At 53.3% G+C, this 57,059-nt stretch carries 54 protein-coding genes and 1 riboswitch (2 of these 55 running past the window's edge); of the genes, 31 read left to right on the top strand and 23 right to left on the bottom strand.

Annotation, left to right across the window (positions count from 1 at the left end):
• On the top strand, positions 1-882 hold the final stretch of the coding sequence (cirA, locus tag ACLHV8_RS14770) for a catecholate siderophore receptor CirA (RefSeq protein WP_049008200.1). The gene continues 1,089 nt to the left of window position 1, outside the view; 882 of the gene's 1,971 nt are visible here — the last part of the coding sequence; its start codon lies off the left edge, out of view; the stop codon is at positions 880-882.
• A 111-nt stretch (positions 883-993) separates the two neighbouring features.
• On the opposite strand, the gene fghA is transcribed toward cirA, so the two are convergent.
• Positions 994-1,821 carry an S-formylglutathione hydrolase gene (fghA, locus tag ACLHV8_RS14765; RefSeq protein ID WP_208594229.1) on the bottom strand — a complete coding sequence of 276 codons (828 nt, stop codon included), beginning with the start codon at positions 1,819-1,821 and terminating at the stop codon, positions 994-996.
• 138 nt (positions 1,822-1,959) lie between these two features.
• Between fghA and ACLHV8_RS14760 the strand changes: the two genes are divergently transcribed.
• From ACLHV8_RS14760 to mglC, 7 genes are all read left to right on the top strand, one after another.
• The gene (locus ACLHV8_RS14760) at positions 1,960-3,108 is read left to right on the top strand and encodes a YbfB/YjiJ family MFS transporter (protein WP_208594230.1); all 1,149 of its coding nucleotides are present in this window, start codon (positions 1,960-1,962) and stop codon (positions 3,106-3,108) included.
• A gap of 102 nt (positions 3,109-3,210) precedes the next feature.
• The gene (gene folE / locus ACLHV8_RS14755) at positions 3,211-3,879 is read left to right on the top strand and encodes a GTP cyclohydrolase I FolE (protein ID WP_028016308.1); all 669 of its coding nucleotides are present in this window, start codon (positions 3,211-3,213) and stop codon (positions 3,877-3,879) included.
• Positions 3,880-3,898: 19 nt separating this feature from the next.
• Complete coding sequence (gene yeiB, locus ACLHV8_RS14750; protein ID WP_208594231.1) at positions 3,899-5,056, top strand: DUF418 domain-containing protein YeiB; 1,158 nt, start codon at positions 3,899-3,901, stop codon at positions 5,054-5,056.
• Positions 5,057-5,211: 155 nt separating this feature from the next.
• Positions 5,212-6,234, top strand: coding sequence for an HTH-type transcriptional regulator GalS (gene galS, locus ACLHV8_RS14745; RefSeq protein ID WP_028016310.1), 1,023 nt, complete (start codon positions 5,212-5,214; stop codon positions 6,232-6,234).
• Between the two features lie 295 nt (positions 6,235-6,529).
• Positions 6,530-7,528, top strand: a complete 999-nt coding sequence (gene mglB / locus ACLHV8_RS14740) for a galactose/glucose ABC transporter substrate-binding protein MglB (protein ID WP_024908164.1) — start codon at positions 6,530-6,532, stop codon at positions 7,526-7,528.
• A 79-nt stretch (positions 7,529-7,607) separates the two neighbouring features.
• A complete protein-coding gene (gene mglA, locus ACLHV8_RS14735; RefSeq protein WP_028016311.1) occupies positions 7,608-9,128 on the top strand; it encodes a galactose/methyl galactoside ABC transporter ATP-binding protein MglA in 1,521 nt (506 codons plus the stop codon).
• A gap of 15 nt (positions 9,129-9,143) precedes the next feature.
• Entirely contained in the window at positions 9,144-10,154 is a 1,011-nt protein-coding gene (mglC, locus tag ACLHV8_RS14730; protein ID WP_008500921.1) for a galactose/methyl galactoside ABC transporter permease MglC, read from the top strand.
• A 49-nt stretch (positions 10,155-10,203) separates the two neighbouring features.
• On the opposite strand, the gene ACLHV8_RS14725 is transcribed toward mglC, so the two are convergent.
• From ACLHV8_RS14725 to ACLHV8_RS14705, 5 genes are all read right to left on the bottom strand, one after another.
• Positions 10,204-11,592, bottom strand: coding sequence for a glutamine synthetase family protein (locus tag ACLHV8_RS14725; RefSeq protein WP_208594243.1), 1,389 nt, complete (start codon positions 11,590-11,592; stop codon positions 10,204-10,206).
• Between the two features lie 121 nt (positions 11,593-11,713).
• Positions 11,714-12,433, bottom strand: a complete 720-nt coding sequence (gene sanA / locus ACLHV8_RS14720) for an outer membrane permeability protein SanA (protein WP_014884561.1) — start codon at positions 12,431-12,433, stop codon at positions 11,714-11,716.
• Positions 12,434-12,560: 127 nt separating this feature from the next.
• Entirely contained in the window at positions 12,561-13,445 is an 885-nt protein-coding gene (gene cdd, locus ACLHV8_RS14715; RefSeq protein WP_114977713.1) for a cytidine deaminase, read from the bottom strand.
• Positions 13,446-13,574: 129 nt separating this feature from the next.
• Positions 13,575-14,270, bottom strand: a complete 696-nt coding sequence (locus ACLHV8_RS14710; protein WP_028016314.1) for a CidB/LrgB family autolysis modulator — start codon at positions 14,268-14,270, stop codon at positions 13,575-13,577.
• Positions 14,267-14,662 (bottom strand): CidA/LrgA family protein, encoded by a 396-nt coding sequence (locus ACLHV8_RS14705; protein ID WP_049008205.1) that lies wholly within the window; start codon positions 14,660-14,662, stop codon positions 14,267-14,269. Before ACLHV8_RS14705 ends, ACLHV8_RS14710 begins: the two co-directional genes overlap by 4 nt.
• 167 nt (positions 14,663-14,829) lie before the next feature.
• Between ACLHV8_RS14705 and dusC the strand changes: the two genes are divergently transcribed.
• Both dusC and mdtQ read left to right on the top strand, forming a co-directional pair.
• On the top strand, positions 14,830-15,762 hold the full coding sequence (dusC, locus tag ACLHV8_RS14700) for a tRNA dihydrouridine(16) synthase DusC (RefSeq protein ID WP_208594232.1): 933 nt from the start codon (positions 14,830-14,832) through the stop codon (positions 15,760-15,762).
• A gap of 145 nt (positions 15,763-15,907) precedes the next feature.
• Entirely contained in the window at positions 15,908-17,326 is a 1,419-nt protein-coding gene (mdtQ, locus tag ACLHV8_RS14695) for a multidrug resistance outer membrane protein MdtQ (RefSeq protein ID WP_208594233.1), read from the top strand.
• A gap of 8 nt (positions 17,327-17,334) precedes the next feature.
• On the opposite strand, the gene ACLHV8_RS14690 is transcribed toward mdtQ, so the two are convergent.
• Complete coding sequence (locus tag ACLHV8_RS14690; protein ID WP_108090792.1) at positions 17,335-17,907, bottom strand: DedA family protein; 573 nt, start codon at positions 17,905-17,907, stop codon at positions 17,335-17,337.
• 157 nt (positions 17,908-18,064) lie between these two features.
• Between ACLHV8_RS14690 and ACLHV8_RS14685 the strand changes: the two genes are divergently transcribed.
• Positions 18,065-18,652, top strand: a complete 588-nt coding sequence (locus ACLHV8_RS14685) for a Yip1 family protein (protein WP_008500904.1) — start codon at positions 18,065-18,067, stop codon at positions 18,650-18,652.
• A gap of 166 nt (positions 18,653-18,818) precedes the next feature.
• Positions 18,819-19,742: a D-alanyl-D-alanine endopeptidase gene (pbpG, locus tag ACLHV8_RS14680; RefSeq protein WP_028016319.1), complete on the top strand. Its 924-nt coding sequence runs from the start codon at positions 18,819-18,821 to the stop codon at positions 19,740-19,742.
• 41 nt (positions 19,743-19,783) lie between these two features.
• Here the strand turns inward: pbpG and ACLHV8_RS14675 are convergent, their stop codons facing one another.
• Complete coding sequence (locus ACLHV8_RS14675) at positions 19,784-20,338, bottom strand: GNAT family N-acetyltransferase (RefSeq protein ID WP_208594234.1); 555 nt, start codon at positions 20,336-20,338, stop codon at positions 19,784-19,786.
• 136 nt (positions 20,339-20,474) lie between these two features.
• A complete protein-coding gene (gene dld / locus ACLHV8_RS14670) occupies positions 20,475-22,199 on the bottom strand; it encodes a D-lactate dehydrogenase (protein WP_049008210.1) in 1,725 nt (574 codons plus the stop codon).
• 189 nt (positions 22,200-22,388) lie between these two features.
• Here dld and bglX point away from each other — a divergent pair, with 189 nt between their 5' ends.
• From bglX to ACLHV8_RS14645, 5 genes are all read left to right on the top strand, one after another.
• Positions 22,389-24,686: a beta-glucosidase BglX gene (gene bglX, locus ACLHV8_RS14665; RefSeq protein WP_208594244.1), complete on the top strand. Its 2,298-nt coding sequence runs from the start codon at positions 22,389-22,391 to the stop codon at positions 24,684-24,686.
• A 146-nt stretch (positions 24,687-24,832) separates the two neighbouring features.
• On the top strand, positions 24,833-25,750 hold the full coding sequence (locus tag ACLHV8_RS14660) for an ABC transporter substrate-binding protein (RefSeq protein WP_049008212.1): 918 nt from the start codon (positions 24,833-24,835) through the stop codon (positions 25,748-25,750).
• A 12-nt stretch (positions 25,751-25,762) separates the two neighbouring features.
• The gene (locus tag ACLHV8_RS14655) at positions 25,763-26,920 is read left to right on the top strand and encodes an ABC transporter permease (protein WP_108090790.1); all 1,158 of its coding nucleotides are present in this window, start codon (positions 25,763-25,765) and stop codon (positions 26,918-26,920) included.
• Positions 26,913-27,863, top strand: coding sequence for an ABC transporter ATP-binding protein (locus ACLHV8_RS14650; RefSeq protein WP_208594235.1), 951 nt, complete (start codon positions 26,913-26,915; stop codon positions 27,861-27,863). Before ACLHV8_RS14655 ends, ACLHV8_RS14650 begins: the two co-directional genes overlap by 8 nt.
• A complete protein-coding gene (locus tag ACLHV8_RS14645) occupies positions 27,847-28,584 on the top strand; it encodes an ABC transporter permease (RefSeq protein ID WP_028016326.1) in 738 nt (245 codons plus the stop codon). Before ACLHV8_RS14650 ends, ACLHV8_RS14645 begins: the two co-directional genes overlap by 17 nt.
• Here ACLHV8_RS14645 and ACLHV8_RS14640 read toward each other — a convergent pair.
• Entirely contained in the window at positions 28,559-28,672 is a 114-nt protein-coding gene (locus ACLHV8_RS14640; protein WP_008500895.1) for a protein YohO, read from the bottom strand. The two genes, ACLHV8_RS14645 and ACLHV8_RS14640, sit on opposite strands and share 26 nt — an antisense overlap.
• Before the next feature lie 69 nt (positions 28,673-28,741).
• Positions 28,742-29,482, bottom strand: coding sequence for an HTH-type transcriptional regulator MlrA (gene mlrA / locus ACLHV8_RS14635; RefSeq protein ID WP_049008217.1), 741 nt, complete (start codon positions 29,480-29,482; stop codon positions 28,742-28,744).
• Between the two features lie 217 nt (positions 29,483-29,699).
• Here mlrA and ACLHV8_RS14630 point away from each other — a divergent pair, with 217 nt between their 5' ends.
• From ACLHV8_RS14630 to ACLHV8_RS14620, 3 genes are read left to right on the top strand one after another with little or no spacing between them, the layout of a single operon-like run.
• Complete coding sequence (locus tag ACLHV8_RS14630; protein ID WP_208594236.1) at positions 29,700-31,385, top strand: sensor histidine kinase; 1,686 nt, start codon at positions 29,700-29,702, stop codon at positions 31,383-31,385.
• Entirely contained in the window at positions 31,379-32,098 is a 720-nt protein-coding gene (btsR, locus tag ACLHV8_RS14625) for a two-component system response regulator BtsR (protein ID WP_024908144.1), read from the top strand. Before ACLHV8_RS14630 ends, btsR begins: the two co-directional genes overlap by 7 nt.
• Before the next feature lie 46 nt (positions 32,099-32,144).
• Positions 32,145-32,615 (top strand): DUF1456 family protein, encoded by a 471-nt coding sequence (locus tag ACLHV8_RS14620; protein ID WP_208594245.1) that lies wholly within the window; start codon positions 32,145-32,147, stop codon positions 32,613-32,615.
• A gap of 31 nt (positions 32,616-32,646) precedes the next feature.
• On the opposite strand, the gene metG is transcribed toward ACLHV8_RS14620, so the two are convergent.
• A complete protein-coding gene (gene metG, locus ACLHV8_RS14615; protein WP_028016329.1) occupies positions 32,647-34,680 on the bottom strand; it encodes a methionine--tRNA ligase in 2,034 nt (677 codons plus the stop codon).
• 137 nt (positions 34,681-34,817) lie between these two features.
• Between metG and apbC the strand changes: the two genes are divergently transcribed.
• Complete coding sequence (gene apbC, locus ACLHV8_RS14610) at positions 34,818-35,927, top strand: iron-sulfur cluster carrier protein ApbC (RefSeq protein WP_028016330.1); 1,110 nt, start codon at positions 34,818-34,820, stop codon at positions 35,925-35,927.
• Positions 35,928-36,020: 93 nt separating this feature from the next.
• Here the strand turns inward: apbC and ACLHV8_RS14605 are convergent, their stop codons facing one another.
• Both ACLHV8_RS14605 and ACLHV8_RS14600 read right to left on the bottom strand, forming a co-directional pair.
• Positions 36,021-36,500, bottom strand: a complete 480-nt coding sequence (locus ACLHV8_RS14605) for a GNAT family N-acetyltransferase (RefSeq protein ID WP_208594237.1) — start codon at positions 36,498-36,500, stop codon at positions 36,021-36,023.
• Positions 36,451-36,783: an RcnB family protein gene (locus ACLHV8_RS14600; RefSeq protein WP_128347454.1), complete on the bottom strand. Its 333-nt coding sequence runs from the start codon at positions 36,781-36,783 to the stop codon at positions 36,451-36,453. The genes ACLHV8_RS14605 and ACLHV8_RS14600 overlap by 50 nt, the downstream gene beginning before the upstream one ends.
• Positions 36,784-37,254: 471 nt before the next feature.
• Here ACLHV8_RS14600 and ACLHV8_RS14595 point away from each other — a divergent pair, with 471 nt between their 5' ends.
• The 4 genes from ACLHV8_RS14595 to ACLHV8_RS14580 all read left to right on the top strand — a co-directional run bounded on the left by ACLHV8_RS14595 (position 37,255) and on the right by ACLHV8_RS14580 (position 41,657).
• The gene (locus tag ACLHV8_RS14595) at positions 37,255-38,394 is read left to right on the top strand and encodes a polysaccharide export protein (RefSeq protein ID WP_410376974.1); all 1,140 of its coding nucleotides are present in this window, start codon (positions 37,255-37,257) and stop codon (positions 38,392-38,394) included.
• Entirely contained in the window at positions 38,394-38,843 is a 450-nt protein-coding gene (locus ACLHV8_RS14590) for a protein-tyrosine-phosphatase (protein WP_028016334.1), read from the top strand. The genes ACLHV8_RS14595 and ACLHV8_RS14590 overlap by 1 nt, the downstream gene beginning before the upstream one ends.
• Positions 38,843-41,041 (top strand): tyrosine-protein kinase, encoded by a 2,199-nt coding sequence (gene etk, locus ACLHV8_RS14585; RefSeq protein WP_128347455.1) that lies wholly within the window; start codon positions 38,843-38,845, stop codon positions 41,039-41,041. The genes ACLHV8_RS14590 and etk overlap by 1 nt, the downstream gene beginning before the upstream one ends.
• 100 nt (positions 41,042-41,141) lie before the next feature.
• Positions 41,142-41,657, top strand: a complete 516-nt coding sequence (locus ACLHV8_RS14580; protein ID WP_410376973.1) for a protein disulfide oxidoreductase — start codon at positions 41,142-41,144, stop codon at positions 41,655-41,657.
• A gap of 36 nt (positions 41,658-41,693) precedes the next feature.
• On the opposite strand, the gene ACLHV8_RS14575 is transcribed toward ACLHV8_RS14580, so the two are convergent.
• The 3 genes from ACLHV8_RS14575 to ACLHV8_RS14565 form a co-directional block, all read right to left on the bottom strand.
• The gene (locus ACLHV8_RS14575) at positions 41,694-43,160 is read right to left on the bottom strand and encodes a pyridoxal phosphate-dependent decarboxylase family protein (protein WP_208594238.1); all 1,467 of its coding nucleotides are present in this window, start codon (positions 43,158-43,160) and stop codon (positions 41,694-41,696) included.
• A gap of 18 nt (positions 43,161-43,178) precedes the next feature.
• Positions 43,179-44,555 (bottom strand): diaminobutyrate--2-oxoglutarate transaminase, encoded by a 1,377-nt coding sequence (locus tag ACLHV8_RS14570; protein ID WP_028016338.1) that lies wholly within the window; start codon positions 44,553-44,555, stop codon positions 43,179-43,181.
• Between the two features lie 336 nt (positions 44,556-44,891).
• A complete protein-coding gene (locus ACLHV8_RS14565) occupies positions 44,892-45,896 on the bottom strand; it encodes a LacI family DNA-binding transcriptional regulator (RefSeq protein ID WP_208594239.1) in 1,005 nt (334 codons plus the stop codon).
• 238 nt (positions 45,897-46,134) lie between these two features.
• Between ACLHV8_RS14565 and ACLHV8_RS14560 the strand changes: the two genes are divergently transcribed.
• Positions 46,135-47,376 carry an MFS transporter gene (locus ACLHV8_RS14560; RefSeq protein WP_028016340.1) on the top strand — a complete coding sequence of 414 codons (1,242 nt, stop codon included), beginning with the start codon at positions 46,135-46,137 and terminating at the stop codon, positions 47,374-47,376.
• Between the two features lie 16 nt (positions 47,377-47,392).
• Positions 47,393-48,823 carry a glycoside hydrolase family 32 protein gene (locus ACLHV8_RS14555; RefSeq protein ID WP_208594240.1) on the top strand — a complete coding sequence of 477 codons (1,431 nt, stop codon included), beginning with the start codon at positions 47,393-47,395 and terminating at the stop codon, positions 48,821-48,823.
• Between the two features lie 232 nt (positions 48,824-49,055).
• On the opposite strand, the gene ACLHV8_RS14550 is transcribed toward ACLHV8_RS14555, so the two are convergent.
• From ACLHV8_RS14550 to ACLHV8_RS14540, 3 genes are read right to left on the bottom strand one after another with little or no spacing between them, the layout of a single operon-like run.
• Positions 49,056-49,388, bottom strand: a complete 333-nt coding sequence (locus ACLHV8_RS14550; RefSeq protein WP_208594241.1) for a hypothetical protein — start codon at positions 49,386-49,388, stop codon at positions 49,056-49,058.
• An 18-nt stretch (positions 49,389-49,406) separates the two neighbouring features.
• Positions 49,407-49,661 carry a hypothetical protein gene (locus tag ACLHV8_RS14545; RefSeq protein ID WP_208594242.1) on the bottom strand — a complete coding sequence of 85 codons (255 nt, stop codon included), beginning with the start codon at positions 49,659-49,661 and terminating at the stop codon, positions 49,407-49,409.
• 10 nt (positions 49,662-49,671) lie between these two features.
• The gene (locus tag ACLHV8_RS14540; protein ID WP_152691822.1) at positions 49,672-49,962 is read right to left on the bottom strand and encodes a hypothetical protein; all 291 of its coding nucleotides are present in this window, start codon (positions 49,960-49,962) and stop codon (positions 49,672-49,674) included.
• A gap of 199 nt (positions 49,963-50,161) precedes the next feature.
• On the opposite strand from ACLHV8_RS14540, the gene ACLHV8_RS14535 reads away from it, so the two are divergent.
• Positions 50,162-51,282, top strand: a protein-coding gene (locus ACLHV8_RS14535; RefSeq protein ID WP_121528277.1) for an IS3-like element ISSen4 family transposase whose coding sequence is annotated in 2 segments (ribosomal slippage) — positions 50,162-50,420 and positions 50,420-51,282 — 1,122 coding nt in all. Because the reading frame shifts where the segments join, the coding sequence is not laid out codon by codon here.
• Positions 51,283-51,551: 269 nt separating this feature from the next.
• Here the strand turns inward: ACLHV8_RS14535 and ACLHV8_RS14530 are convergent.
• Positions 51,552-52,508: a YadA C-terminal domain-containing protein gene (locus tag ACLHV8_RS14530; RefSeq protein ID WP_208595342.1), complete on the bottom strand. Its 957-nt coding sequence runs from the start codon at positions 52,506-52,508 to the stop codon at positions 51,552-51,554.
• A 791-nt stretch (positions 52,509-53,299) separates the two neighbouring features.
• Positions 53,300-53,396, top strand: a riboswitch (TPP riboswitch).
• Between the two features lie 35 nt (positions 53,397-53,431).
• Between ACLHV8_RS14530 and thiM the strand changes: the two genes are divergently transcribed.
• From thiM to ACLHV8_RS14515, 3 genes are read left to right on the top strand one after another with little or no spacing between them, the layout of a single operon-like run.
• A complete protein-coding gene (gene thiM / locus ACLHV8_RS14525) occupies positions 53,432-54,202 on the top strand; it encodes a hydroxyethylthiazole kinase (RefSeq protein WP_028016342.1) in 771 nt (256 codons plus the stop codon).
• Complete coding sequence (thiD, locus tag ACLHV8_RS14520) at positions 54,199-54,999, top strand: bifunctional hydroxymethylpyrimidine kinase/phosphomethylpyrimidine kinase (RefSeq protein WP_108090780.1); 801 nt, start codon at positions 54,199-54,201, stop codon at positions 54,997-54,999. Before thiM ends, thiD begins: the two co-directional genes overlap by 4 nt.
• Before the next feature lie 42 nt (positions 55,000-55,041).
• Positions 55,042-55,788: a GntR family transcriptional regulator gene (locus ACLHV8_RS14515; RefSeq protein ID WP_028016344.1), complete on the top strand. Its 747-nt coding sequence runs from the start codon at positions 55,042-55,044 to the stop codon at positions 55,786-55,788.
• Here ACLHV8_RS14515 and ACLHV8_RS14510 read toward each other — a convergent pair.
• Both ACLHV8_RS14510 and ACLHV8_RS14505 read right to left on the bottom strand, forming a co-directional pair.
• On the bottom strand, positions 55,762-56,715 hold the full coding sequence (locus ACLHV8_RS14510) for a PfkB family carbohydrate kinase (protein WP_049008235.1): 954 nt from the start codon (positions 56,713-56,715) through the stop codon (positions 55,762-55,764). The two genes, ACLHV8_RS14515 and ACLHV8_RS14510, sit on opposite strands and share 27 nt — an antisense overlap.
• Positions 56,712-57,059 carry the end of an ADP-ribosylglycohydrolase family protein gene (locus ACLHV8_RS14505; RefSeq protein WP_049008237.1) on the bottom strand. Its footprint extends 657 nt past the window's final position, so 348 of the gene's 1,005 nt are visible here — the last part of the coding sequence; its start codon lies beyond the right edge, outside the window; it ends in the stop codon at positions 56,712-56,714. Before ACLHV8_RS14505 ends, ACLHV8_RS14510 begins: the two co-directional genes overlap by 4 nt.

The raw sequence follows: 57,059 nt of genomic DNA, 5'->3' as shown, positions 1-57,059 counted from the left end.
TTCCTTGAAGATGAGTGGCGTCTCTTTGAACCCCTGGCGCTGACCACCGGCATCCGTATGGACGACCATGACACCTACGGTGACCACTGGAGCCCGCGTGCATACCTGGTCTACAACGCGACCGATACCGTAACGGTGAAAGGGGGCTGGGCAACAGCGTTTAAAGCGCCGTCGCTGCTGCAGCTCAGCCCGGACTGGGTCACCGGCTCGTGCCGCGGTGCCTGTGAGATTGTCGGTAACCCGGATCTGAAACCTGAAACCAGCGAGAGCTTCGAATTCGGTCTTTACTACAGCGGGGAAGAGGGCTGGTTAGAGGGCGTACAGGCTAGCGTCACCACCTTCCAGAATAATGTGGATGACCGCATCAGTATCAGCCGTACAGCCAATGTTAAACAGGCGCAGAGCTACCCTAACTACGTTGGTCTGAATGCGGACGGTGAGCCTATTTTCCGTTATTACAACGTCAACAAGGCGCGCATCCGTGGGGTGGAGACCGAGCTGAAATTCCCGCTGGCGGAAGACTGGAAAGTGACGCTGAACTACACCTATAACGATGGTCGTGACATCAGCAATGGCGGCAACAAACCGCTGTCCGATCTGCCGTTCCACACTGCCAACGGAACCGTTGACTGGAAAGCTACCCAGGACTGGTCGTTCTATGTCCAGGGTAACTACACCGGTGAGAAGCGCGCGCTGACCAGCAGTGCACCAACGCCAGGTGGCTATGTGATCTGGAATACGGGTGCGGCGTGGCAGGCCACGAAAAGCGTGAAGCTGCGCGCGGGTGTACAGAACTTGCTGGATAAAGACCTGAGCCGTGACGATTACAGCTACACGGAAGATGGCCGTCGCTACTTTGTCGGTGTGGATTATAAGTTCTGATAAAGCCAGGGTAAAAGCGAAACGGCAACGTAAGTTGCCGTTTTTAGTGTTTGTTCCCTCTCCCACCGGGAGAGGGCCAGGGTGAGGGTATCAGAGCGCACGCAGCCGCACTTACCCAAACAAGTGCTCCGCATGGAAGCGGAGATGATCCTCAATAAAGGATGCGATGAAGTAATAACTGTGGTCATATCCCGGCTGAATGCGTAGCGTCAGCGGCCAGTCCTTCTGGCGTGCGGCTTCTGCCAGTACCGCAGGCTGCAGCTGGCCGGCGAGGAACTGATCGGCATCACCCTGATCGATAAGCGTTGGAATTGCGTCTTCGGGCTTGCTGGCCAGCATCAGTGCGCAGCTATCCCACGCCTGCCACTTTTTCGCATCATCACCCAGATAATTTGCGAAGGCTTTCTGGCCCCACGGCACCTGAGTCGGGTTCACAATTGGTGCGAATGCCGACACACTGACGTATTTCCCCGGGTTTTTCAGCGCCATTATCAGCGCTCCGTGTCCACCCATGGAATGTCCGCTGATGGCGCAACGGTTGCTTACGGCAAACTCAGCCTGAATCAGCGCGGGCAGCTCGTCACGAATGTAATCATACATGCGGTAATGGTTTGCCCAGGGTTGTTCAGTCGCGTTCAGATAGAATCCGGCACCTTTACCCAGGTCGTATCCTGCATCGTCAGCCACATCATCCCCACGCGGGCTTGTATCAGGCATCACCAGCGCAATACCGAGCTCAGCTGCAATGCGTTGTGCACCTGCTTTAGTGGTGAAGTTTTCGTCGTTGCAGGTCAGGCCTGAAAGCCAGAACAAAACCGGCGGATTTTCCGTCGGCGGCAGGAAAATGCTGAACGTCATGGCACAGTTCAGGACGCTGGAGTCGTGCCGCCAGCGCTGCTGTCGACCTTCAAAACAACGGTGCTCTTCGAGCAGTTCCATGCAAGGCTCCTTAATGAGAATGCGTATTCATAAAAACCATAATACAGCCTTTTCATTGACCTGTGAGTAACTTTCACTTTCGCCAGACGACAAGATGCTGCATCATAAATTTACTTTTTTTTAACAATTGGAGCGGTCATGGCGCTGCGTATTGCGCTCAGTGGGTTTGTCGTTCTGGTGGTGGCGATGGGGATAGGGCGTTTTGCTTTTACACCTCAGGTTCCATTGATGATTGCCGCCGGGCAGCTCACGCTAACCAGTGCGGGCCTGGTGGCGGCGATGAATTATCTGGGCTATCTGGTGGGCGCATGGGATGCAATGCGTGCGCATCGCTTCGTTGAAACACGCCTTTGGCTTGGTATCACCGGTGCGGTTGCGTTGACGCTGCTCTCCGCCGCGGCGGATAACGCCATCGTGCACGGACTGCTGCGCTTTGTGATTGGCTGCATGAGCGGCTGGTCTATGGTGCTGATTGCGGCGTGGACAAATGAACGTCTGGGGCAGTTGGGCAAACCGGGCATGAGTGCTGCCGTGTTTGCCGGCCCAGGCGCGGGTATTGCCCTGAGCGGGCTGCTCGCTGTCTATATCCAGGCGAAATCCCTGTCGGCCGGGGCAGCATGGCAAATCTACGGCGTGCTGGCGCTGGTGCTGATTGCCCTGGTGGCGCGCTACCTGCCGCGATCCGGGCAGCTCCATCGACCCGGCACCGCGCCAGAGCCGCTGGTGCTGACGGCGGATTTAAAGCGCCTGGTCTGGAGCTATAGCCTGGCCGGATTTGGCTATATTCTTCCGGCAACCTTTTTATCGCAAATGGCGGCAGTGCGTTTTCCTGGCAGCCTGTTTGCCCAGTTTGTCTGGCCGATTTTTGGTATCGCTGCCGTGGTGGGCATTGCGCTTAGCATTCTTTTACGCCACACCTCAACGGCTAACCGCAGGCTGGCTATTGTGCTGTGGTTGCAAGGCGCTGGTGTGCTGGCGGCCTGGCTGCTGCCGGGGATTGGCGGGTTGCTGACGGGGGGATTGCTGGTCGGCGGCGGCTTTTTGTGTGCCGTGCAGCTCTCTCTTTTATACGGTCGCGAGCTGGCACCAAACCACACGCGTTATATGGCCGGCCTGCTCACCACCGGGTATGCCATTGGCCAGTTGATTGGTCCGATGACCTCAGCGTTATCGACCTGGCTTACCCATCGGCTTGAGCCTGCGCTGGGGCTGGCGGGTATCGCGTTGTTTGTTGGTGGTGCTCTGGTCTGGAACCGTCACGCTGAAAGGCAACAGCAATTGCAATAATTATCGTCGTGAATACTGGATTATGTGCGCGGCCTCACGCACAATGAGCGCATACTTTTGCCACAACGAGGGCAAAAGACGCCACACCTGCAGGAGAACAAAATGTCATCACTCAGTAAAGAAGCTGCCCTGGTCCACGAAGCCCTGGTTGCGCGCGGTCTTGAAACGCCGCTGCGTCCACCCGTTCAGGAATTGGACAATGAAACCCGCAAGCGTCTGATTGCCGGTCATATGACCGAGATCATGGAGCTGCTGAATCTCGATCTGAGCGACGACAGCCTGATGGAGACGCCGCACCGCATCGCAAAAATGTACGTCGACGAAATTTTCTCAGGTCTGGATTACGCCAACTTCCCGAAAATCACCGTCATCGAAAATAAAATGAAAGTGGATGAGATGGTAACGGTACGTGACATCACGCTGACCAGCACCTGTGAACACCACTTCGTGACTATCGACGGTAAAGCAACCGTGGCGTATATCCCAAAAGATACGGTGATTGGTCTGTCGAAGATTAACCGCATCGTGCAATTCTTTGCTCAGCGTCCACAGGTACAGGAGCGTCTGACGCAGCAGATCCTGACCGCGCTGCAAACGCTGCTGGGCACCAATAACGTGGCTGTCTCTATCGACGCGGTTCACTACTGCGTGAAAGCGCGCGGCGTGCGTGATGCGACCAGTGCGACCACCACCACGTCGCTGGGCGGTCTGTTTAAATCGAGCCAGAACACCCGCCAGGAGTTCCTGCGCGCAGTGCGTCACCACAACTAAGTCTTACAGGGCAGGGACCATGGAGCGAAACGTCACGCTCGATTTTGTTCGCGGCGTCGCCATTCTCGGTATCCTGCTGCTTAATATCAGCGCCTTCGGTCTGCCGAAGGCGGCTTATCTCAACCCAGCCTGGTATGGCGACATCACGCGCAGCGATGCCTGGACGTGGGCAATCCTCGATCTCTTTGCACAGGTTAAATTCCTCACCCTGTTTGCCCTGCTGTTTGGCGCTGGTCTGCAACTGCTCCTTAAACGCGGTACGCGCTGGATCCAGTCGCGCCTGACGCTGCTGGTTCTGCTCGGGTTTATCCACGGCCTGTTCTTCTGGGACGGCGATATTCTTCTTGCGTATGGGTTAGTCGGGCTCATTTGCTGGCGTCTGATTCGCGATGCGCACAGCGTAAAAAGCCTGTTTAACACCGGCGTGATGCTCTATGTCATGGGGCTTGGGGTACTTTTACTCCTGGGGATGATCTCTGGCGAAGCGACAAACCGTTCCTGGATCCCGGATGCCGCTAACCTCCAGTACGAGCAATACTGGAAGCTGAAAGGTGGCACGGAGGCGATAAGCAACCGTGCGGATATGTTGGGTGATAATCTGCTTGCGCTGGGAGCGCAATATGGCTGGCAGCTGGCGGGTATGATGCTGATGGGCGCGTCACTGATGCGCACCGGCTGGCTGAAAGGCGAATTTAGCCTGCGCCACTATCGCCGCACGGGCACCGGGCTGGTCCTGCTCGGCGTGCTGATTAACCTCCCGGCGGTGATTGCGCAGTGGCACCTCCACTGGGATTACCGCTGGTGTGCGTTCCTCCTTCAGGTGCCGCGCGAAGTGAGCGCACCGTTCCAGACCATCGGCTATGCGGCGCTGATCTATGGTTTCTGGCCGACGCTTTCCCGCCTGTGGATCGTCAGCGCCATCGCCTGCGTGGGCCGTATGGCATTGAGCAATTACATTCTGCAGACCTTGATATGCACCACGCTTTTCTATCGATTTGGCCTGTTTATGAAATTCGACCGCCTGGCGCTGCTGGCGTTTGTTATTCCGGTCTGGGTGGTTAACCTGGCGTTTTCTGTTATCTGGCTACGTTATTTCCGCCAGGGACCGCTGGAGTGGATGTGGCGTCAGTTAACCGCACTTGCGTCAGGGGTATCATTAAGAAATACATCCAGATAACGATCTGGATCACAATCATTAACAAAACGGATGTAAGCGTTTTCATCTGTGTGAGCTTCTTCACGTAGTCCCCTTTCTCTCGCTGCCAGAATAGCCACCTTGCTAAACACAGGGGGTGTCTGTGAGTTGCTGCAATCCTTTGAAGGATGGTGAATATGATCACCATTCGTGACGTCGCCCGCCAGGCGGGTGTTTCTGTGGCTACCGTCTCACGCGTGCTGAATAACAGCGCGCTGGTCAGCCCTGAAACCCGTGAAACCGTAATGAAAGCCGTGACTCAGCTCGGGTATCGGCCAAATGCCAATGCCCAGGCGCTTGCGACGCAGGTCAGCGACACCATCGGCGTGGTGGTAATGGATGTTTCGGATGCCTTTTTCGGCGCACTGGTGAAAGCGGTCGATATGGTCGCCCAGCAGCATCAGAAATATGTCCTGATCGGCAATAGCTACCATGAGGCGGAAAAAGAACGTCATGCCATTGAAGTGCTGATCCGCCAGCGCTGTAACGCCTTGATTGTCCATTCAAAAGCCTTGAGCGATGAAGAGCTAACCGGATTGATGGAGCAGATCCCGGGTATGGTGCTGATCAACCGCATCGTCCCCGGCTATGCCCACCGCTGCGTCGGGCTGGATAACGTCAGCGGCGCCATGATGGCCACGAAAATGCTCATCAACAACGGACATCAGCGGGTCGGTTATCTGGCCTCCAGCCATCATATTGAAGATGACGATCTGCGGCGCGAGGGGTGGCAGAACGCCCTGAAAGAGCACGGCATTACGCCATCCGAGAGCTGGGTGGGAACCGGCACGCCGGACATGCAGGGCGGTGAAGCGGCGATGGTGGAGCTACTGGGCCGTAATTTGCAGCTGTCTGCGGTGTTTGCCTATAACGACAGCATGGCGGCAGGCGCCCTGACGGCGCTGAAAGATAACGGCATTGCGGTGCCACAGCATTTATCACTCATTGGTTTTGATGATATTCCAATTGCCCGTTACACCGACCCGCAGCTGACAACGGTGCGCTACCCCATTGCCTCTATGGCGAAACTGGCGACTGAGCTGGCGTTACAAGGGGCGGCAGGGCTGCTGGATCAAGGGGCAACCCACTGTTTTATGCCGACTTTAGTTCGCCGTCATTCTGTCGCCGCTCGGCAAATTGTGGTTCCGATCACTAACTGATTACATGAGCTGATGTAACCGTTTTCAATCTGTGAGTAAATTCACAGTATCTTAACAAGGCGCTGACTATGATGTCAGCGTTTTAGGGGCTGAAACGCTATGTAACAGTGATTATTCACTTTCACTATAGCCAATGTGCCGCAAACAACGAATAAAACGCATTTCTGGAGCGTTACCGAACACGGAAGATAGAAATTTTATAAGTGAACTTCGGCGGTCAGTAACGTTTTATTAACACCCGCCTGCCGATCGTTATTCACAAGAACTACCCTGCATAAAAAAAACCGGAGATACCATGAATAAGAAGGTGTTGACCCTGTCTGCTGTAATGGCAAGCATGCTTTTTGGTGCAGCAGCGCACGCTGCGGATACCCGTATTGGTGTGACCATCTATAAATACGACGACAACTTCATGTCTGTTGTGCGTAAAGCGATCGAGAAAGATGCGAAAGCAGCGCCAGATGTTCAGCTGCTGATGAATGACTCCCAGAACGACCAGTCCAAACAGAACGACCAGATCGACGTTCTGCTGGCTAAAGGCGTGAAAGCGCTGGCAATCAACCTGGTTGACCCGGCTGCAGCAGGCACAGTTATCGAAAAAGCGCGCGGCCAGAATGTGCCAATCGTCTTCTTCAACAAAGAACCTTCCCGTAAAGCGCTGGACAGCTATGACAAAGCGTATTACGTCGGTACTGACTCCAAAGAGTCCGGCATTATTCAGGGCGATCTGATCGCTAAACACTGGGCGGCGAACCCGAACTGGGACCTGAACAAAGACGGTCAGATCCAGTTCGTTCTGTTGAAAGGCGAACCAGGCCATCCGGATGCTGAAGCCCGTACCACTTACGTTATTAAAGAGCTGAACGATAAAGGCCTGAAAACCCAGCAGCTGGCGTTAGATACCGCAATGTGGGATACCGCTCAGGCGAAAGATAAGATGGACGCGTGGCTGTCTGGCCCGAATGCTAACAAAATCGAAGTGGTTATCGCCAACAACGATGCGATGGCAATGGGTGCAGTAGAAGCGCTGAAAGCACACAACAAATCTTCCATTCCTGTATTCGGTGTGGATGCGCTGCCAGAAGCACTGGCACTGGTTAAATCGGGTGCAATGGCCGGTACCGTTCTGAACGATGCCAACAACCAGGCGAAAGCAACCTTCGATCTGGCGAAAAACCTGGCCGACGGTAAAGGCGCTGCTGATGGCACCAACTGGAAGATTGAAAACAAAATCGTTCGCGTACCTTACGTGGGCGTAGACCAGTCCAACCTGGCTGAGTTTATCGGTAAATAAGTAATTAGTACTGTCTTCACTGGGCGCAACTTGTTGCGCCCTTTTATAACGCGATATGCGAGGCCAACAAGGTATAATTATGGTCAGCACAACTACTCAGTCGTCCGGTGAATACTTGTTGGAAATGAACGGTATCAACAAGTCATTTCCCGGTGTTAAGGCACTCGATAATGTTAATTTAAAAGTTCGTCCTCACTCTATTCATGCTTTGATGGGAGAGAACGGTGCAGGTAAATCAACATTATTAAAATGTCTTTTTGGGATCTATCAAAAAGATTCTGGCAGTATTCTTTTTCAGGGGAAAGAGATCGATTTCCATTCAGCAAAAGAAGCACTGGAAAACGGTATCTCGATGGTTCACCAGGAATTAAACCTGGTGCTGCAGCGTTCAGTGATGGATAACATGTGGTTGGGTCGTTATCCAACCAAAGGTGTCTTTGTCGATCAGGACAAAATGTACCGCGACACCAAAGCGATTTTCGATGAGCTGGATATTGATATTGATCCGCGCGCCCGCGTAGGGACATTATCTGTATCTCAAATGCAGATGATCGAAATTGCCAAAGCGTTCTCCTATGATGCAAAAATCGTCATCATGGACGAACCGACATCGTCATTAACGGAAAAAGAGGTTAACCACCTTTTTACCATTATTCGTAAACTTAAAGATCGCGGCTGCGGCATTGTGTATATCTCCCACAAAATGGAAGAGATCTTCCAGCTCTGTGATGAGATTACCATCCTGCGTGACGGTCAGTGGATTGCCACTCAGCCTCTCGAAGGGCTGGACATGGACAAGATCATCGCCATGATGGTCGGCCGCTCGCTGAACCAGCGCTTCCCGGACAAAGAAAACAAGCCGGGTGAAGTGATCCTTGAGGTGCGTAACCTGACTTCACTGCGTCAGCCATCCATTCGCGATGTCTCCTTCGACTTGCATAAAGGCGAAATTCTGGGGATCGCAGGGCTGGTCGGAGCCAAACGTACCGATATCGTGGAAACCCTGTTTGGTATCCGTGAGAAAGCGGAAGGCACCATTACGCTCCATGGTAAGAAAATCAATAACCACAACGCCAACGAAGCCATTAATAATGGTTTTGCGCTGGTGACGGAAGAGCGTCGTTCTACCGGTATTTACGCTTATCTGGATATTAACTTTAACTCGTTAATTTCGAATATTCGTAACTATAAAAACAAAGTTGGTCTGCTGGATAACTCCCGCATGAAAAGCGATACCCAATGGGTAATTGACTCTATGCGTGTTAAAACACCTGGCCACCGCACACAAATTGGTTCGCTTTCGGGCGGCAACCAGCAGAAAGTGATTATCGGTCGTTGGTTATTAACTCAGCCAGAAATTCTGATGCTGGATGAACCGACCCGCGGTATTGACGTTGGTGCGAAATTCGAAATTTATCAACTGATTGCTGAACTGGCGAAAAAGAATAAAGGGATCATTATTATTTCTTCCGAAATGCCGGAATTGTTAGGGATCACAGACCGTATTCTGGTTATGAGCAATGGTCTCGTTGCCGGTATTGTTGACACCAAAACGACAACGCAAAACGAAATTTTGCGTTTAGCGTCTTTGCACCTTTAAGATCAGGGGCTCCTCATGAGTGCGTTAAATAAAAAAAGTTTTCTCACTTACCTGAAAGAAGGCGGTATTTACGTTGTTCTTTTAGTCCTGCTGGCTATCATCATTTTCCAGGACCCTACGTTCTTAAGTCTGCTGAACCTGAGTAACATTCTGACCCAGTCATCCGTGCGTATTATCATCGCGTTGGGCGTGGCGGGGCTGATTGTGACCCAGGGTACTGACCTTTCCGCAGGGCGTCAGGTTGGCCTTGCTGCGGTTATTGCAGCCACCCTGTTGCAGTCGATGGAAAACGCCAACAAGGTGTTCCCGGAAATGGCAACCATGCCGATTTTCGTGGTGATCCTGATTGTCTGTGCCATTGGCGCGGTGATTGGTCTGATTAACGGCATCATTATCGCTTATCTGAACGTGACGCCATTCATCACCACGTTAGGTACGATGATCATCGTTTACGGTATCAACTCCCTGTACTACGACTTCGTCGGTGCGTCTCCAATTTCTGGTTTCGACAGCGGCTTCTCGACCTTTACGCAAGGGTTTATCGCGCTGGGCAGCTTTCGCCTGTCGTATATCACCTTCTATGCGCTGATTGCGGTGGCCTTCGTCTGGATCCTGTGGAACAAAACCCGTTTCGGTAAGAACATCTTCGCTATCGGCGGTAACCCGGAAGCGGCGAAAGTCTCCGGCGTAAACGTTGCTCTGAACCTGCTCATCATCTATGCCCTGTCTGGTGTGTTCTACGCCTTCGGCGGGATGCTGGAAGCGGGCCGTATCGGCTCTGCAACCAACAACCTCGGTTTCATGTATGAGTTGGATGCGATCGCAGCCTGTGTGGTGGGTGGCGTCTCCTTCAGCGGCGGCGTGGGTACTGTGCTCGGCGTGGTGACCGGTGTGATTATCTTCACCGTGATCAACTACGGTCTGACCTACATCGGTGTGAACCCGTACTGGCAGTACATCATCAAAGGCGCCATCATTATCTTCGCGGTTGCGCTGGATTCCCTGAAGTACGCACGTAAAAAATAATGCCTTTTTGCGTCACCCGGCCCGCTCATTGAGCGGGCTTTTTTATTCCTCACGCCAGATTCGACTCTTCTTTGGTCACGATGCTCTCAAACCAGTCGAGTTCAGCAAGCTTGCAGGCGATCCACTGTTCGGAAAAAGCCTCGCCCAGGCTGTTGGTGAGATACTGACAGCGGGCAAATGTCTCAATGGCTTCCTGCTGAAACAGCGGCAGAACCGGGTCATCCTGCTGCGGTTCTGGTAAATCTTCTTCGTCGATGTTTTCCAGCCCGTACAGCATACCGGTCAGGATGGTGGCTGCCACCAGATATGGATTCGCATCGGCCCCGGCCAGTCGGTACTCAATACGACAGTTGTTCTCATCCGAGCAGGGAATGCGCAGTGCAGCGGAGCGGGTGTTATAACCCCAGGAGTTAAATAAGGGTTCTGTCAGGTTTTTACGCAGGCGGCGAAACGCGTTGACGCCCGGAGCAATCACGGCGATGGAGGCAGGCATCAGTGCAAGCTGGCCCGCGATGCATAAACGCATCATGCTATTAAGCTCATTCCCTGGTGAGGCAAAGACGTTTTTGCCGTGGCTATCGTTCAGACTGAAGTGGAAATGCAGGCCGCTGCCGGACTGCTGACTGAACGGTTTTGCCATAAAACTGGCCTGCAGGCCATGCTGTTCAGCCACGTGTCGGGTCAGACGTCGTAGTGCCAGCACGTTATCACATACTTCAACGACACGATGGCTATGCTTCAGGTTTAACTCGAACTGGCCGGGTTCAGCTTCTGCCACGATCCCGGTCAGAGGGATGCGTTGAAGTTGAGCTAGCTGTTCCAGCTCGTCAAACAGCGCTGCGTGTGCTGTCGAGGTATCCATATGAAAGCAGCCCTGATTCTGTGGATCCTGAGTTTCTCTGCCCGTCAGATAGAACTCAATTTCCGGGGCAATCACCGGGAATAGCCCGTGCTGGTGGAAACGGGCCAGGACATTTTGCAGTATTACTCGTGGTTCAAATGGGCAGGGCTGGCCGTTGCTGTCTTTCATCGTCAGCAGGATCTGCGCATTGTGCTGTGGATCTTGCGCAGAAGGGCACAGGGAACCGGAGACGGGGATGCACAGCCGGTCTGGTTCATCATGAAGCGGGGCGGAAATTATTCCTTTCTGGCCCATGGAATAGACGGAGAGAGGAAAGTAGCAGCCTTTTTCCAGCGTCAGCATGCTTTCCACTGAGAGACGCTTGCCGCGCATAATGCCATTGATATCGTTCAGGTAAACATCAATATGTTTTGTCAGCGGATAACGCTCCAGATAATCCGTGACCTCCATCGGGATACTGTGCTGCATCGCCTCAATTTTTTCATCCAGCCAGAGGCCTGAATTGAGCGCCGTCGGGAGAGATAAGCCCGGGAAGTTAAAATACGGACGGAGACTTTTCAGGAAAAACGCATTTATGATTGAGTTCATAGTCATTCTTCAATGAAGCCGTAGCGGCAGTGAACTCAGCTTAAAGGGGGCGGCATAAAGGGGAGATAAAAAGCGTCAGGCCCGGCGTAAAGAAAGTATAAAGGTGATGCTATTTTTTCTCTTTTTTCTGCATATCAAGCAGTTGTTCTGGCGTGACGGCAGGGTAACCCTGCGCATCTTCCGGCACTTCATGCATCGCCGGGATCGGCACCAGCGGGCCTAAAAAGCGCGGTTCGCGTTTGAAAATGTACAGGTCTGCCAGCGCGCCAAAACGGGCACCAAACTCGCGTACACGCACGCTCAGCATATCTTTTGGTGACGGTACCGCGTAGCACTGCGCCTGAATGCCCATATGCAAGGCGATAAACAGCGCGCGCTCGCAGTGGAAGCGCTGGGTGATGATGATGAAGTCGTTGGTGTCGAAGACTTTACGCGTGCGCACGATGGAGTCCAGGGTGCGGAACCCGGCGTAATCGAGCACGATATCCGCAGGGTCGACGCCAGCGGCAATCAAATCCTTACGCATCGTCACCGGTTCGTTATAGCTTTGCAGGGCGTTATCACCGCTTAACAGCAGGTAATTCACTTTGCCACTGTTGTAGGCGTTCAGTGCGCCCTGAATTCGGTAACGGTAGTACTGATTGATCACACCGGTGCGGTAATACTTGGCCGTACCGAGTACCACACCCACCTGACGGTAGGGCAGGTCCTGCAGGTCATCAAAGATATAGGGGGCGGTTTTCCAGCTCATCCAGCGATCGAGGCCCAGCACGATCAACAGCAGTATGCCGACCAGGACAGACAGGCTGTAAAAAACGCGCTTTAACATGCAGATGGCTCGTTCCGAAGATGAAATTTAACTCAGGCTACTTTACCCGCCTGGATAGCGCAAGAAACAGCGACTCAACTGAGGGGTTTTTCAGCAACGTGGCGGGCATTTCTGCCCGCCGGAAGGATTACGCGAGCAGTACGCGGTCGATTGTTGTGCAGCCCAGCGCTTTTAACGTGGCAGCGGTGGCATCCCACTGAATCAGTGGCGCATCGGCAATTTCTGCCAGAATGGCGCGCTGAATATCCGGATAGTCATAGCCGTTCAGGCTCAGCAGGTTGAGTGCGCCCTGCAGCGGTGGCAGCGTTGGGTTAAAGGCGGCGTTTTCGGCATAGCTGCCGCTAAAGATACGACCATCCCGACACTGCAGCGCGACACCGCTCGGGGATTTGCTGTACGGCGTGTGGCTTTTGTTGGCAGCGCGAATGGCAGCCTGGGCCAGGTCATCACCGGACAGGGCAAAACCGTGGTCCTGTTCGTCCATCAGCAGGGTTTTGATCTCAAGATCTTTCGGGCCAAAGGCATCAGGCAGGTAATCCCCCAGCGTATGCGGTGCGCGGCCAGGCAGGTTAATGCGCAGTTGCAGCCCGCTGTTCAGCTCATTCATAAACTGACGGCAGTGACCACACGGCGTGTAGTTAACGGTGATGGCGTTCAGCGCTTTTTCACCGCGCAGCCAGGCATGGCTGATGGCGCTCTGCTCAGCGTGAACAGTCTGTTGCATGGTCGCGCCCAGAAACTCCATATTACCGCCGAAGTACCATGTCCCGCTGATGCCGCGTGCAATGGCCCCGACGTTGAAGTGGGAGAGGTCAGCACGCGCACAGGCGGCAGCCAGTGGCAGCAGAGCAAAAGCCAGCGCGTCTTCGTCCAGTCCCGTTGCCTGTTTCAGCATCGTGACCTGCTCCGCCGTCAGCAGGGCGGGGAAATGCTCATCCGCCAGAATCGGGGTCAGAGCGGTTTGCAAATTCTCGGCAAGCTGGGCGAAAGCAGCTTGAAAACGTGGATGCATTGCGTTTGCCTCATAAAGGTTAATGGATCGGTAGTTTACGGAGCCGATGGGGCTTTATATGTGATCCAGTTCTCAATATGTATGCAACTTATGAAATCAAAATGAAATTTGCGCGACGCATCGCAAATTTTAGCCCATTACCACCAGAATCAGCGGGAAAATGAATGGGGCCAGCAGGGAGGTGATGATCCCGCAGATGACCAGTGCCAGTGAGCTAAACGCCCCTTCCTGATAATCCAGTTCTGCACAGCGTGCTGTCCCCAGTGCGTGCGATGCTGTCCCCATTGCCAGGCCCCGCGCAGCTTTGGTATGAATGCGCATGCCATTGAGCAGAGTATGTCCAAACACAGCACCCAAAATACCAACGAAAATCACACACATGGCGCTGATGGCTGGAATCCCTCCAAGGCTACCGCCAACCGCCATCGCAATTGGCGTGGTGACGGATTTTGGCAGGATAGAGGCTGCAATTTGTGGAGACGCTCCCATCAGCAGCGCTACCGACGTCCCGGTGATCATTGCCACCAGACTGCCCACAAAGCAGATCGTAATGATGGACTTCCAGCGAGCGCGGATCTGGTGAAGTTGCTCATATAAAGGAAAGGCGAGTGCCACAACGGCGGGCTGTAGCAAATCATTTAAAATTTTGCTGCCGGCAAAATAGCGTTCGTAAGGAATGCCGGTGAGAAGCAGGAATGGAATGATCACCACCATGGCCACCAGCAGTGGATTCAACAGCGGCATTTTGAAACGTGCGGCAAGTTTGCGTGCGGCGAAGAACACCACCAGCGTTAACGGTAGCGACCACCAGATATTGGCTATCATTTTTTTGTTTTCTCCCCGACAACTTTACGTTCGCCATGCACCAGATGAGAGCTCCAGCTCACGACCAGGAAAACCACCAGCGTACTGACCGCACAGGAGACTACGATCGGGCCGAACTGGGCTTTAAGCAAATCAAAATACTGCATGACCCCGACGCCGATAGGCACGAAAAGCAGCGCCATATAGCGAATAAGGACGAAGCAGCCAGGGTTGACCCACTTAGCGGGTAGAATTTGCAACGCCAGTAAAACAAACAGGATTAGCATGCCGATAATGCTACCGGGGATCGTGATGGGCAGCAGCGACGCGATGAAAATCCCGGCATACAGGCAGGCATAAATCAGGACGAATGCACGCAGATATTGCCAGATAATGTTCAATGATTTGCTCATGAAGAAAGTCCTTGCTGAAACGCATTCATCATACAATTAAACCTGAAAATGTGCCATGGATCACATCATGAATTTTGAGCATACCAGACATTCCAGAATGGAACGTCGGACTTTCCACATACATACAGAGCAGATACTATAGCGCGTCTTTTTTCACAGGTACTGATATGCGTGTTTTACTGGCCCCAATGGAAGGCGTGCTCGACTCTCTCGTGCGCGAGCTTCTGACCGAGGTGAACGACTACGATCTCTGCGTGACGGAGTTTCTGCGCGTGGTCGATATGTTGTTGCCAGTAAAATCCTTCTACCGACTTTGCCCCGAGCTGCACAACCAGAGCCGTACCTCCTCCGGTACGCTGGTACGTATTCAGTTGCTCGGTCAGTACCCTGAATGGCTGGCGGAAAACGCTGCCCGCGCGGTCGAGCTCGGGTCTTACGGGGTGGATCTCAACTGCGGATGTCCGTCGAAGCTGGTGAACGGCAGCGGCGGTGGGGCGACACTGCTGAAAGATCCAGAACTCATTTACCGTGGTGCGAAGGCGATGCGTGAAGCTGTGCCTGGGCATTTACCGGTGACGGTAAAGGTGCGTCTGGGCTGGGACAGCGACGCCCGGCAGTTTGAAATTGCCGATGCTGTACAGCAGGCCGGTGCCACGGAGCTGGTGGTGCATGGCCGCACGAAAGAAGATGGCTACAAAGCCGAGCGTATTAACTGGCAGGCGATCGGTGAGATCCGTAAAAGGCTGACTATTCCTGTTATCGCCAACGGTGAAATCTGGGATTACGAGAGCGCGCAGGCATGTCTGAAAGAGACAGGCTGCAATGCGGTGATGATCGGCCGCGGCGCGCTTAACGTACCTAACCTCAGCCGGGTGGTAAAATATAACGAACCGCGAATGCCGTGGGCAGACGTCGTCACGCTGCTGCAAAAATACAGTCGTCTGGAAAAACAGGGTGACACCGGGCTATATCATGTCGCGCGAATTAAACAGTGGCTGAGTTATTTGCGCAAAGAATATAGCGAGGCGTTGGGGCTGTTTCAGGAGATCCGCACACTACAAACGTCTGGTGATATTGCGCGGGTTATTCAATCAAAATAATAAATATGAATATATAATTAATTCATTTAGTGAATATTTTTCCAATTATGTAAATGTATAACAATGTCCCCATTGCCACGCATTCCTAAAAAAATAAACAGCATTAAGCGTAATTTTCGCCTTTATTTTTTGAGTGTGTGGCGTAATGAAACGTTCTCTTATTTTATCTCTGAGTTTCCCCGTTGCTTTTATTCTGGTGGCCTGCGCGCCGGAACATACCACGGTATCTCCCCTGAAGACGCAATCAGTAACAGCGTCGGTTAATACAACACTCCATGCTTCAGCATGGCCGAAAAATGAGTGGTGGAAAGACTATAACGATCCTGAGCTTAATTCGCTGATTGCCAAAGCGCTGAACGACGCGCCGGATATGCAGATTGCCCGCCAGCGCATTACGCTTGCCGAAGCTCAGGCCAAAGCCGTCATGGCGGCAGACGGTCCGCAAATTAATTTTTCCGCCGATGCGGAACGCCAGAAAATGTCCGCTGAAGGGCTGATGGGACCCTTTGCGATTACCGACCCGGCGGCAGGTACTACCGGGCCCTGGTACACAAACGGCACCTTTGGTCTGACCGCTGGCTGGGATCTCGATCTGTGGGGGAAAAATCGCGCGCAGGTTGAAGCCCGTATAGGCCGAGTGAATGCGCAAAAAGCGGAGCTGGAGCAAACCCGACAACTGCTGGCCAGCAGCGTGGCCCGGCTCTACTGGGAGTGGCAAACTCAGGCCGCAGTGCAGGATGTCCTCGTCCAGATCAAACATGAACAGGACAACATTATCGGCGCCGACCGTGAGCTCTATCAGCACGGGATCACCTCTTCCGTTGAAGGGGTTGAAACCGATATCAACGCCAGCAAAACCGAAGAACAGCTGGCGGAAGTCAACGGGAAGATGAAAGCCGTTGAGGCGCGTCTGGTTGCGCTAACGAATTCCTCCTCCGTGACGCTTTCGCGGCATGCGCTGCCGACGGTCGATGCCTCTCTACCGTCAACGCTGGGGTATGAACTGCTGGCGCGTCGACCGGATCTTCAGGAGGCACACTGGTATATCGAAGCCTCCATGAGCGAGGTGGAGGCGGCCAGAGCGGCTTTTTATCCTGATGTGAATCTGATGGCATTCTTACAGCAGGATGCGCTCCACCTGAGCGACCTGTTCCGTTCTTCAGCGCAGCAGATGGGGGTGACAGCGGGGCTGACACTGCCGATTTTCGACAGCGGCAGACTAAATGCGAACCTTGATATCGCCCAGGCGCAAAATAATCTCTCGGTCGCCAGTTACAACAAAGCGGTGGTGGAGGCGGTTAATCAGGTGGCACGTACAGCCAGTGAAGTCGAAACCCTGATGGCGAAAAATCGCCAACAGCTGCAGGTCGAAAATGATGCGGCGCGCGTTGTGGCCCTGGCGCAGGCACGTTTTAGTGCGGGTATTATCGCGGGTTCACGGGTCAGTGAAGCCAGAATACCGGCACTCAAAGAACAGCTCGCCGGGTTGATGCTGAAAGGTCAGTATATCGACGCCACGCTGCAGCTGACGTCGGCACTGGGTGGCGGTTATCATCATAGCTGAAAGGGTCATCAATCCTCATCGCGAGTTTTCTCGCGATGCTTCAGCCACAGCCGTACTGCAATCACCGCCACAACCACCAGAATTAACCACGCCCAGTGCTTCAGGTGCTGGTCAAGGTTATGCAGCCATGGACCAATCACTTCGCCACCGACGTAACCGAGCGTCGTAAAGATAAGCGCCCAGGCAATCGCGCCAAGAATATTGAGCGGTAGGAAAATTTTCGGAGGCAGATGGCTGGCACCTATCAGTATTGGGCCGATAATTCGAAAGCCGTACATAAAGCGTGTGCCAATGACGAACAGATAGGGATGACGTTGAATGAGCCGCTGAGCGCGTCGAATTTTCTTCTGATGCTTTTTGAAACGCTTAAGTAGCCCTGGCCCAAAGCGCAGCCCCAGAAAGTAGAGCAGCTGGTCGCCAATCATCCCCCCCAGGGCGACGGCGGCGACGACCAGCGGGAATTTCAGTAACCCCTGATGCGCGGCGACGCCGCCGAGCAATGTGATGGTTTCGCCTTCTGCCACGCTGCCAGCAACCAGCGCGGCGTATCCATATTGTTCAATAAGATTGTTGATATCCATTACGTAAACTTCATCTCCCTCGGTATACCTCCGTTAATCATATACCCCATGAATCAACAGCGGGGAAATCAACGGAAATTTCCTGCTGTACATAAAATAATCTAAAGCCTGCATTATACTTAAAGTATCGCTGACGGACCGACAACAAGGGGGCTCTATGAACCATGTCTGGGGACTTTTCTCCCATCCCGATCGTGAAATGCACGTCATCAAAAGTGAGAATGAAACCGTCTCGCATCATTACACGCACCATGTGTTGCTGATGGCCGCGGTGCCGGTAATATGCGCCTTTATCGGAACAACTCAAATCGGCTGGAACTTCGGGGATGGCACCGTAGTTCAGCTTTCATGGTTTACCGGGCTTTATCTGGCCATCATCTTTTATGGCCTGATGCTGGCGGGTGTTGCCGTCATGGGGCGTGTCATTCACTGGATGGCGCGTAACTACCCGCAACGTCCATCGCTGGCGCACTGTATGGTCTTCGCCGGATATGTCGCGACCCCGCTGTTCTTAAGCGGTATTGTTGCGCTCTATCCACTGGTCTGGTTGTGCGCGCTGATCGGTACCATTGCCCTCTTTTACACCGGTTATTTGCTGTATCTGGGGGTTCCAACCTTCCTGAATATTAATAAAGAAGAGGGCCTGAGCTTCTCCAGTTCAACACTCGCTATCGGTGTGCTGGTGCTGGAGGCGTTACTGGCGCTGACGGTAATTCTTTGGGGTTATGGATACCGTCTCTTCTAAGTTCACTGCATTGCTGGCGTAAATGCCAGCAATGCAGCATCTGCTCACGATTATCCGCTGGCGACAAAGCGCGGTGACGGCTATGATGCCGAAGCCAGCCTGTGTTTACCGTCGACACAGGCGGTGTACGTCATTACGTGCGTGAATAATTATCAGAAGTCTCACCATGCTGAAATTCCGAGTCTCTTTACTTAGCCTGGCACTGTTGCTGGGGGCGTCCGCTGCCGTGCCAGCCATCGCCAAAACGCCCGCGGTGACTGCTGCTGCTGCCCAGCCGCAAATTGCCTCCGGCAGCGCAATGATTGTTGATCTCAACACCAATAAGGTCATTTACGCCAGCCATCCGGACCTGGTGCGCCCGATTGCCTCCATTACCAAATTAATGACCGCGATGGTGGTGCTTGATGCACATCTGCCGCTGGACGAAAAACTGAAAGTGGATATTAGCCACACGCCGGAGATGAAAGGGATTTATTCCCGCGTGCGACTGAACAGCGAAATCAGCCGTAAAAATATGCTGCTGCTGGCGCTGATGTCATCTGAAAACCGCGCTGCGGCGAGCCTCGCCCACCATTATCCGGGCGGCTACGACGCATTTATTCGTGCGATGAATGCGAAAGCCAAATCGCTGGGGATGAACAATACGCATTATGTTGAACCGACAGGTCTGTCGATTAACAACGTCTCCACCGCCCGCGATCTGACAAAACTGCTGATCGCCAGCAAACAGTACCCGCTGATTGGTCAGCTCAGTACCACCCGTGAAGAGACGGCGACGTTTGCGAACCCAGCCTATACGCTGCCGTTCCGTAATACTAACCATCTGGTTTACCGGGATAACTGGAATATCCAGTTAACGAAAACCGGTTTTACCAATGCGGCGGGACACTGTCTGGTCATGCGTACTGTTTTTAACGGCAAACCGGTAGCGCTGGTGGTGATGGATGCCTTCGGCAAATACACCCACTTCGCGGATGCAAGCCGACTGCGTACCTGGATTGAAACGGGGAAAGTGCAGCCTGTTCCGGCTGCGGCATTGACCTATAAAAAGCAGAAAGCTGAACAGATGGCGACCGCGCAAAACGACTGAGCCGCCTGTCAGCGCCGGGTGGCGGCTTCGCCTTACCCGGCTTACTCCGGCAGCGTCCAGTCTCCATCGTTGAGTGGACGCTGCATAATCACCGTATCCCGCCAGTCGCCTTTCTTATACCCCACGCTGCGCAACTGACCGACAATCTCAAAGCCGTGTTTTTTGTGCAGCCGTAACGAGCCGGGATTATTACTGCCATCCCCCACAACGGCAATCATCTGGCGCCATGGGCCTTGTTCGCAGCGCGCAATCAGCGCACTCATTAATGCGGAGCCAAAACCGCGTCCGGTGGTGCTGGCATCCACGTAAATTGACTCTTCCAGAGTATAGCGATAGGCGTGTCGCGGGCGGTAAGGTGTGGCATAGCAATAGCCGACAACGATGCCGCGATAAAGAGCGATAAGCCACGGTAAACCGTTCTCTGCCACACCTTTCATACGTTGACGCATTTCATCAATGGTGGGGGGAATTTCTTCAAATGACGCACGCCCGTGAAGCACATGCCAGGCATAGATGGCCGCGATGGCATGCACATCATCGGGAAGGGCATCGCGCACTTCCAGTTCGGTTTCGGATAAAACATCAACAGCCGACATGATGTGCCTGCTCCTCGTTATAGAATGCCGGAGAAACGTTTCTCCGGCGTCAGACAGTTACTCTATTACGATTAAGGAGCGCTTAACAATCTCTCAAATTTGGCTGTAGGAATTAATCAGAAGCTTGCGTAATCTGCTATTCCGTGTCAGCACTCTCTTTCCAGTATTTCTTCCGCGTTGTTTTACCGATACCGGGATTCATGCTGTTTGTAGGGTCATTCTCGCGATAAAACTGCTTAAGTGCGTCAGGGGCTTTATAAAGATGACCGACGTTGTGTTCCGCAGGATATTGTGCGCCACGTTCACGTAACAGGGCGAGCATCTGCTCCTTCAGTTCGTGCGCATCAACCCCTTTTTTAACGATGTAATCCTGATGGAAGACGTAGCACATAAAGTGGCCATAATAGAGCTTGTGTACCAGCTTGCTGTCGATCTCCGGCGGCAGGTGTTCAAACCACTCGGTATCGTTGCGTCTTAGGGCGATATCCAGCGCCAGAATATCTTCTACCTCTTCTGAATGTACCGCCTGATAACGGATGGCGGCACCCGCAGCGGCAAAACGGTGCAGGAAGGCTTTGCTGCCTTCTTCAGGAGTACAGGCAAAGAAATCCCCGTCGGCGGTTTTGAAGAATTCGGTCAGCCAGGTCTGCGCTTCGGTAATCCCGTCACCGGCCATTTTCAGCAGTAAATGGTGTTCATATTTGTCGCGCCAGGTTTTCATCCGCTCCGGTAAATGCGCCGGGAAGACGTTGCCTAACTTCTGCATAAAGCGGTCAGTGAAGTGAGGTTTAAACAGCGACACTTTCTCCAGCATCGCGTCGGTGCGGCCCTTCATAGTGAAGAAGAACGGCATTTTGTCGGTGCCGAGCTTGTCGATCATCAGGAAGGTGTCTTTGCCGTAGCGCTCGGCAATGTCGTAAATATCCCGATGCATATATTCGCCCGCCACGGGCAGGTGCGTGAATTCACCCAGAATATGGCGGCGGATCTCGGTCAGCACCTCAGGCTGATTAGTACCGATGTAAAATACCTGCTGTTTTTTCTCTGCCGGGAACGTATCAAGGCGTACCGCAAAAACCGCCAGCTTGCCCGCGCAGCCAGAAGATTCAAACAGGCGATCCGGATCGGCGTTGTAACGGGCTGGCGTATCGGCTTCGATATCCCGCACGCGGGTAACATAATCGTGATCGTGCGCATGGCGGCCATCGTGCTGAACGTCTTCATCTTTAACGCGATCGTCGTCAAGTTTGCTGAGGATTTGTTCCGGCGTAACGCCCAGATCAATCCCCAGATGGTTAACCAGCGTCAGTTTGCCGTTTTCGTCAATACGGGCAAAAAGCGACATTTCGGTATAAGCGGGGCCACGCTGCACCAGCGAACCGCCGGAGTTGTTGCAGATCCCACCTACCACCGAGGCGCCAATGCAGGAGGAACCGATCACCGAGTGCGGCTCACGACCCAGCGGCTTAAGTGCTTTTTCCAGAGAGTAGAGCGTTGTACCAGGGAAGGCGAGCACCTGCTCACCTTTATCCAGAAGGTGTAATTTGTCGAGGCGCAGGGTGCTGATGATGACAATGTCACGATCGTAATCGTTGCCGTTCGGCGTTGAGCCTTCGGTCAGGCCAGTGTTTGCTGCCTGCATTAATATAATCTTGTCTGCGGCGACGCAGGCGCTCAGCACGCGCCATAGCTCCAGCAGCGTGCCGGGGAAAACCACCGCCAGCGCCTCGCCCTGACCGGAGCGAAACCCCTTACGGTAGCGGGCGGTTTTGGCCGGGTCGGTAAGCAGGTGAGAGGAGCCAACCAGGCGCGACAGTTCGTTGATAAACGTCGTGTTATTGTGAGTTTGAACAGAAGACATCTTCCACTCCTTGTGGTGGGGCAAATTTCTCGCAATAAAGCATAGCGCGATTAACTGTTAAGCGGTCGAGTATTCACGAGAAAAATCAGAGAATAACCCTGCAACGTTCAGAGGGTTTGTGGCACACTGCGCCTTTCGCACGGTTTGGCCGAGATCTTCCGGCGGTTATTGATGAGAGAGTATAACAACATGAAATGGCTATGTTCTGTAGGTGTTGCCGTCAGCCTGGCGCTGCAACCCGCGCTGGCAGAGGATTTGTTTGGCAATCATCCGCTTACGCCTGAAGCCCGGGACGCGTTTGTGACGGAATTGCTCAAGAAAATGACGGTCGATGAGAAAATCGGCCAGTTGCGTCTTATCAGCGTTGGCCCGGATAACCCGAAAGAGGCCATCCGTGAAATGATTAAGGATAGTCAGGTCGGGGCGATTTTTAACACCGTTACCCGCCAGGACATCCGTAAAATGCAGGATCAGGTGATGGAACTCAGTCGCCTGAAAATACCGCTGTTCTTCGCCTATGACGTGCTGCACGGTCAGCGCACCGTCTTCCCCATCAGCCTTGGTTTAGCCTCCTCCTTTAACCTCGACGCGGTGAAAACCGTGGGGCGAGTTTCCGCGTATGAAGCGGCAGATGATGGCCTGAACATGACCTGGGCACCGATGGTCGACGTCTCCCGCGATCCGCGCTGGGGCCGTGCGTCCGAAGGCTTTGGTGAAGATACTTATTTAACCGCCACGATGGGCAAAACCATGGTGGAAGCGATGCAGGGCAAAAGCCCGGCAGACCGTTACTCTGTCATGACCAGCGTGAAGCACTTCGCCGCTTACGGTGCAGTGGAGGGCGGCAAAGAGTATAACACCGTTGACATGAGCCCGCAGCGCCTGTTCAACGACTATATGCCGCCGTACAAGGCAGGTCTGGACGCGGGCAGCGGCGCGGTGATGGTGGCGCTCAACTCGCTGAACGGCACGCCTGCGACGTCTGATTCCTGGCTGCTGAAAGACGTACTGCGCGACCAGTGGGGCTTTAAGGGCATCACCGTTTCTGACCACGGCGCCATTAAAGAACTGATCAAACACGGTACCGCATCCGATCCGGAAGATGCCGTGCGCGTGGCGCTCAAGTCCGGCATTAACATGAGCATGAGCGACGAGTACTACAGCAAATACCTGCCGGTGCTGGTGAAGAGTGGCAAGGTAACGATGGCGGAGCTGGACGATGCCACGCGTCACGTGCTGAACGTGAAATACGACATGGGGCTGTTTAACGATCCGTACAGTCACCTGGGGCCGAAAGACTCTGACCCGGTAGATACCAACGCCGAAAGCCGTCTGCATCGTAAAGAAGCGCGTGAAGTTGCGCGTGAAAGCCTGGTACTACTGAAGAACCGCCTCGACACGCTGCCGCTGAAAAAATCTGGCACCATTGCCGTGGTCGGTCCGCTGGCCGACAGCAAGCGCGACGTGATGGGGAGTTGGTCCGCGGCGGGCGTCGCTGACCAGTCCGTGACCGTGCTGACGGGTATTAAGAACGCTGTCGGTGAAAACGCCAGTGTGGTCTATGCCAAAGGGGCTAACGTCACTAACGATAAAGACATCGTGACGTTCCTCAACCAGTATGAGGAAGCGGTGAAGGTTGACCCGCGCACGCCGAAAGAGATGATCGACGAAGCGGTTAAAACGGCAAAACAGTCTGATGTCGTTGTGGCGGTTGTGGGAGAAGCGCAGGGGATGGCGCATGAAGCTTCCAGCCGTACCGATATCACCATTCCGCAAAGCCAGCGCGATTTGATCGCTGCCCTGAAAGCGACGGGCAAGCCGCTGGTGCTGGTGCTGATGAACGGTCGTCCGCTGGCGCTGGTGAAAGAAGACCAGCAGGCTGACGCGATTCTGGAAACCTGGTTCGCCGGTACCGAAGGCGGTAACGCGATAGCCGACGTACTGTTTGGCGATTACAACCCGTCAGGCAAATTGCCAATGTCCTTCCCGCGCTCCGTTGGTCAGATCCCGGTCTACTACAGCCACCTGAACACCGGTCGTCCGTACAACGCCGACAAACCGAACAAGTACACGTCTCGTTACTTCGACGAAGCTAATGGCCCGCTGTACCCGTTTGGTTATGGCCTGAGCTACACCACCTTCAAGGTATCTGACGTGAAAATGTCGTCCCCGAGCCTGAAGCGTGACGGTAAAGTGACAGCCAGCGTTGAGGTGACAAACACCGGTAAGCGCGAAGGGGCTACGGTGATCCAGATGTACGTTCAGGATGTGACTGCCTCCATGAGCCGTCCGGTGAAGCAGCTGCGTGGCTTTGAAAAGGTCAACCTGAAACCGGGTGAAACCAAAACCATCAGCTTCCCAATTGACGTGGACGCGCTGAAGTTCTGGAATCAGCAGATGAAATACGATGCTGAGCCTGGCAAATTCAACGTGTTTATCGGTGTGGATTCTGCCCGGGTGAATAAAGGCGAGTTCGAACTGCTGTAACCTTTCCTTCCTTTGCATCCCCCGTTCGCGGGGGATGCGTCTTATCTTATGCTAAAAAGGCATTTTGACGGTTAATCACGCCGTTTTAAGCTACGCTTTTCTCTCAAGCCTCTGAAAAAGGCAGCAAAAAATATGAGGATAGCGGAATGACGATTGCAAAGGGGATGTTGGGAGCTGCGGTGTTGCTGGCGGCAATAAGTCTGCCCTTACAGGCGGCGGAGCCGGTAAAAGTGGGCTCAAAGATAGATACCGAAGGCGCGCTGCTCGGCAATATCATTTTGCAGGTGCTCGAAAGCCACGGCGTCAAAACCGTCAATAAAGTCCAGTTGGGCACCACGCCCGTCGTGCGCGGCGCGATTACTTCCGGCGAGCTGGATATCTACCCGGAATACACCGGCAACGGCGCATTCTTCTTCAAAGATGAAAACGATCCGGCCTGGAAAAACGCCAAAGCCGGATATGACAAAGTCAAAAAGCTCGACGCTGAACAGAACAAGCTGGTCTGGCTGACCCCGGCTCCGGCCAACAACACCTGGACTATCGCCGTGCGTAAAGACGTGGCGGAGAAAGGGAAGCTGACTACCCTGGCCGATCTCAGCCGCTACCTGAAAGAGAAGGGCGACTTTAAGCTTGCCGCGTCGGCAGAGTTTATCGAGCGTCCTGATGCGCTGCCTGCGTTCGAAAAAGCCTATGACTTCAAGCTTGACCAGGCGCAACTGCTCTCTCTGGCAGGCGGCGATACGGCGGTGACCATCAAAGCCGCTGCACAGAAAACTTCGGGTGTTAACGCGGCCATGGCCTACGGTACCGACGGCCCGGTCGCGGCACTTGGCCTGCAAACCCTGACCGATCCAAAAGGCGTGCAGCCGATTTATGCCCCGACGCCGGTGGTACGTGAGGCAGTGCTGAAAGCCTACCCGGAGATTGCCGACTGGCTCAAACCTGTTTTCGAAAAACTGGATGAAAAAACGCTGCAACAGCTGAATGCCAGCATTGCCGTCGAGGGGCTGGATGCCAAAAAAGTGGCCGCCGACTTCCTGAAACAACAAGGGCTTGTGAAGTAACGGGAAAAGGCTGTGCCAATAAAATGTCATAACCGCGTCCTGCTGCTGTTGGCCTGTGTGACCATCGCAGCGGTCGCGTTACCGTTTGTGAATGTCGCCCCTAATCGCCTGATGTCGGGGGAGGGGCGTTCTCTCTGGGAAGTCTGGTCGTTTACACCGTGGTTGCTTGCGGTGGCACCGGGGGCGTGGGTTGCGCTATCGCTCTGGCAAGGTCGTACAGCACAATGGTTGACGTTGCTGCTCTCTGAAGGGCTTTTTATCACCCTTTTCTGGGGAGCCGGGCTTGCGGCAACGCATATGGCTTCGGCGGAAAGCCCGCTGGCAAGAACAACGGTGGGGAGCGGCCTGTGGCTGTGGCTGGCGTTGTGCCTGCTCGCCTGCAGCGATGCTATACGTCGCCTCATCTCTGCGTCCGTCTGGCGTTGGGTGCTTAATGCACAGATATGGGTTATTCCATTGCTCCTGCTGTTTAGTGGCGAACTGAATAATCTCTCGCTGTTAAAGGAGTACGCCAACCGTCAGGAGGTGTTTGATGATGCCCTGACGCAACATCTGACCATTCTCTTCGGGACGCTCTTCCCGGCTCTCCTGCTCGGGATCCCGTTGGGCATGTGGTGCTATCGTCACCCTTCACGTCAGGGGGGCGTTTTTGCCGTGCTGAACGTTATCCAGACTATCCCTTCCGTTGCGCTGTTTGGTCTGCTGATTGCCCCCCTGGCCGGGCTGGTGAAGTCATTTCCTGTGTTGGGAACAATAGGTATCGCCGGTACGGGATTAACCCCCGCTCTGATCGCGCTGGTGTTGTATGCACTGTTGCCGCTGGTACGCGGCGTGGTCGCGGGCTTAAGTCAGGTCGCCCCGGATGTGCTGGAAAGCGCCCATGCGATGGGGATGAGCACGAGACAATGTTTCTGGCAGATACAGCTTCCGCTGGCACTGCCTCTCCTGCTGCGTAGCCTGCGGGTAGTGGCGGTGCAAACCGTTGGCATGGCGGTCATTGCGGCGCTGATTGGGGCGGGCGGTTTCGGCGCGCTGGTATTCCAGGGGCTGCTGAGTAGTGCCCTGGATCTGGTGTTATTAGGCGTGGTTCCTACGATTGCGCTGGCGGTTGTTGTCGACGCGCTGTTTGCCTTATGGCTCGCGCTGCTCAGGAGAAGAGCCAATGATTGAATTTCATGATGTCAGTAAAACTTTTGCGGGACGCCCGGCGGCAAGCCATCTGAACCTGAACTTTGCCGAGGGTGCGTTTTCCGTGCTGATAGGTACCTCGGGCTCGGGAAAATCCACCACCCTGAAGATGATCAATCGTCTGGTTGAGCATGATAGCGGTTTGATCCGCTTTGCCGGAGAGGAGATCCGCAGCCTGCCGGTGCTGGAGTTGCGTCGCCGGATGGGATATGCCATTCAGTCGATAGGCCTGTTTCCGCACTGGACGGTGGCGCAGAACATTGCCACTGTGCTGCAGCTGGAGAAGTGGTCGCGGGCAAAAATAGCTGACAGAGTTGATGAACTGATGTCTCTACTGGGGCTAGAGTCCACACTGCGTGACCGCTATCCGCACCAGCTTTCCGGGGGACAGCAGCAGCGGGTGGGGGTAGCGCGCGCCCTGGCGGCCAACCCACAGGTATTGTTGATGGATGAACCCTTTGGTGCGCTTGACCCGGTCACGCGCGGGGCGCTACAAACGGAAATGACCCGTATTCACCGCATTCTCGGACGTACGATCGTTCTCGTGACGCACGATATTGATGAAGCCCTGCGCCTGGCCGACCATCTGGTGCTGATGGATCACGGCGAAGTGGTTCAGCAGGGGAGCCCGCTCGAACTGTTAAGCCATCCGAAAAGTGATTTTGTGCGTGAGTTTTTTGGCCGTAGTGAACTGGGGGTCAGGCTGCTCTCCTTGCGGACGGTCAGCGACTATATGCGTCGGGAAGATGCGCCGGTGAGCGGTGAACCGTTGCAGGAGCAGATGAGCCTGCGGGATGCGCTCTCCGCGTTTGTTGCGGGTCAGTGTGAGGTGCTACCTGTTGCGGACGCCCGCGGTGCGCCGTGTGGTGCTTTGCATTTTCGCGATCTGCTGGCCGGGGAGGTGATACGTGAAAACACTGCGTGATCCGCTTCTCTGGCTGGTAGCCATCTTTGTCGCCTTACTGTTTCTGATGCCACACAGCGCGGCGCTGTTCAGCACCCTTTTTCCCGGGCTGCCACGACCGGTCTATCAGCAGGAGAGCTTTATTAATCTTGCCCTGGCACATCTCTGGCTGGTGGTCCTCTCAAGCGCTATTGCTGTTGTGCTGGGAGTGGGGGCGGGCATTGCGGTGACACGTCCAGCAGGCCGGGAATTTCGTCCGCTGGTTGAGACGATAGCGGCCATTGGTCAGACGTTTCCGCCGGTGGCGGTGCTGGCGATAGCGGTTCCGGTCATGGGCTTTGGCCAGCAACCGGCAATTATTGCGCTGATTTTATATGGCGTATTGCCCATTCTGCAGGGCACGCTGGCGGGTATCGCGGCAGTACCGGCATCTGTATTGAGTGTGGCTGAAGGGATGGGAATGAGTCGCGGGCAGCAGCTACGTAAGGTTGAATTGCCATTAGCGGCGCCCGTTATTATTGCCGGGATCCGCACGTCGGTCATTATCAACATCGGAACGGCAACAATTGCGTCGACGGTAGGAGCCAATACGCTGGGAACGCCGATTATAATCGGCTTAAGCGGGTTTAATACGGCCTATATTGTGCAGGGGGCGGTGCTGGTCGCGCTGGCGGCGATCGTCGTCGATCGCGTTTTTGAGCGGCTGACGCTGCACCTCAGCCGACACCGCCGCGAACAATAAACGAGTATCCTGCCAGCATCACGCCGCCGATACCGCTCACGGCCATCAGGACAAAAAGGGTAATAATGGCCAGTTTGGTTGCCTTCATCATCTGCTCCTGTTGTTAACGGAACAATTATACGGTGAAGCGCAGCTGTTAATGAACCATTAAATGCCGTTACGGTTCATCCGGGCCAAGTGAGTAAACCGGGTAACCATGTTCACGCCATTCCGTCAGCAGCTGTTGCTGCGAGGCGGATGGCACTTCGCCACACCAGACCAGCAGAGTCTGACCATCGAAAAATTCGGGTCGCAGCTGCGCCAGCGAATGCGCAAGGACATCCACGCGCCAGCCCTTTTGCGTCGCAATCCAGGCTTCCAGCCACAGGCGGGTGGTATCGTGCACGTTCCAGCCGACCACCAGCGCATCTTTCCCGGCCTTGTTCTTCGCGGAGGCAAGGCAGACGGCGATGTAGTTGATAAGCACACCATCAAGCATACTGAGCAGCGCCTGCAGGGTGGACTGTTGGCACTGCAGACGACGGCGAAGCGGAATGAAAAGATGCGTGATCAGCGTTTGTGCCGGATAATCGCGCCCTTGCTCTTTTATCCATGCGCGCAGGCGCTGCAGGTTGCCTGCCTGCAGAAGTCTTAGCAGGGTTTCCTGTTGTTCGCGCCAGAGGTGTTGTGTGTCAGGATCGTCCTGGCAAAGCAGAGACTTTACTTTGCCAACCTGCACACCGTTGTCGATCCAGCTTTTAATCTCACGGATCCGGTCGATATCGGCATCGTTGAAAAGGCGATGTCCGCCATCTGTTCTTTGCGGCTTGAGTAATCCATACCGCCGTTGCCACGCCCGTAGGGTAACGGGATTGATATCACAAAGGAGTGCTACTTCACCTATTGTGTAAAGCGCCATATTCGCCCCCTGGCTCACGCTTTCCCAGTTTAAATGTAGACCCACTTTGCCGAACCAGGAAGAATTGATTGATTTTTGAACAAACAATGCGAAGCATGCGCGATATTCAGAAAAAGGTGTGATAACGGACACGATTTTGCGCTTTTTTGGGGTGCTTCAAAGAAAGTAGCCCCTTATCAGTGTATGTTACGCGTTTTTAGCGTGTGCGGTTTTGAGTATGTACGAGTTTAATCTGGTGCTGCTGTTGCTTCAGCAGATGTGCGTGTTCCTTGTCATCGCCTGGCTGATGAGCAAAACGCGCCTGTTTATTCCGCTGATGCAAGTCACCGTCCGCCTGCCGCACAAATTCCTCTGCTACGTGGTATTTTCCATATTCTGCATTATGGGGACCTGGTTTGGCCTCCATATCGAAGATTCTATTGCTAATACGCGCGCTATCGGCGCGGTGATGGGGGGATTGCTTGGCGGTCCCGTCGTCGGTGGTCTTGTCGGTTTAACGGGTGGCCTGCATCGCTATTCCATGGGCGGGATGACGGCACTCAGTTGCATGATTTCCACGATCGTAGAAGGGCTGCTCGGTGGCCTGGTGCATAGCTATCTGATCAAACGTGGCCGTCCGGATAAAGTCTTCAGCCCACTGACCGCAGGTGCGATTACCTTTGTCGCCGAAATGGCGCAGATGGCGATCATTTTGCTGATTGCCCGCCCGTTTGAGGATGCGCTGCACCTGGTCAGCAGCATTGCCGCCCCGATGATGGTGACCAACACCGTGGGGGCGGCGCTGTTTATGCGTATTTTGCTCGATAAACGTGCCATGTTTGAGAAGTACACCTCGGCGTTTTCCGCAACTGCGCTGAAGGTTGCAGCTTCGACGGAAGGGATCCTGCGCCAGGGCTTTAACGAAGAAAACAGCATGAAGGTTGCGCTGGTTCTCTATAAAGAGCTGGATATCGGTGCCGTGGCGATAACAGACCGTGAGCGGCTGCTGGCTTTTACCGGTACCGGGGACGATCACCATTTGCCCGGGAAACCCATCTCCTCAGCCTATACGTTGCGCGCCATTGAAACTGGTGAAGTGGTTTATGCCGATGGTAACGAAGTGCCTTATCGATGTTCGCTGCATCCGCAGTGCAAACTGGGTTCTACGCTGGTCATTCCGTTGCGCGGAGAAAACCAGAGAGTGATGGGTACCATCAAACTGTATGAAGCGAAAAATCGCCTGTTCAGTTCCATCAACCGCACGCTGGGGGAGGGGATCGCCCAGTTGCTTTCCGCACAGATCCTGGCCGGGCAGTATGAGCGCCAGAAGGCGTTGCTGACCCAGTCAGAGATAAAACTCCTGCATGCTCAGGTGAACCCGCACTTCCTGTTTAACGCCCTTAATACGCTTAAAGCGGTCATCCGCCGCGACAGCGATCAGGCCGCGCAGCTGGTGCAGTTTCTGTCGACCTTTTTCCGTAAGAACCTGAAGCGTCCTTCTGAGATCGTGACCCTGGCCGATGAGATTGAGCACGTTAATGCTTATCTACAGATTGAGCAGGCACGTTTCCAGTCGCGCCTGCAGGTGTCGCTCTCCGTCCCGGATGAGCTGGCCCATCAACATCTTCCTGCTTTTACCCTGCAGCCTATTGTAGAAAATGCCATCAAACACGGTACCTCACAGCTTCTGGGTATCGGGGAGGTCACTATTTCCGCCAGCCGTTTTAATCATCATCTGGTGCTCGATATCGAAGATAACGCCGGGCTTTACCAGCCTTCCGCTACAGGAGGTTTAGGGATGAGTCTGGTAGATAAACGTCTGCGTGCCCATTTTGGCGATGACTGCGGCATCACCGTCGCCTGTGAGCCCGATCGATTTACCCGAATTACCGTACGACTGCCGCTGGAGGAGAACGCATGTTAAGAGTGCTGATTGTGGATGACGAGCCGCTGGCACGGGAAAACCTGCGCGTTCTGCTGCAGGAACAGCCTGATATTGAGATTGTGGGTGAGTGTGCGAACGCCATTGAGGCTATCGGTGCTGTCCACAAACTGCGCCCGGACGTGCTGTTCCTCGACATTCAGATGCCCCGAATCAGCGGGCTGGAGATGGTCGGGATGCTCGATCCGGAGCATCGTCCCTACATCGTGTTTTTAACCGCATTCGACGAATATGCCGTTAAAGCCTTTGAGGAGCACGCGTTTGATTATTTACTCAAGCCAATTGAAGAGAAGCGGCTGGAAAAGACCCTGACCCGATTACGCCAGGAGCGTACCGTTCAGGATGTCACGCTGTTGCCCGAGAACCAGCAGCCGCTGAAGTTTATCCCCTGCACCGGACACAGCCGGATTTATCTTTTGCAGATGGATGATGTGGCATTTGTCAGCAGCCGCCTGAGCGGCGTATTTGTCACCAGTGCGGAAGGAAATGAAGGGTTTACCGAGTTGACCTTGCGGACGCTGGAGAGCCGCACGCCGCTCATTCGCTGCCATCGCCAGTATCTGGTCAATATGGCGCACCTGAAAGAGATCCGCCTGGAAGACAACGGTCAGGCAGAGCTGGTGCTGCGCGCCGGGCAAACGGTGCCGGTTAGCCGTCGCTACCTGAAGAGTTTGAAAGAGGCGATTGGCCTGTAAAGCTGGTACACTGCGCGCCATTGCATCATCGACATTCGAAGGCTCTATGCTCAGTAACGATATTCTCCGTAGCTTGCGCTACATCCTGAAAGCGAATAATAACGACATGGTGCGCATTCTTGCGCTCTCCGACATGGAGTCCACGTCGGCCGGTTTCGATACCTGGATGACCAAAGAAGACGAAGAGGGCTTTGTCCGCTGCCCGGACATTATTCTGTCTGGCTTCCTGAACGGCCTGATCTATGACAAGCGCGGTAAAGATGAGTCTGCGCCAGAGCTGGCGCTGGAGCGTCGCGTAAACAACAATACGGTGCTGAAAAAGCTGCGTATTGCGTTTTCACTGAAGACTGACGATATCCTGGCGATCATGACCGAGCAGAAATTCCGCGTCTCGATGCCAGAGATCACCGCCATGATGCGTGCCCCGGACCATAAGAACTATCGCGAGTGCGGAGACCAGTTTATGCGCTATTTCTTGCGCGGGCTGACGAATCGCATACACAGCGCGAAGCCATAAAAAAAGCCGGAGATTATCTCCGGCTTTTTTGTTATTTCACCTGCTGACCAGGCTTCGCGCCTTCGTCAGGACTTAACAGGAAGATATCTTTCCCGCCAGGGCCTGCGGCCATCACCATGCCTTCAGAAATACCAAAGCGCATTTTGCGTGGTGCCAGGTTAGCCACCATGACCGTCTGGCGGCCAATCAGCACCTGTGGGTCTGGATACGCAGAACGAATACCCGAGAAGACATTACGTTTCTCGCCGCCCAGATCCAGCGTCAGACGCAGCAGTTTATCGGAGCCATCCACAAACTCCGCGTTTTCAATCAGCGCCACGCGCAGGTCAACTTTCGCGAAATCATCAAAGGTGATGGTGTCCTGAATCGGATCGTCAGCCAGCGGGCCGGTAACCGGCGCAGCAGCGGCTTTCACCTCTTCTTTCGAAGCTTCAACCAGCGCTTCAACCTGCTTCATCTCGATGCGGTTGTACAGCGCTTTAAAGGTGTTCACCTTGTGGCCGAGCAGCGGCTGAGCAATCGCATCCCAGGTCAGTTCAGTGTTCAGGAACGCTTCTGCACGTGCAGCAAGCTGTGGCAGAACCGGCTTCAGGTACGTCATCAGTACGCGGAACAGGTTGATCCCCATGGAGCAGATAGCCTGCAGATCGGCATCACGGCCTTCCTGTTTCGCCACAACCCACGGAGCCTGCTCGTCCACATAGCGGTTAGCCAGGTCTGCCAGTGCCATAATTTCACGCACGGCTTTACCGAACTCACGCGCTTCCCACGCTTCGCCAATGGTGGCTGCGGCATCGGTGAAGGTTTTGTACAGGGCAGGGTCAGCCAGTTCGGCTGCCATCACGCCGTCAAAACGCTTGGCGATAAAGCCCGCGTTACGGGATGCCAGGTTCACCACTTTGTTGACGATGTCGGCGTTCACGCGCTGCACGAAATCTTCCAGGTTCAGGTCGATATCGTCGATGCGGGAAGAGAGCTTCGCGGTGTAGTAGTAGCGCAGGCTGTCCGCATCGAAGTGGTTCAGCCAGGTGCTGGCTTTGATGAACGTCCCGCGGGACTTGGACATCTTCGCGCCGTTTACCGTCACGTAGCCGTGTACGAACAAATTGGTCGGCTTGCGGAAGTTGCTGCCTTCCAGCATTGCTGGCCAGAACAGGCTGTGGAAGTAAACGATGTCTTTACCGATGAAGTGATACAGCTCGGCTGTGGAATCTTTCTTCCAGTATTCGTCGAAGCTGACGGTATCGCCACGCTTGTCGCACAGGTTCTTGAAGGAGCCCATGTAGCCGATTGGCGCGTCCAGCCAGACGTAGAAATATTTACCCGGTGCATTCGGAATTTCGAAACCAAAGTACGGTGCATCGCGGGAGATATCCCACTGCTGCAGACCGGACTCGAACCACTCCTGCATCTTGTTCGCTACCTGCTCCTGCAGCGCGCCGCTGCGGGTCCATGCCTGCAGCATTTCACTGAAGGATGGCAGGTCGAAGAAGAAGTGCTCGGAGTCACGCATCACAGGCGTTGCGCCGGACACCACGGATTTCGGCTCGATAAGCTCGGTCGGGCTGTAGGTCGCGCCGCACACTTCGCAGTTATCGCCGTACTGGTCCGGGGATTTACATTTTGGACAGGTGCCTTTGACGAAACGGTCCGGCAGGAACATGCCTTTTTCCGGATCGTACAGCTGGGAGATGGTGCGGTTTTTGATAAAACCGTTCTCTTTCAGACGCGTGTAGATCAGCTCCGACAGCTCACGGTTTTCGTCGCTGTGCGTGGAGTGATAGTTGTCGTAGCTGATGTCAAAGCCAGCAAAATCAGTCTGATGCTCCTGACTCATTTCGGCAATCATCTGCTCCGGGGAAATCCCCAGTTGCTGAGCTTTCAGCATGATCGGCGTGCCGTGGGCATCATCCGCACAGATGAAATTAACCTCGTGGCCGCGCATTCGCTGGTAACGGACCCAGACATCAGCCTGGATATGCTCCAGCATGTGGCCGAGGTGGATTGAGCCGTTGGCGTACGGCAGTGCGCACGTTACCAGAATTTTCTTCGCGACTTGAGTCATAGTAGGCATTACTTCTTTTAACTGTGAAAAGGGTTTTTGATATTACCAAAAGGGGCATTATTAAGTAAGCACAAACCACGGCCTTTCAGGTAAACTTGTTCATCTAAGGTCTTATTCACAAGAACAAAGGAGTCGGGATGAGTTCTCAATCCCAGGCCAAATCACCGGAAGCCTTACGAGCAATGGTCGCCGGGACGCTGGCTAACTTTCAGCATCCAACCCTGAAACATAATCTTACGACGCTGAAAGCGTTGCACCACGTCGCTTGGCTGGACGATACCCTGCACATTGAGTTGCAGATGCCGTTCGTCTGGAGCAGCGCATTTGACGCGTTGAAAGAGCAAACCAGCTCTGAACTGCTGCGCATTACCGGTGCAAAAGCGATTGACTGGAAGCTGACCCACAGCATCGCTACCCTGAAGCGGGTGAAAAACCAGCCGGGCGTGAACGGTGTGAAAAATATAATTGCCGTAAGTTCAGGCAAAGGCGGGGTAGGTAAATCCTCCACCGCGGTTAACCTGGCGCTGGCGCTGGCGGCAGAAGGGGCAAAGGTCGGTATTCTTGATGCCGATATCTACGGGCCTTCTATTCCAAACATGCTGGGGGCGGAAAACCAGCGTCCAACCTCGCCGGATGGCACTCACATGGCCCCCATCATGGCTCATGGCCTGGCGACCAACTCCATTGGGTATCTGGTCACCGATGATAACGCCATGGTCTGGCGTGGCCCGATGGCCAGCAAAGCGCTGATGCAGATGCTGCAGGAGACGATGTGGCCGGATCTGGATTATCTGGTGCTGGATATGCCGCCGGGGACCGGTGATATTCAGCTCACGCTGGCGCAGAATATTCCGGTTACGGGAGCGGTTGTGGTGACCACGCCGCAGGATATCGCGCTGATCGACGCCAAAAAAGGCATCGTGATGTTCGAGAAAGTGGAAGTGCCGGTGCTCGGTATTGTTGAAAACATGAGCATGCACATCTGCAGCAACTGCGGTCACCACGAACCGATCTTTGGTACGGGTGGGGCAGAAAAACTGGCCGCGAAATATCACACCCAACTGCTTGGCCAGATGCCGCTGCATATCACTCTGCGTGAGGATCTCGACAGCGGAAAACCGACGGTCGTCAGCCGTCCGGACAGCGAATTTGCTGAGATGTATCGCCAGCTGGCGGGGCGCGTTGCAGCGCAGCTTTACTGGCAGGGTGAAGTGATACCGGGTGATATCGCGTTCCGCGCGGTGTAAGTTCCCAGCTCCGAATTGCCGGGTGGCGGTTTCGCCTTACCCGGCCTACGGAATACGGTTTTGTAGGTCAGGTAAGCGTAGCGCCACCTGACTTTACCCAAGCCGGTAATGCATCAGATAGTACTCTCCGTCCGGAGAAATTCCCTTCGACTCAATGTGCCAGCCGTGTCGCTGGTAAAACGCAACAGCCCGCGAATTCTTCTCCAGACACTTAAGCGAACCTGAGCTGGCAAACGTCTTCTGCACCTGCTCCAGGAGCAAGTGTCCGACTCCAAGGCTCTGATACTGCGGGTCAACAAACAGGTTGTGCAGGAAATTATCGTTCGTCCAGACTGAAGCAAAACCCAGGCGATGACCGTTCTGCACGGCGACCCAAATTACTTCGTCACGGGTTGCTGCATCAAAGTCTTCAAGCTGCCACTGTGAATTGTCCAGCCACGGCCAGGCTTCACGCCGGGCGTGGAGGTAGAGCGTGCGCAGGAAAGGGCGATCGCTCTCCTGCCACGGGCGAATCAGGATCGAATCAGCGATGATAGAAGATATCTCCGTTATAGGCTTTGTAGATTTTGCCATCAGTATCACCGATCAGGACGTAATTCTCGCCCATATAGGTCCAGTGTGTACCGGCATCCGGTGCCGGGAGGTTACGCAACTGGTACTGTTTGATGGTGTACTCGGGCGTTTGATACTGCGCAGGTGCGGTGTCGCCAATTTTGAACTTCGTGAAATCAGCGATGAACTCTTGTTCTTCATAAGCTTTGATGCCGCCAGACGCTGACGCTGTTTGCGGGGCTGCTGAAGCCGCACTCGCAAGAGACATTATTACACCCAGAAGTAGCCATGTACGCTTAGCCATTTTTTCTCCAGTTATATCGTTACTGATACTCTCAGCCTGCTGTAGTGATGACGATGTGGCAGACAGCCTATTTTAAGTATCCCAGCAGACCCTGTTAGAAAAAAAATGTAACAAAAGTGGACGATTTTGTGTAGATCAAATGGTTAATACCATTTTGCTTATGAATGATATTTCCTAAAAGCAATTCAGTACAGAAATGTGTTTTTTAATTAATTCTGAAAGTATAAATTTACTCTAAGTTTGTGATCTGAAAGACATGCGTTTTTTTTAAAGACAAATTAAACTTATAAAAGCGGAGCGGTTTAATTTTCAATTCAACTTCCTTCCGTTTCTTAAATTAATCCAGCGCATCATTCGATGATGTGTTTTTTTATTTAACTGCATGAAAAACAGAGCGTTGATGGGTTCAGTAATTCTTCCTGAATTTTCTGTTATACGTTTGTTGTGCTCATGAATCATAAATTAATTTTAATGAAAAACACAACTACACTATTTGTAATATTCTTAGCGATAAGTCAGTTGACTGGCTGTGTATTTTCTCCCGGGCAAGCATTAAGCTCATCAGGGAAAAATATCATCACGACGGGTGATGAATATAATAATGTTGATAAGCGTGTGGATCTTTATCCACTTACCCCTTCCCTGATTGAAAAATTGCGTCCCGCCGTCGTGAAATCTCAGCCAAATCCTAAGCTGGATGAGCAGCTCAGAAACTGGGAATACCGCATTGGAGCAGGTGATGTTTTAACCGTTACCGTTTGGGATCACCCTGAACTGACAACACCGGCTGGGCAATATCGTAGTGCCAGTGATGCCGGTAACTGGGTGAACGCGGATGGTACCCTCTTTTATCCCTATGTCGGAAAGGTCACTGTGGCGGGAAAAACGGTCTCTGAAGTGAGAGAGGAGATCGCCACACGACTGGAGAGCGTTATCGAAAGCCCGCAGGTGGATGTCAGCGTGGCGTCCTTCCGCTCGCAAAAAGCTTATGTCACTGGCGAAGTCGCCAAATCTGGCCAGCAGGCTATCACTAATATTCCAATGACGGTTATGGATGCCGTCAACGCGGCGGGTGGGCTTTCTGCTGACGCTGACTGGCGCAATGTGGTTCTCACTCACGAGGGGAAAGATTTACACCTCTCTCTGTACGCGCTGATGCAGCACGGCGACCTGACGCAAAATAAGCTGCTCTACCCGGGCGATATTCTTTTTGTTCCACGCAATGACGCACTGAAAGTCTTTGTGATGGGGGAAGTGATTAAGCAGAGCACGCTGAAGATGGACAGGAGTGGGATGACCCTTGCCGAAGCGCTGAGCAATGTGGGCGGGTTGAACCAGGACATGGCCGATGCGACGGGTATTTTTGTCATTCGCTCCATTGCTAAAGGCAACAATGCGGGAAAAATCGCCAACATTTATCAGCTTAATGCGCAGGATGCCTCTGCGATGGTGTTGGGCACCGAATTCCAGCTTGAACCCTACGACATTGTTTATGTCACCACGGCTCCGCTGTCGCGCTGGAATCGCGTCATTACTCAGCTCGTGCCGACCATCAGCGGTGTTCATGATCTGACCGAAACGGTCCGTTACATCAGATCGTGGCCGCAATAATGTTCGATTCCATCTTAGTGGTTTGCACCGGCAATATTTGTCGCTCACCGATTGGAGAGCAGTTGTTACGCCAGTTGCTACCGGGAAAACAGATCACCTCGGCAGGCATATTTGGGCTGGAAGGAAGCCCGGCGGATATCCACGCTCAGGACGTGGCCGGGCGACATGGGCTCTCACTCGGTGAACATCGCGCGCGCAAATTAACTCCGCAGATCATGCGGGAATCGGATCTTATTCTGGTGATGGAACCTGCTCATCTTCGCTTTATCTCTGCCATAGCCCCGGAAATTCGCGGCAAATCGCTGCTCTTTGGGCAATGGCTGGAGCCGCAGGACATCCCCGATCCCTATCGTAAAAGCCGTGAAGCATTCGACTATGTTTTCGGACTGCTGGGCAAAGCCAGCCAGGAATGGGCTCATCGATTGAGTCAACAAGGAATAAAGCGTTAATGTCGTCTTACACAACAGGCAGTTACGGTGCCACAACACCGGAAAATCATGAAATTGATCTCATTCGTCTACTCGGCGAAATGATCGATCATCGTGCAGTCATTTTATCGATGACTGTCATTTTTACCTTGCTGGCAGGCCTGTATGCTTTTTTGGCCACGCCCGTATACCGCGCGGATGCCTTAATTCAGGTGGAAGGAAAGCAGGATAATAGCCTGCTCAAAAATTTAAGACAGTTTGGTAATGAGATGTCTCCCGATGTGGAACCCGAAATACTCCTGCTTAAATCGCGCATGATCCTGGGCGCTACCGTTGATGAATTAGGTTTAACGCAGCACGTGACGTGGCGTACTTTCCCTGTCGTAGGGCAGTTGTGGGCGCAGTTGCAGGGCCGTAAGCCAGCGACGATCGCCCTTGGTTGGTTACAACTGCCACTTGTTGATGGAAAACCACGATCCCTTTTGCTCACGGTGCTGGAAAAAGGCGCATACCGGCTGGAAGGCGACAATTTTTATGCTGAGGGTAGGGAGGGAAAACCTTTTGAAAAAGATGGGATTTCCCTGCTGGTGGCGAAACTGAATGCCCCAACGGGCACGCAATTCACGCTACAAACCTGTTCCCGTCTGGAGGCAATCAATGCGCTGAGCAACCAATTTAGCGTAGTTGAATCGGCAAAACAGAGTGGAGTAATGACGCTCACCCTGACCGGCAACGATCCTGATCGTATTGCCCATGTGCTCAACCGTATTGCCAACAATTACCTGCAGCAAAATATTGCCCGTCAGGAAGCGCAGGATTCGCGAAGCCTTGCGTTTTTACAGCAGCAGTTACCTAAAATCAGAATCGAGCTCGAGCAGGCCGAAGAGCGGCTGAATCAGTATCGCAAACAGCGTGACTCGGTCGATCTTTCGCTGGAAGCGAAATCGGTTCTTGAACAGATTGTTAATATCGAAAACCAGCTTAACGAGTTGACGTTTCGTGAGGCGGAGATTTCTCAACTCTTCAAGAAAGATCACCCGAATTACCGCGCATTGCGTGAAAAACGCCAGACGCTGGTACAGGAGAAAGTTCGCCTGAATCAGCGTGTCTCAGCCATGCCTTCGACTCAACAGGACATTTTGCGCCTCAGTCGGGATGTGGAGTCAGGTCGGACAATCTACCTGCAGCTACTCACACGTCAGCAAGAGTTGAACATCTCACGTTCCAGCGCCATCGGTAACGTGCGAATTATCGACAGCGCTGTGACGCAACCTGATCCTGTTAAACCGCGAAAGCCGCTGATTATTGTTTTTGGTGCCCTGCTGGGGTTGATATTCTCAATGGGGCTGGTGCTGGTTCGCATTGCGCTCAGACATGGTCTCAACACCGCCGAGCAGCTTGAAGGGCTGGGAGTTCAGGTGATGGCTACCTTGCCGCGTTCGATGTGGCTGTGGAAAAAAACGCACCTGCACAGGAAAAGAGTATTTGGCTCGCGCTGGAGTCACACGATTACCGATGTGCCTTTCCTGCCTGTTGACCGGCCCGCAGATATTTTTGTTGAGGCTGTGCGGGGGTTACGCACCAGCTTGCATTTCACGTTGCAGGATGCCGCTAACCGGATCGTCATGATTTCTGGCCCGACGCAGGACTGCGGAAAAACGCTGGTCAGCACCTCACTGGCTGCGATTGAGGCACAGGCCGGGCTCAGGGTGTTATTCATTGACGCGGATATGCGTGAGGGATATGTCCATAACGTATTCGGTTTAAAAAACCACACCGGACTTTCCGGGGTGCTTGACGGAAAATGTGCGTGTCAGGAGGCGATTCAGCGCTATGAAAAAGGCAATATTGATGTGCTGACCTGTGGGCCGGTTCCATCGCAACCTTCAGAACTGCTGATGAGCGATCGCTTCAGAGTGTTAATGACGTGGGCAGATGAACATTATGACCTTGTGATCCTTGATACCCCGCCGGTGTTGGCTGTTACCGATGCCGCAGTGGCAGTCAGGGTGGCTGCAACTTCATTGCTGGTTGCTCGCTTTGGCAAGACCAGCCTGAAAGAGATGGAGAACTGCATCAAGCGCCTGCAACAAATGGGGGCGTGCATAAAAGGGACCGTGCTGAACGACGTGGTGAAGTCAGCAGCTCTGTATTACCACTCAGGCTATGGTCAATACGAATATGGCCATAGCACGACACGGCAACCGCGCAAGGATTAAAGTTTTACCAGCGTGGCAAAGCGGTACACTCGCGACACTTCTTTACAGCGAAACGACGCATAGCTCGCTAAGATGACCTTCGTTAACTCTCGAGGTCATAATGGAAAACCGCAAATTCAGCAAACTGCGCCGCTGGGCGCGGGAAGGGATCGTACTCGTTCTGCTGGCGCTGGCCGTGATGTGGGGTGTGGATCAGTACCGCAAGCCGACATTACCTGCCACGTTTAGTGCAACTCCGATGCAGGGGATTGATGGCACGATGCACGACATTGCGGCGCTCAGTCAGGACCGACCGCTGCTGATTTACGTCTGGGCCACCTGGTGCAGCATCTGCCGTTATACCACGCCTGCAGTCAATAAGCTGGCAGAAGAGGGTGGCAATGTGGTGAGTATTGCCATGCGTTCCGGTGATGACGCAAAGCTGGCGCGCTGGGTTGAAAAGAAACTGCTGAAAATGCCGGTGATAAACGATGAAAACGGCGCGCTGTCGCAGGAATGGCAGGTAAGCGTAACGCCGACGCTGGTCATTGTGTCGAAGGGGGACGTTGTCAGCACGACTACGGGGTGGACGAGTTACTGGGGATTAAAAGCCAGAATGTGGTGGGCAGGGGTATAAAAATAACCCCTCTCCTTGCGGAAGAGGGGTTTTGTATTACTTCGCCAGAACTTCCTGAGCGGTGCGCTCAACCAGAGACAGCAGGATTTTAATATCTTCCAGCGTCACGGTTGGGTTCAACAGCGTCAGCTTCAGGCAAGTGACACCGTTATGCTCAGTCACGCCGACGTTTGCACGGCCGGATTCCAGCAGCGCATCACCAATTTTCTGGTTCAGCAGGGCGATACCCGCTTCATCGGTCTGCACCTGTCCGCGGAAGCGGAACAGTACGCTTGCCAGCTGCGGTTGCATAACCAGTTCCAGAGCAGGCTGCTCTTGCACATAAGCCGCAACCTGCTGTGCCAGCGTCACGCCGTGATCGATGATCGCTGCGTATTGCTCCTGACCCAGCGCTTCCAGGCTCATCCACAGCTTCAGCGCGTCGAAACGGCGCGTGGTCTGCAGCGATTTGGACACCAGGTTAGGCACGCCCGCTTCTTCGTCGAACTCAGAGTTCAGGTAAGCCGCCTGATAGCGCATCAGTTCATAGTGGCGTGCTTCTTTCAGCAGGAACGCACCGCAGCTGATGGTCTGGAAGAACTGCTTGTGGAAGTCCAGAGTAACGGAATCCACCAGTTCAATGCCGTCCAGGTAGTGACGATACTGCTCAGACATCAGCAGCGCGCCGCCCCATGCCGCATCAACGTGTACCCAGATATTCTGCTTTGCCGCCAGCTCAGCAATCGCACGCAGAGGGTCAATAGCACCGGCATCGGTGGTCCCTGCTGTCGCGACAATCGCCAGGATCTGTTCGCCATTCGCGTTGCACTGTTCGATTTTCGCCGCCAGATCGGTCAGATCCATGCGCGAGAATTCGTCCGTTTTCACCTGCACCACGGACTGGTAGCCCAGACCCATCAGCGCCATGTTTTTCTGCACGGAGAAGTGCGCGTTTTCTGAGCACAGCACGCGGAACTTACGCAGATCGCCCGTCAGGCCGTCCTGCTGAACGGAGTGGCCCTGACGCGCAAAGAACGCATCACGAGCCAGCATCAGACCCATCAGGTTGCTCTGGGTGCCACCGCTGGTGAAGACACCTGCGTCGCCAGCCTGATAACCCACGCGGGTACGCAGCCATTCGATCAGTTTGATCTCAATGATGGTTGCGGACGGGCTTTGATCCCAGGAGTCCATACTCTGGTTAGTGGCGTTGATCAGCACTTCTGCCGCCTGGCTTACGACCAGGCTTGGGCAGTGCAGGTGCGCCACACACTGTGGGTGATGAACGGACAAACTGTCTTTCAGGAAGAACTCCACGGCGCGTTCAATTGCCGCTTCGTTGCCCAGCCCTTTCGGGTTGAAATCCAGCTTAATACGGTCGCGCAGTTCCGCGACCGTTTTGCCCTGGTACATCTCAGGCTGTTTCAGCCACTGCATCACAGCCTGAGTGCTTTGTTCAATCGCCTGCTGGTAAGCTTCAATGCTCTGTGCAGAGGAGAACAAAATTGGGTTTGAATCTGACATCGTGTTCAACTACTCCGGTTACGCCGGGCGAACGCCCGCAGCAAGCAGTGCCTGCTCGAATTTATCCAGGAAGATTTTCAGCTCTTCATCGCTGATCAGCAGGGAAGGCAGCAGACGCAGAACGATACCGTTGCGACCACCACGCTCCAGAATCAGACCGGCTTCGAAGCACTTCTTCTGAATCAGGGCAGACAGCTCGCCATCACCCGGGAAGCAACCCATGTGGTCAGCAGCTTCGTTTGGCTTAACGATCTCGATACCGATCATCATGCCCAGACCGCGAACGTGGCCGATTACCGGATAGCGCTTCGCCATCTCTTTCAGCTGGCCTTTCAGCCATTCGCCCTGTGCAGCTACTTTGCCTGCGATGTTCTGATCTTTCAGGATTTTCAGCGTGGTCAGACCGGTTGCCATCGCCAGCTGGTTGCCGCGGAAGGTACCGGTGTGGTGACCTGGCGCCCATGCATCGAACTGCTTTTTGATACCGAGCACAGCCAGTGGCAGACCGCCACCTACAGCTTTAGACATCACGATGATGTCTGGCTCGATGCCAGCGTGTTCGAAGGCGAAGAATTTACCGGTACGCGCAAAGCCAGCCTGCACTTCGTCGAGGATCAGCAGAATGCCGTGTTCCTGAGTCACTTTGCGGATACGCTGCAGCCACTCAACTGGAGCCGGGTTCACACCGCCTTCACCCTGAACGGCTTCCAGAATGACGGCTGCAGGTTTGCGCACGCCACTTTCCACGTCGTTAATCAGGTTTTCGAAGTAGTAGGTCAGCGCTTTCACGCCTGCTTCACCACCGATACCCAGCGGGCAACGGTATTCGTGCGGGTAAGGCATGAACTGTACTTCTGGCATCATACCGTCAACCGCTTCTTTTGGAGACAGGTTGCCGGTCACGGACAGTGCGCCGTGGGTCATACCGTGGTAACCACCAGAGAAGCTGATGATACCGCTACGGCCGGTGACTTTTTTCGCCAGTTTCAGCGCCGCTTCCACGGCGTCAGCACCGGATGGACCGGTGAACTGCAGGCAGTACTCTTTGCCCTGACCTGGCAGCAGAGAGAGCAGGTATTCTGAAAACGCGTCTTTCAGAGGCGTAGTCAGATCCAGGGTATGTAACGGCAAGCCGCTGGTAATGACATTTTGGATGCTTTTCAGCACATCAGGATGGTTATGGCCAAGCGCAAGGGTCCCTGCGCCTGCTAAACAGTCAAGGTATTCTTTATTATCTGCATCGGTGATCCACACGCCTTCTGCTTTAGTGATGGCTAAAGGCAGTTTGCGCGGATAACTCCTGACGTTAGATTCAAACTCGGCCTGACGGGCCAGATAGGTTTCGTTGCTTTTGTGGGCATCTACGGTGTCAATACGGACTTTATCCGTCATCATATCACTCCTACAACCGCCGCTTCGTTATGAGCCACGATTGAATAAAAAGTTAAAAAACAGATGGGGGCCTGAAAAAAACGCCGCCAATATAGAGCCTTTTGCCACGGGGCTCAATGGTTAATTTGTTTACTGTTTTGTGACATGGGGCACAGGGGAGGGAATATCCCTCTTTTCTGAAAGAAAATTGCACTTTATTACAAAGTAAAACAGCCGGTTATGGGCAGTCGGCCTGGAGTGTAAAAGCAGAAAAAAGAGTGTGACAAATCGTGCCATTCGCTGACATAAAAGAAGGTATACGACCTCCTTGCCACCATGATATGCAAAAATCCCTGGTCTCTATAGATGCGCAACGGAATCGCGCATTAAAAATGGACTTTCAACACGCGTTGTTTCCCGATGGTTTTCACCGTTAATAATATGCAGGGCACTCAGACGTCCAATTTCATAATGTGGCAGTTGAACCGTTGAAAGAGGGGGGAGAAAGAGTTCTCCGATGCCCACCATATTGTCATAACCGATAACCGCAATATCTTGTGGGATGCGAAGCCCTTGAGCCAGTAGCGTCTGGTACACCATCAATGCGATACGATCGTTGCCGCAGATAACGGAGTCGAATCGGGGAATGCCGTTCTGAATGTGCGCCAGCAAAACTGACGGAATGTCACGATAGTGCTCGTCCCCGAACGCCATATAGCTATGTTCCAGACTGTTCGGGTCGAGCCCAGCTTCATAGCATGCACGTTCCAGCCCCTGACGGCGTCGGGTTGTGGCCAGATGGTCCACGGGTAAATGCAGGCACAGGGGCTGTCGATAACCCTCGGCGAGTAACGCATGCACGGCAGTGTACTGTCCCTGTTCATCATCAGGGATGTAGCTGGCAACTTTTTCATTGATACTTTCGCAGTTAGCCAGCACGCAGGGAAGGGTGAGGAGTTTGGCCGGGAGAGGAACCTGACGTAACCCCATGGTGGTGTAGATAATCCCGTCAGGCCGATGAGAGAGGAGAAGGTCGACAATCGCGTCCGGGTTGTCATCGGTAAACATATTCATCACGAAGCTGTTCCAGCCGTGCATCCGGGCCGTCTCTTCAATGGACAGCGTAATCTCTACCGAGAAAGGTGTCGTCACTGTATCGAGCGCCAGTACGCATATGGTTTTAGGCGAGGCATGCGCACCGCGTATTTTTTTGGCGGACAGGTCAGGCACGTAGCTGGTCTGCTCGATAGCCAACTGAACGCGCGCCAGCGTTTCCGGTTTAAGGCGCTCCGGGCTGTTAAGCGCGCGGGAAACCGTCATCAGCGATACGTTAGCCAGCTTTGCGACGTCCTTCAGGGAAGCCATTTTCTTACTCCGTTAGTGCTCTGTGTGAGAGGGTATACAACTAAGTCGCTGATGTAAAAGGAAGGCTGATGCCCAGGCCTGGTCATGCTTACCTCAGTGATGAATATTTGATCGCGATCTCATTCCTTTAATGTTAACGTTAACTTTCGTGATTAACATCTTAAATCTTAGGCAAACAGCATGAGAAAGAAACGATGTTAACGTTACCATTGAGTCATTACTCCAACATGAGAATGTCATGATGAAAACGCATCACTCTCACAGCTACCCTTTACTGAGCGCATTACTGTTTTTCTTTTTTGTCACCTGGTCATCTTCAGGCTCGTTGCTCTCCATCTGGCTTCATCAGGAAGTGGGCTTAAAAGCGGGGGATACCGGCGTTATCTATGCCGTGCTTTCCGTCTCCGCACTTTTTGCTCAAATCTGCTATGGATTCATTCAGGACAAACTCGGTCTGCGTAAAAACCTGCTCTGGTTTCTGACTTGTCTGCTCATTCTTTCTGGTCCGGCTTTTTTGCTATTTGGTTATCTGCTGCAGGTTAACGTTTTACTCGGCAGCATTTTCGGCGGGATTTATATCGGCCTGACGTTTAACGGCGGAATAGGGGTACTGGAGTCCTATACCGAGCGCGTGGCCCGCCAGAGCCAGTTTGAGTTCGGCAAGGCGAGGATGTGGGGATCGCTTGGCTGGGCGGCGGCAACCTTTTTCGCGGGACTCCTGTTTAACATTAATCCGAAGCTGAACTTCGCTGTTGCCAGCTGTGCGGGCCTGGTGTTTTTTGTTTTGCTGGCGCGTCTCAGGGTCTCTTCCGCCCCGCACGCCATGCAGGAGGCGGTGTCCGGCGGTAAGGTCACGCTGGAAGACGCCTTGCGGCTGCTGACGCTGCCGCGCTTCTGGGCGCTGGTGTTTTTCGTTATCGGGACCTGTATTTATGGCGTTTACGACCAGCAGTTCCCGGTCTATTTCTCCTCCCAGTTCCCGACGTTGCAGGAAGGGAACGCCATGTACGGCTATCTCAACTCCTTCCAGGTGTTCCTTGAGGCGGCTGGTATGTTTTGTGCCCCGTGGCTGGTGAATCGCCTTGGCGCGAAGAATGGTCTGATTTTCGCGGGAATGGTGATGGCGATGCGTATGGTGGCATCGGGTCTGGTTGAGGGGCCGGTATTGATCTCCATTACCAAGCTATTACACGCTGTTGAGCTGCCCGTTTTGTTGGTCTCAATCTTTAAATACAACAGTTTGCATTTTGATAAGCGGCTCTCATCCACCCTCTATTTGGTGGGCTTTGCCTGTACAAGCTCGGTGATTGCCTCGGTCTTGTCGCCGCTGGCAGGCTACAGCTATGAGAAGTACGGCTTTGCCCAGTCCTATCTCATCATGGGGCTACTGGTATTCAGCACCACGTTTATCTCCATCTTCCTGTTGCGCTCGGGTAAGTCCTCTTCTGACCCGCTCATGCCGCAACCTTCCACCATCTGATCGAAAGAGTAGACAAATGACGTATTCTATTACGAAAGCAGAACAGGAACTGCAGTCCAGACGCGAAGGGCTTAACCTGCGCTGGTATCCCCGTTACCACCTCGCCGCACGTGCCGGCTGGATGAACGACCCGAATGGTCTGGTCTGGTTTGACGGCTGGTATCACGCCTTTTATCAGCATCATCCTTATTCGACCCAATGGGGGCCGATGCACTGGGGCCATGCGCGCAGCCAGGATTTAGTTCACTGGGAGCACCTCCCGGTTGCGCTGGCACCGGAAGGACCAGACGACAAGGACGGCTGTTTTTCTGGTTCAGCGGTGGTGGATGGCGATACGCTGGCGCTGATTTACACCGGACACAAATTCCACGGCGATCCCGACGAGGCTAATCTCTATCAGGTGCAGTGTCTGGCAACCAGCCGTGATGGTGTCCATTTTGAGCGACAGGGAATGGTAGTTGATACGCCACCTGGCCTGCATCACTTCCGCGATCCGAAAGTGTGGCGTGAAGGGGATAGCTGGTACATGGTTGTCGGTGCGCGGGATGGCGAGACGGGTCAGGTACGCGTTTATCGTTCTGCTGATCTGCATGAGTGGCTGGATATGGGCGTACTTGCGGTGGCGGAAAAAGAGATGGGCTATATGTGGGAATGCCCGGACTTTTTCACTCTCAATGGCAAGCGCGTGCTGATGTTTTCGCCTCAGGGGCTGGTGGCTGAAGGCTACAAAAATCGTAATCTTTTCCAGAGCGGCTATCTGTTGGGCGAGTGGCAGCCCGGTCAGCCCTTTGTGCGTGAAGGTGAATTTGTGGAGATGGATCGCGGGCATGATTTCTATGCACCACAAAGTTTCCTGACACCTGATGGCCGCCGCATCGTCATTGGCTGGCTGGATATGTGGGAGTCCCCGCTGCCGGAACAGGAGGATAGTTGGGCCGGCATGCTCTCTTTACCGCGCGAGCTGACGCTGAGTGCGGATAACCGTCTGCAAATGCGGCCGGCCAAAGAAGTTGAAACCCTGCGCGGGGCGTGGTTCCCCTGGCCGATAAGTACGCTTAATAATCAGCAGATGACGCTGGTGGAACACTGCGAGGCGATGGAGGTCATTCTGCAGTGGGATTGCGCTAATAGCAGCGCGGAACAATACGGCATTCGTCTTGGAAGCGGGTTACGTGTTTATGTTGATGCGCAGATGCGGCGCCTGGTACTGGAGCGAGACTATCCACAGTATGGCCTGTGCGGTACCCGAAGCGTCGCGCTTAACCTGAACGACGCACTCAGTCTGCGCCTGTTCTTTGACTGCTCTTCCGTAGAAGTGTTTGTTAACGAGGGCGAGGCGTGCCTCAGCAGCCGCATATATCCTGATGCAGAATGCCGTGAGCTGGCATTGTTTGCCTGGACGGGGGGAGCGTCGCTTATACATGGCGGGGCGTGGCAGCTGGAGTAAAGCGTGACCGGGGGATACGGGTAGCAGGTCAGATCAATTTAAAATAAAGCCCCATATTAATGGGGCGTCTTAAATCCGGGATTGCATTGACCAGCTGATAACGTTGCGCGAGAACAGGTCAACAACTCCGGCCAGATACAGCCAACCTTCGTATGCCCGGATGTAAGTAAGAGCGGCTTTAGCAGTGTACTAAAGTCTTATATGCCGCTTACTTTTGTGAGCATTACCTCAATTATTTAGAAATCTGTGAATTTACCACTTTATCATCTTCAACCATTAACGTAAGTGTATAACCTGTTTTATGCCATTTTCCGTTATTGGGTTTCCATCCCTTAGAGAGTAGGTACTCAGAAGCAGTAGAGATAGACATGTTCATCACATGATCTGCTTCATTGGCTGGAGTAGAAACTTTTTGTTTCGTTGAAGCTGTAGCGTTACATTTTCCTGTGGCTTCATCTACTTGCGTACAGCCAGAGTTAGCAAGTTCTTTTCGATGGTGCTCACTTATAGCGGCGGCGTTAAAAGCAGCAACAGAAAGCAAAAAAAATATTAAAACTCTTTTCATGATTGATACTCTGTTTAATTAATCATTGTTATGGTGCTTGCCGCTGTTCTTTGCCCAAATACCAGTACCTGCAGCCGCATCACGGGCATTAGCATATGCGGCATTTTGAGCAGCGTTATTAATTGAATCTTGTCTATTGTGCTCGACTGTGTAACAGGTATCACGACTTATCCCTTGCGCTTCACATTCAGCCATTCGTTGAGCAGGAGAAGAGCAAGCAGATAAGGATGTCGCAAGACTAGCAACGAATACGACATTTACTAATTTCTTCATTACCATCACCTTAGATTAGAACGCTATCAACCGATATTAATTTAAATGCACTTATAGAGTTTAAAGCTATCTCTTCACATTCAGTTGCTTTTATATTGAAATTGCCCTCTTTAATTCTTCGCTTAATGACAGTTCTGGTTTTATTGAAATCTTCTTTATTGTTAGATGCTTTCATTATCCCTAATGCAGCACATACCGAAGAAGGGGATGAATCACTATAAATAGTGGCTTTTGGTACGTTACCAGAAGTACATCCAGTGACAATGCTAACCAGAGCCAATAAATAAAAGTATTTTTTCAATGTTGTTCATTCCTGTCTTGTGTGATTAAAGAAGAAATCTAATAAGCACCTCAGAAAATACAGCTAAAATTATTCCACATAAACCCAATCCAGATACCTACAAAAATCAAAATAAAATACAATACAGCTGACCTGCTCCCCGTTGATTAGTACACCCCGATGTTAGTAATGTCTTCATAAGCCACATGAGGACATCCCCATGAAGAAGCGTTTTTCCGACGAACAGATCATCAGTATTCTCCGCGAAGCCGAAGCTGGGGTACCCGCCCGTGAACTCTGCCGCAAGCATGCCATTTCCGATGCCACGTTTTACACCTGGCGTAAGAAGTATGGCGGTATGGCGGTGCCTGAAGTTAAGCGCCTGAAGTCGCTTGAGGAAGAGAACGCCAGACTCAAGAAGCTGCTTGCCGAAGCCATGCTGGATAAAGAGGCGCTTCAGGTGGCTCTTGGGCGAAAGTACTGACGACAGACCAGAAGCGGGAAGCCGTGATGTTGATGTGTGATGCGACCGGTCTGTCGCAACGTCGTGCCTGCAGGCTTACAGGTTTATCCCTGTCGACCTGCCGCTATGAGGCTCACCGTCCGGCTGCTGATGCGCATTTATCAGGGCGCATCACTGAGCTGGCACTGGAGCGCAGGCGTTTTGGCTACCGTCGTATTTGGCAGTTGCTGCGCCGTGAAGGGCTTCATGTTAATCATAAGCGCGTGTACCGGCTTTATCACCTCAGTGGCCTGGGCGTAAAACGCAGAAGACGTCGTAAAGGGCTGGCAACAGAACGTCTGCCGCTGCTCCGTCCGGCGGCGCCCAATCTGACCTGGTCGATGGATTTCGTCATGGACGCACTTTCCACCGGTCGCAGGATCAAGTGTCTTACCTGCGTCGATGATTTCACAAAGGAATGCCTGACGGTCACTGTTGCCTTTGGGATTTCAGGCGTTCAGGTCACGCGTATTCTGGACAGCATTGCACTGTTTCGAGGCTATCCGGCGACGATAAGAACTGACCAGGGGCCGGAGTTCACTTGCCGTGCACTGGATCAATGGGCCTTTGAGCATGGTGTTGAGTTGCGCTTAATCCAGCCGGGCAAGCCAACGCAGAACGGATTTATTGAGAGCTTTAACGGACGATTTCGCGATGAATGTTTGAATGAGCACTGGTTCAGCGATATCGTTCATGCCAGGAAAATTATTAATGACTGGCGGCAGGATTATAACGAATGCCGCCCGCACTCCACGCTGAATTATCAGACACCGTCTGAATTTGCAGCGGGCTGGAGAAAGGGTCATTCTGAGAATGAAGATTCCGACGTTACTAACTGAGTGTTGTATCTAATCGTGGGGGCAGGTCACAGCAGAAAGGAAAACATATTTTGCCATGATCGCTATCATCAGTATAATTAGACAGACCCCGCCAGCTAAAATTCATGAGGTAATTTTGTAGCAATATTATGTTTAGCTAGTCTCTTCTTTTTAGTTGCAAATCAAGCTACCGCCTGGAGTTGTGTAGTAGTGCTTTGCACCATATCACCCGTACTACCATCTCTTTCTCATTATATTAGTCCCCATTTTGAGGGCTGGCAGGTCATTAATCAAAAACCAAAACCTACCCCGGCGCCGAGAGCGAAATCATTATTTGTGCTAGTTGATACACCCGTTTTAACTGTAGCGGCGCCCGCGTGGAAAGAAGCGCCTACGCTTACGGCTTGCTCGTCTTTAAAGCTACCTACGCCAGCAGAGAACATTACATTTTGACCTGCTTCCACTTGAGGCATAGAAGCAATCGCAATTGCACTCGCAGCGCCAGAACGGGCTTCTTTCTTATTACTGTCTACTTCATCGCGCAATGATTTGAATTGTGCGTTGGTGTTGGCTTGTTGCTGGCTAAACACTTTCTTAGCGTCTTGCAGATCTTGAGCCACGCCAGCAGCCTGGTTAGACGTTGAAGAGATAGCAGCAGTGTTAGCCGCTACTTTAGCTTGTGTAGCTGTGTCTACTTGTGTGATGGTGGTTGTTACACCGTTAGCCCCATCTTTCCCGTCTTTACCATTAGCACCAGTAGCGCCAGTGTCGCCCTTATCACCTTTTGCACCGTCTACGCCGTCTTTAGGCTTAGGCGCATTTTCAAGAGCAGATAAACGCCCATCTTGCTGAATGTTCTGATTCAGGAAAGCATGATTAACCTGATCTTGTGCATCTTTGTTTTGCGTGATCTCGCCTTGCAATTGCTGATCAGCAGTAACACGGTTTGCTGTTTCCTGGTTAGCGTTGCTATTGATGGTGTTAATCTCACCTTGCATATTAGCAACTTCCATTTTATCAGCCTTACCATTTTGAAGAGTGGTAATAGCTGAATCATGATCAACAGTCATTGTAGCAATTTTATCGAGGTCATAACCCGCGCCTTGTTGACCGATGATAGTGATCCCGTCAGTGTCGGAAGTAACAGGGAAAGCAGCGGCTTTAGCTGGTACTACAGCAGCGAACATAGAACCAAACACGATAACAGCCAGAGTAGTTTTAGCAGTAGTCTTAACGATAGTTTTCATTTAAAGCTCTCATCACATAAGTAAATAAGGTTATTTCGCTATCCAGGCGGGAAGATATAACACCCTGTTATATCTAGATGATTTCATGCGGCTTACGGCGATTTTTGTTTAATCACTTATTTCGTAACGTGTAGTAACTATCTTGTAATACATAAATTTGGATATTGACCTGGATCACTAAAAGCACTGAAAGCTAAAATGCCCTTACGCGAGTGATTTTAAATAAAACCAATAAATACATGTAGATATAAATCTCCTCATTAAATCCACTGCATGCCAGGCTTTCATAAATACATTAATTATATTTATGTGTTTTGTCCGTAAAACGTATAAATCAAGCTCATTCAGTAAAGTTAATTAATATATTTGTGAAAGTTCCTTCTTTTCGAATTAATAGAAACTTTTGAATGAAGGGGGCTTTGACGTGGAGAAAAATATTTTTAATCGAGAATAAAACAGGGTTTTGATTGCTATAAATCAGTGATTGAATTGTTGTAAAAAATGATGTTTTTATTTCTCTTAATTAGAAAATTAGATTGATAGGATTACAAAAAAGATATTAAAGGCAGGTGCACCAACGAGTGACTGAGCGCAAAGCGATAGTAACGATAGAGGGAAAGGGGTAAAGGAACGGTTATGCGAGATACTAACAATAAGAATTTTATTGATTTCATGTGAGAGACAAATTGGGGTACAAGGTGAGGTACAGCGTGAAGAAAGGATAAACGTAAGTGCAAGCTTGCATCGCCAGGCTACATCCCCTAAGCTGGTAATTAATAAAGAAATGTAATCTACATGACTCGGGGTGCCCTTCTTTGTGAAGGCTGAGAAATACCCGTATTACCTGATCTGGATAATGCCAGCGTAGGGAAGTCAGATGCCTTCCCGGTCATCGCTTCTTCACGCAAGGCAGGAGCGAACCCATGCAGCCTGACCTGCTCGATTTACACGTTTTACATCAGTTCCGAACCCGTTCCCCGCTTACGCATTGTATGACTAACGACGTCGTACAGACCTTTACTGCCAACGTTCTGCTGGCGCTTGGCGCCTCTCCGGCGATGGTGATTGAGGCCGAAGAAGCTGAGCAGTTTGCCGCGATCGCCGATGCATTGCTGATAAACGTTGGCACGCTGACCTCACCGCGAGCGCAGGCGATGCGTCGGGCGATTGAGAGTGCGGTAGCTGCGGGTAAACCCTGGACGCTGGACCCGGTTGCCGTGGGCGCTCTAACGTTTCGCACCCGTTTTTGTCATCAAATCCTCGCCCTGAAACCCGCCGCCATTCGCGGCAATGCTTCTGAAATCCTTGCCCTTGCCGGGATGAGCGCCGGTGGTCGCGGCGTCGATACGACTGACACCACAGCCAGCGCGTTACCTGCTGCACAGGCGCTGGCTCGCCAGACCAATGCCATTGTGGTGGTCACCGGTGAGGTGGATTACATCACTGATGGACAACGAACCCGAACGGTTACCGGCGGCGATCCATTGATGACGTGCGTCGTGGGAACCGGGTGCGCACTCTCTGCCGTTGTGGCGGCGAGTTGCTCACTGCCGGGCGACAGGCTGGATAACGTCTCCGCCGCGTGCGGATTTATGAAGCGAGCCGGAACGGCAGCCATTGCGCAGTCTCGTGGCCCGGGCAGTTTTGCCAGCATGTTCCTGGATGCGCTCTACACCCTGGAGGAACTGGCATGAAACGCATTAACGCCCTGACCATTGCCGGCACCGATCCCAGCGGCGGCGCGGGTATCCAGGCCGACCTGAAAACCTTCTCTGCTCTTGGCGCGTACGGATGCTCGGTCATTACCGCGCTGGTGGCGCAAAACACGCTCGGCGTGCAGTCGGTTTACCGTATTGAACCGGATTTTGTTGCCGCGCAGCTGGATTCCGTATTCAGCGACGTGCGAATTGATACCACCAAGATCGGTATGCTGGCAGAGACAGATATTGTTGAAGCGGTGGCTGAGCGACTTAAACGTTATCAGGTACAAAACGTGGTGCTGGATACCGTGATGCTGGCAAAAAGCGGCGATCCATTGCTCTCCGCCTCCGCTGTTGAAACGCTGCGTAAAAAGCTACTGCCACAGGTGGCTCTCATCACGCCCAATCTGCCGGAGGCTGCGGCACTGTTGGGGGCAACACATGCGCGAAATGAACGGGAAATGAAAGAGCAGGGGAATGCGCTGCTGGCGATGGGCTGCGGGGCCGTGCTGATGAAAGGTGGTCATCTTGACGATGCCGAAAGCCCGGACTGGCTCTTCACCCGAGACGGCGAGCGGCGGTTCACGGCGCCACGCGTACACACTAAAAACACCCACGGCACTGGCTGTACGCTCTCTGCCGCGCTGGCGGCATTACGCCCACGGCATGATAACTGGGCCGATACGGTGAGCGAAGCGAAAACCTGGCTCTCAGCCGCGCTGGCAAAAGCTGATACTCTGGAGGTGGGTCACGGTAATGGGCCGGTACACCATTTTCATGCCTGGTGGTAAGCCGTATACTGGCAGGAAACACCACGCCTGAGAAAAACAGAGATGGAACAAGCGCATACCCGGTTAATCGATCAACTAAATGAACGGATCGCCGCGCCCGACAATACGCCGCTGTATCTGAAATTTGCCGAAACGGTAAAAAATGCGGTGCGCAGCGGGGTGCTGGAGCACGGCAATATTCTGCCCGGCGAGCGCGATCTGAGTCAGTTAACCGGTGTGTCGCGCATTACAGTGCGCAAAGCGATGCAGGCTCTGGAGTCCGAAGGGGTGGTGACGCGTGCCCGGGGTTACGGGACGCAAATTAACAACATCTTTGAATATTCGCTTAAAGAAGCGCGCGGTTTCTCTCAGCAGGTGGTACTACGCGGTAAAAAGCCCAATACGCTTTGGGTGAATAAACGCGTGGTGAAGTGTCCGGAAGAGGTCGCCAGCCAGCTGTCGGTGGAGCCGGAGAGCGAGGTCTTTCTCCTTAAGCGTATTCGCTATGTCGACGATGATGCGGTGTCGATTGAGGAGTCGTGGGTTCCGGTGGGGCTGATTCACGATCCGGATGCCATTGGTATCTCGCTGTACGACTATTTTCGCAGCCAGAACATCTTCCCGCAGCGTACCCGTTCACGGGTGAGCGCCCGTATGCCGGACAGCGAATTTCAGGCGCATATAAAGATGGATGACAAAATTCCGGTGCTGGTGATCAAGCAGGTTGCACTTGACCAGCAGCACCGGCCGATTGAGTACAGCATCAGCTACTGTCGCAGCGACCTATACGTCTTTGTGTGCGAGGAGTAATTCCTCGAGAGTAGGGGCGCAATCACCGCCACGGTGGCTGACAACCCAGGCGGCTACCGCATTACCCAGCAGGACAGAGTCTGCAAGACTCCACCCCGCAGCCAGCCCGGCAAGCGTTCCGCCAGCATGACTGTCACCTGCCCCGATTGTGTCGACCACGGTGGCGGGAAACGCCGGAACAGAACCTGAGGCGTCACCGTCATGCCAGGTCGCACCGTCTTTGTCGTGGCGAATAATTAGCGCCGAGCCAAAACGCTGCTGCCACTGTGCCCCTAAGCGTGCAGGCGCCATATCAAATCGTTCAGCAGCAATCTGCGCCTCCTGGCGATTAAGCGAGACGATCGGTTTACAGGCCATAATTCGCGCCATTAGTGCGTCAGGAATATCGGCGATGCGTGGGCCAAAATCAATAAAGGCGGCGATCGCCTGTAACCCTTCCAGCCAGGACGTCAGGAGCTCGCCGCACGGCGATGCCAGCTGATAGCCGGAGAGATATACCAGACTCGCTGGCGGCACGTGAAGTGCTTCCAGCCAGCGCTGTTGCCACTGGTTCTCCACACCGCTAAACGACATAAAAGTGCGTTCACCATCCGGCTCTACCAGCGCCAGACACCAGCCGTTATCGCCGGTTTCGGCCTCTACGGCGCTGTGCAAATCCTGCTTCGCCATGGCGTTACGGATAATATCCGCCCAAACGCCATGGCCGACGGGCAGGGCGTTTTGCGCCGTAATGCCGAGCCGTTTAAGGGCGATGGCAATGTTCAGCGCACAGCCGCCGATATTGACGCCCTGCTGTTTAAGCTCGATATCACATCCGCGCCAGGGCAGGGCGTAGGCATCGGCAATAACGTCAATGACCGCTGCGCCCAGCACCGTCACCGGTCGTGTCGCGTGCAGTGTTTTAAGGCGTTGGGCAAAAGAATTCATACGCCCTCCCTTTGCTCCCGGTAGCGCAGAAGTTTCTCGCAATAGTGACCAAAATCAAGCTGGTTCACAGCGTCGAGTTCCTCTTTCAGCTGCGGATCAATAGCCTGCACCCCGTGGAGTGCGCCGCATATGGCCGTCGCCATCGCGCCAATGGTGTCCGTATCACCGCCCAGGTTGGCACATAAAATGGCACAGCGGTTCGGGTCGGTTCCTGCCAGTTCAACCATTGCAATGGCCGCCGGAACGGACTCGATGGTGCTGGTTCCAGCCCCGACGAGCTGATACACCTGCTCGCTGGCCGATTCTGTGCCGTTGGCTTCACGCACGGTTTTAAGCGCCAGCTC

This window comes from Enterobacter sp. CPE_E863 (assembly GCF_046521465.1).
Lineage (GTDB): Bacteria > Pseudomonadota > Gammaproteobacteria > Enterobacterales > Enterobacteriaceae > Enterobacter > Enterobacter adelaidei.
Note: the sequence above shows the minus strand (reverse complement) of the source record. Positions and strands in the feature narration are given on the sequence as shown.

Bases quoted from the DNA above. Each gene is read 5' to 3' on its own strand.
- fghA (WP_208594229.1), bottom strand. From the start codon at position 1,821: ATGGAACTGCTCGAAGAGCACCGTTGTTTTGAAGGTCGACAGCAGCGC.
- ACLHV8_RS14760 (WP_208594230.1), top strand. From the start codon at position 1,960: ATGGCGCTGCGTATTGCGCTCAGTGGGTTTGTCGTTCTGGTGGTGGCG.
- folE (WP_028016308.1), top strand. From the start codon at position 3,211: ATGTCATCACTCAGTAAAGAAGCTGCCCTGGTCCACGAAGCCCTGGTT.
- yeiB (WP_208594231.1), top strand. From the start codon at position 3,899: ATGGAGCGAAACGTCACGCTCGATTTTGTTCGCGGCGTCGCCATTCTC.
- galS (WP_028016310.1), top strand. From the start codon at position 5,212: ATGATCACCATTCGTGACGTCGCCCGCCAGGCGGGTGTTTCTGTGGCT.
- mglB (WP_024908164.1), top strand. From the start codon at position 6,530: ATGAATAAGAAGGTGTTGACCCTGTCTGCTGTAATGGCAAGCATGCTT.
- mglA (WP_028016311.1), top strand. From the start codon at position 7,608: ATGGTCAGCACAACTACTCAGTCGTCCGGTGAATACTTGTTGGAAATG.
- mglC (WP_008500921.1), top strand. From the start codon at position 9,144: ATGAGTGCGTTAAATAAAAAAAGTTTTCTCACTTACCTGAAAGAAGGC.
- sanA (WP_014884561.1), bottom strand. From the start codon at position 12,433: ATGTTAAAGCGCGTTTTTTACAGCCTGTCTGTCCTGGTCGGCATACTG.
- cdd (WP_114977713.1), bottom strand. From the start codon at position 13,445: ATGCATCCACGTTTTCAAGCTGCTTTCGCCCAGCTTGCCGAGAATTTG.
- ACLHV8_RS14710 (WP_028016314.1), bottom strand. From the start codon at position 14,270: ATGATAGCCAATATCTGGTGGTCGCTACCGTTAACGCTGGTGGTGTTC.
- ACLHV8_RS14705 (WP_049008205.1), bottom strand. From the start codon at position 14,662: ATGAGCAAATCATTGAACATTATCTGGCAATATCTGCGTGCATTCGTC.
- dusC (WP_208594232.1), top strand. From the start codon at position 14,830: ATGCGTGTTTTACTGGCCCCAATGGAAGGCGTGCTCGACTCTCTCGTG.
- mdtQ (WP_208594233.1), top strand. From the start codon at position 15,908: ATGAAACGTTCTCTTATTTTATCTCTGAGTTTCCCCGTTGCTTTTATT.
- ACLHV8_RS14690 (WP_108090792.1), bottom strand. From the start codon at position 17,907: ATGGATATCAACAATCTTATTGAACAATATGGATACGCCGCGCTGGTT.
- ACLHV8_RS14685 (WP_008500904.1), top strand. From the start codon at position 18,065: ATGAACCATGTCTGGGGACTTTTCTCCCATCCCGATCGTGAAATGCAC.
- pbpG (WP_028016319.1), top strand. From the start codon at position 18,819: ATGCTGAAATTCCGAGTCTCTTTACTTAGCCTGGCACTGTTGCTGGGG.
- ACLHV8_RS14675 (WP_208594234.1), bottom strand. From the start codon at position 20,338: ATGTCGGCTGTTGATGTTTTATCCGAAACCGAACTGGAAGTGCGCGAT.
- dld (WP_049008210.1), bottom strand. From the start codon at position 22,199: ATGTCTTCTGTTCAAACTCACAATAACACGACGTTTATCAACGAACTG.
- bglX (WP_208594244.1), top strand. From the start codon at position 22,389: ATGAAATGGCTATGTTCTGTAGGTGTTGCCGTCAGCCTGGCGCTGCAA.
- ACLHV8_RS14660 (WP_049008212.1), top strand. From the start codon at position 24,833: ATGACGATTGCAAAGGGGATGTTGGGAGCTGCGGTGTTGCTGGCGGCA.
- ACLHV8_RS14650 (WP_208594235.1), top strand. From the start codon at position 26,913: ATGATTGAATTTCATGATGTCAGTAAAACTTTTGCGGGACGCCCGGCG.
- ACLHV8_RS14640 (WP_008500895.1), bottom strand. From the start codon at position 28,672: ATGAAGGCAACCAAACTGGCCATTATTACCCTTTTTGTCCTGATGGCC.
- mlrA (WP_049008217.1), bottom strand. From the start codon at position 29,482: ATGGCGCTTTACACAATAGGTGAAGTAGCACTCCTTTGTGATATCAAT.
- ACLHV8_RS14630 (WP_208594236.1), top strand. From the start codon at position 29,700: ATGTACGAGTTTAATCTGGTGCTGCTGTTGCTTCAGCAGATGTGCGTG.
- btsR (WP_024908144.1), top strand. From the start codon at position 31,379: ATGTTAAGAGTGCTGATTGTGGATGACGAGCCGCTGGCACGGGAAAAC.
- ACLHV8_RS14620 (WP_208594245.1), top strand. From the start codon at position 32,145: ATGCTCAGTAACGATATTCTCCGTAGCTTGCGCTACATCCTGAAAGCG.
- metG (WP_028016329.1), bottom strand. From the start codon at position 34,680: ATGACTCAAGTCGCGAAGAAAATTCTGGTAACGTGCGCACTGCCGTAC.
- apbC (WP_028016330.1), top strand. From the start codon at position 34,818: ATGAGTTCTCAATCCCAGGCCAAATCACCGGAAGCCTTACGAGCAATG.
- ACLHV8_RS14605 (WP_208594237.1), bottom strand. From the start codon at position 36,500: ATGGCAAAATCTACAAAGCCTATAACGGAGATATCTTCTATCATCGCT.
- ACLHV8_RS14600 (WP_128347454.1), bottom strand. From the start codon at position 36,783: ATGGCTAAGCGTACATGGCTACTTCTGGGTGTAATAATGTCTCTTGCG.
- ACLHV8_RS14595 (WP_410376974.1), top strand. From the start codon at position 37,255: ATGAAAAACACAACTACACTATTTGTAATATTCTTAGCGATAAGTCAG.
- ACLHV8_RS14590 (WP_028016334.1), top strand. From the start codon at position 38,394: ATGTTCGATTCCATCTTAGTGGTTTGCACCGGCAATATTTGTCGCTCA.
- etk (WP_128347455.1), top strand. From the start codon at position 38,843: ATGTCGTCTTACACAACAGGCAGTTACGGTGCCACAACACCGGAAAAT.
- ACLHV8_RS14580 (WP_410376973.1), top strand. From the start codon at position 41,142: ATGGAAAACCGCAAATTCAGCAAACTGCGCCGCTGGGCGCGGGAAGGG.
- ACLHV8_RS14575 (WP_208594238.1), bottom strand. From the start codon at position 43,160: ATGTCAGATTCAAACCCAATTTTGTTCTCCTCTGCACAGAGCATTGAA.
- ACLHV8_RS14570 (WP_028016338.1), bottom strand. From the start codon at position 44,555: ATGATGACGGATAAAGTCCGTATTGACACCGTAGATGCCCACAAAAGC.
- ACLHV8_RS14565 (WP_208594239.1), bottom strand. From the start codon at position 45,896: ATGGCTTCCCTGAAGGACGTCGCAAAGCTGGCTAACGTATCGCTGATG.
- ACLHV8_RS14560 (WP_028016340.1), top strand. From the start codon at position 46,135: ATGATGAAAACGCATCACTCTCACAGCTACCCTTTACTGAGCGCATTA.
- ACLHV8_RS14555 (WP_208594240.1), top strand. From the start codon at position 47,393: ATGACGTATTCTATTACGAAAGCAGAACAGGAACTGCAGTCCAGACGC.
- ACLHV8_RS14550 (WP_208594241.1), bottom strand. From the start codon at position 49,388: ATGAAAAGAGTTTTAATATTTTTTTTGCTTTCTGTTGCTGCTTTTAAC.
- ACLHV8_RS14545 (WP_208594242.1), bottom strand. From the start codon at position 49,661: ATGAAGAAATTAGTAAATGTCGTATTCGTTGCTAGTCTTGCGACATCC.
- ACLHV8_RS14530 (WP_208595342.1), bottom strand. From the start codon at position 52,508: ATGAAAACTATCGTTAAGACTACTGCTAAAACTACTCTGGCTGTTATC.
- thiM (WP_028016342.1), top strand. From the start codon at position 53,432: ATGCAGCCTGACCTGCTCGATTTACACGTTTTACATCAGTTCCGAACC.
- thiD (WP_108090780.1), top strand. From the start codon at position 54,199: ATGAAACGCATTAACGCCCTGACCATTGCCGGCACCGATCCCAGCGGC.
- ACLHV8_RS14515 (WP_028016344.1), top strand. From the start codon at position 55,042: ATGGAACAAGCGCATACCCGGTTAATCGATCAACTAAATGAACGGATC.
- ACLHV8_RS14510 (WP_049008235.1), bottom strand. From the start codon at position 56,715: ATGAATTCTTTTGCCCAACGCCTTAAAACACTGCACGCGACACGACCG.